Below are 56,205 nucleotides of genomic sequence, written 5' to 3' on the forward strand. Positions count from 1 at the left end.
CTGGATTATCTGGGATATGAAAATAAAATCGCGGACACTGCGGCGGATCTCGAAAACGCCGCCGCCCTCATCCTGCCCGGCGTGGGCGCGTTTCCGGACGCCATGGCGGCGCTTACCGCATCGGGGCTGACGGACGCGGTGAAAAAGGCGGCGGGGGAAAAACCGTTTCTCGGCATTTGCCTTGGCATGCAAATGCTGTTTGAAGAGTCCGACGAGGTGCGCCCGTGCACGGGGCTGGGCCTGCTGCCCGGCCGTATTGAGCGCATCGAGACTGCGTATAAGCTGCCGCAGATCGGCTGGAACACGCTGCGTGTTTTGCGGCCCAACGCGATGACCGCGGGCATACAGGACGGCGACTGCGTGTACTTCGTGCACAGTTTTATGGCAAAACCCGCCGATGCGGCGGATCTTGCCTGTGTGACCGATTACGGCGCCGAGGTACCCGCCATGGTGGCGCGCGGCAATGTGTTCGGCTGCCAGTTTCACCCGGAAAAAAGCGGGGAAGTCGGTTTGCGGATGCTTCAAAACTTTGCGAAACTCACGGAGGTGGGGAAATGAGAATTTTACCGGCGATCGATTTAAAAAACGGTCAATGCGTGCGCCTGCAAAAGGGCGATTATGACACGGCCCACAAGGTGGCGGAGGACGCGGTGGAGACCGCGCGCAGCTTTTTGGCGGCGGGCGCATCGCTCATCCATATGGTTGATCTGGACGGAGCCAAGGACGGCTCCCAGCGCAATTACGACGTGGTGCGCCGCGTGCTGCGCGACGCGGGCGCGGCGGTAGAGCTGGGCGGCGGCATCCGCACGATGGAGGATGTCGATGTTGTGCTGGCGCTCGGCGTGTCCCGCGTGGTGATCGGTTCGGCGGCAATCAAAAACCCGCCGTTCGTCCGCGAAGCGGTGCGCAAATATGGGGATAAGATCGCCGTTGGCATCGACGCGCGGGGCGGCACGGTCCGCACCGAGGGCTGGGTGCGCGATTCCGGCGTGGATTATATCTCCTTTGCCAAACGCATGGAGCAGTACGGCGTTCAGACCATTATTTTTACCGATATTGAAAAAGACGGCATGCTGGAAGGCCCTAGCTTTGACCAGCTTGCCGCGCTGCGGCAAGCTGTTTCGTGCGGGATCGTCGCGTCCGGCGGCGTATCTACGATCGAGGATATCAAGAAACTCAAGGCCCTCGGCATCGATGAAGCGATCGCGGGCAAAGCGGTCTACGCGGGCACGCTTGATCTTGCGGCGGCCATCGCCGCCGCAAAATAGAATTAGGAGTGAGGAGTGAGGCGTTGGCGGTATCGCGCTTTGCGCGATTATTCAATAAGCCGCCTGCGGCGGCCACTATTATTCCTAACTACTAATTCCTAATTCCTAATTACTAATTAATAGAAAGGGGTTTTTGTATGCTTGCCAAACGCATCATCCCTTGTTTGGATGTAAAGGATGGGCGGGTCGTTAAGGGCGTAAACTTCGTGGGCTTGCGCGACGCGGGCGACCCGGTCGAACTGGCGAAGTTTTATTCGCGCGAGGGCGCGGACGAGATCGTGTTTCTCGATATCACGGCCACCTCGGATGGACGCGATACGATCGCGGACGTGGTGCGCCGCACCTGCCGCGAGGTGTTCGTGCCCGTTACCGTGGGCGGCGGCATCCGCACGGTGGACGATTTTAAAGAAATCCTGCGCGCGGGCGCGGATAAAATATCGGTCAATTCGGCGGCGGTCAAAAACCCCGCGCTGGTGGGCGAAGCTGCTGAAAAGTACGGCAGCCAGTGCGTCGTTGTAGCGATCGACGGCCGTCGAACGGGCAAAACGCCCTCCGGGTTTGAAGTATATGTCGCGGGCGGGCGTACGTCCACCGGCGTGGACGCGGTCGCGTGGGCCAAAGAGGTGTACGAGCGCGGCGCGGGCGAGATACTGCTCACTTCCATGGATAAGGATGGTACCAAATCCGGCTTTGATCTGGAACTGACCCGCGCGGTTGTGGATGTGGTCGGTATCCCGGTGATCGCTTCGGGCGGCTGCGGCAGTCTCGATCATTTTTCCGAGGTGTTTGAAGAGACCGCGTGCGACGCGGCGCTTGCCGCCAGCCTATTTCACTATGGCGAGCTGACGGTCGGGCAGGTCAAGCGGCATTTAAACGAAAAGAATATCCCGGTGAGGTTGTAAAATGGAACTATCGAAATTTTTTATCAAGGCCGAGCTCATTCCGGTCATTTGTCAGGATGAACGGAACGGCGAGGTGCTCATGCTGGGCTACGCCAACGAGGAAGCGCTGCGCCGGACAATGGAGAGCGGCACCGCCTGGTTCTTTTCGCGTTCGCGCCAAAAGCTTTGGAACAAGGGTGAGACGTCGGGCAATTTTATTTATGTAACAAAAATCCTGTCCGACTGCGACGACGATACCCTGATCTACATAGGTACGCCCAAGGGGCCGGTCTGCCACACGGGAAACCGCACCTGCTTTTATACCACGCTGTGGGAGAAAAATAATTAGGCGGTAGGCGGTAGGATTGGCGGAATCCGGCCATGCCGGATATTAAAATGATCGCGCGACGCGCGATTCCATAACTTCTAATTCCTACCGCCTACTTCCTAACTAGAAAAGAGGTTTTTATATTGAATTCATTTGAACAAATGGAGGCCGTGATCGGGCAGCGCAGGGCCGAACCGCAGGAAGGTTCGTATACCTGTTACCTGTTCGAGAAGGGCCTAGATAAAATGCTGAAAAAGGTCGGCGAGGAATGCGCCGAAACCATCATCGCCGCAAAAAACGGCGATAAAGAGGAGCTGGTAGGCGAAATTAACGACGTGTTCTATCACATGATGGTGATGATGAACGAGTGCGGCGTTTCACTTGCCGAGGTCTGCGCGGAGATGGATAAGCGCGCGGAAAAAATCGGCAACCTAAAGCAGTTCCACGTGTCCGACCATAATTCTTGAGGTACTACGATGCGAAGAAAAGATAGAGAAGTCACAGGCCGTGAAAATATCGAGGCGATCTTAAAAGCCTGCAAGGTGTGCCGCATTGCCATGATCGCGGAGGGCAAGCCTTACGTGATTCCCATGAACTTTGGCTATGAGTGGGATAATAATGGGCTGACCCTGTATTTCCACAGCGGTTTAAAGGGCAAAAAGATCGACGCGATGCGCGCCGACCCGCACGTTTGCTTTGAGATGGATATCGAGGACGGTGTGATAGAAGGCGGCGACGTGGCCTGCCAGTATAGCTATGCGTTTTCGTCCATCATTGGCGAGGGATGCGTACAGTTTGCGGAAAATAACGAACAGAAACGCCACGGGTTCGATATCATCATGCAGCAGCTGACCGGCCGCGAGGGCTGGACCTATTCGGACGCCCACCTTTCGGTAGCCGAGGTGTTCATGGTCCGCGCGGATTCCTTGGAAGCTTCGCGCAAAACGCCGCGTAATTGACAGCGCAAACGCCGCTCCCGCTGCGGGGGACGGCGTTTTTCCATTTACATAGAGAGAGGATGAAACGATGCAGAACCAAACCATGTTACAGGGCTTTGAATGGTACTTGCCCGAAAACGGATGCCTTTGGAGCCGCTGGGAGAAGCAGGCCCCAAATATCGCCGCGCTCGGTATCACCGATATTTGGCTGCCGCCCGCCTATAAGGGTGCGAACGGCGCGGCCGACGTGGGCTACGGCGTTTACGATCTGTTCGATCTGGGTGAATTTGATCAAAAGGGCACCGTGCGGACGAAATACGGCACGCGGGAAAGATACCTTGCCGCTGTGCGTACCTTGCAGCAGGCTGGCGTGCGCGTATGGGCGGATATCGTGATGAACCATAAAATGGGCGCGGATGAGTTGGAGCACGTGCGCGCCACGCCGGATGCTTCCGATAACCGGGAAAAGGCCGTGGGAGATGAGCGCGAGATCGCCGCGTGGACGAAATTCACCTTTCCGGGGCGCGCGGGCAAATATTCGGGCTTTCAGTGGAACTGGACGCATTTCAACGGCACCGATTGGGACGATGGCGCGAAAACGGGCGGCATTTATCTGTTTGAAGGCAAGCGGTGGGATGAACAGGTCGACCCCGAGCACGGCAATTTCGATTATCTTATGGGAGCCGATCTGGCGCTGACCAACCACGATGTGGTGGAAGAACTGAAGCGCTGGGGCTGCTGGTATCTGGATACGGTTCATCCGGATGGTTTGCGGCTGGACGCGGTAAAGCATATGCAGCGCGATTTTTACACGGATTGGCTGGGCGAGATGCGGCGGCATGCCGGGCGCGAGCTGCCCGCCGTCGGCGAGTATTGGAGCCCGGAGGTTGAGCGGCTCTTAGGCTATCTGGAGGGCGGCGCGGGCATGCGTCTGTTCGACGTACCGCTGCACTTCCATCTGTTCGACATATCCGGGGCAAACGGTAACTACGATTTATCGAAGCTGTTGGATGGCACGCTTGTGCAGGCCGCGCCCGATCAGGCGGTCACCTTTGTCGACAACCACGATACCCAACCCGGGCAGGCGCTGCAAACCTTTATTCAGCCATGGTTCAAAGCGCCCGCTTATGCGCTGATTTTACTGCGCGGGCAGGGGTTGCCATGCGTGTTCTATGGCGACCTGTACGGCGTGCCGCATGACGGGATCGCGCCCGTGGCCGGGTTGAAACGTCTATTATGGGTACGCGCCAATTTGGCCTATGGTGAATTGCACGATTATTTTGACGATGCAAACGTCGTCGGTTTCACACGCGAGGGGGATGCGGAGCACCCGGATTCCGGCCTTGCCATGCTGCTTTCGGATTCGACCGGCGGCGAAAAACGGATGTATGTCGGCAGCCGCCTTGTCGGTAAAACGCTGGTAGACGCGCTGGGTAAATGCACCACGCCCGTTACCGTTGATGGGGAGGGGAACGTGACCGCCTCCGCTCCCGCCGGCGGCGCCGCCGTCTGGGTCACGCGCGAAGCGTTTGACCGGATGTTTATGGAGGAAAGCTGAAATATTTTGTAACGCGATAGGAAATTAAAAAGGGGGATGCGACGAAACGCAAATCGTCGCACCCCCCCTATGTCTTATTCGGCATTCCAATTAGCGACTATAACTACCGCGAATAGCCCAATCACCAAAAACGTAAAAATACCGGCCAACGTGGTAAGAACTCCGTCTAATTTCTTCTTGTTTTTAAAGATTTTAAGCAAGATTGCATACAGTAAAATGCCTAACATGCCGCCTAGGGTATTGGATATAACATCTGTAATATCTGCTCTGCCGATTGCAAAAGCAAACTGCGCGGTTTCAAGCGCAAGGCTGAAAATTGCAATACCTATTATCTTATGAAGAAACCGCGTATCGTTTTTCAGTATACCTAGAAAAATGCCAAATGGAGCGAAAACCAATAAATTATTCATAACTTCGCTGATGTGAAAGCTGCTACCGGCTTGCTCCGTATAATAAAAGGGAATAAAGTTAACGTGACGTGCACCTAGTAAGGCTGTAAATGAAAATTGCAGCTTCAATAAGATCAGCCAGACCAGCAGGACCAAATAAACAATAAATAACCCTTGCGCAATTTTATATCGCTTCTCCATAATTTTTAAATTTCCTTGTGATTACATTGTTTCTTGAGAAACCATCCAAGAAATGCAATGAAAAGACATAGGAATAACCCTATCCCAGTTTCAATGAGAAGAACCATGTGCAACGGCACAGCGGTCAAAACGCGGTTTTCCAAATAAACCGATTGAGCCATGCTGCCAACGGTGCAAACAGCGACAAAAAGTATTAGGACGATCGTAATTCGTGTCAGAGCTTTTACTTTCATGACATCCCTCGAATTTCTTGTTGCGATAAAATACGGTACTGTAGCATTTTTCTTTCTTACTATCAATATACCTTTAAAATATTATGGTAGCAAGCAACAAAGCGGTGAAAATATAATATAAAATACGAGAAGGCTTGCCAGCGCAAAAGGAAAGCAAAAATAAACTGATCACGAATTACGGCTGAGCGGCGATAAAACGTTTTGATCTGGACTGCGGGGATGCTGGTTCTAGCGATAAAATAAATGATGAAAAGCGCGCGTTGCAAAATAAAAGAAATTCCTCCTAGCCACAAGGCGATCGGTATCCTATGTCGTTTTGCTCACTTCTTGGAAGTCACCCAATGTTTGATTGCTAGTACTGCATAGGTTAACGCGATATACATGTTCGGGAACATTTGAAGATAAGCTTTGCCGTTTATGCTGACCATTATGAGAATAACAAACATGGTCAGATCGACCAACCATAGTTTAGATTCGCTAATATTCTTCTCACAGATATATAACAAGAAAACGAGCAAAACTATGATCAACGTGTAAATTATTTGGAAAGAATGCAATAATACATACTGGAATTCTCTTTTCATTCCGACTGTCAGGATATCAATATTGAAAACCAAGCATAAGATTAGAAAGGCAAGGGCAGTAAGAAGATATCCTTTCATAGCATGCTTTTTCATCAAGTCACTCCCGTATTCTAAACACGAAAAGGCTTCACTTCCATGTCCTGATTTTTACTTGTTTAAACTGAAAACGTTGGATAAAACGCACACCTGCTCTTAACGCTATTGTAGCGCCGGAGGGGGAGGGGCAAGAGTCCCCGTGGCTTATCCTCTTCTTCATTTTTTCAGTAAATCATACGCTGCCATACTGAATAAGTAAACCCAAATATGTATGATAGTAAATACTAGGATCAAAAGGACAATGATAAGCTTTGATAGAGTGATTTTTGGGAAAAAATGAACGATCAAAAAATCGATCAATATTATAAATACAATGGTACGGCTATAAGCGAATAATCGATCGTGCGAAAAATTCATAACACGCAATTTTTCTGATAGTTCTAGTTTGGACTCTTCAAAAAAATGAGTGCATGCGTAGATTTGACTTAAGAGGCCGACTATTATAAGAAAAAATAGAGTATCCATAATTAATTTAACCCTCTAAGTTGGTGAATAATACTAAAATAGAAATAGCGAAAATAAATCTGATGTTATCTAACTTGGCTAACACATAAGTTTTCCTTCATACTTCTATAGAATTTAAAAGATAGTTCATAGATTAATTCCTCTAAGTATGTTATGGCTTTGTGATTCAAATATTATAACAATTTTATTTTGCATAAGAATTGACCTTTATTTCAGCATATCTGTCATGTAACACAGAAAATGAGTTGTCCAAAGCACTCCTCTGAAAAGAGGAGTGCCTTGGACAGATATGAATGTTCCGCAATAATAGCGCATACAAAACACTATTTTAAGTTTGTATGATGGTGATTAAGCCCAAGATTGATAATACGTACCGCTCGTTGCGTATTGAGTGTGAGCTTGATCAAAATAATACGTACAATTTACCTGCTGCCATAGATTTGGAAAATCTTTATATCCTTTAACTATTTCGTGGAAATAAACTGTTTTTGCATAAGCATATTTGGAATCTACAGCTGCATTAATTATTGCAGCAGCTACGGCTGTGGCAACTCCAAACTCAGGAATAAGCTCACTAATTAAAATCGCAAAACCAGCAGTCTCATTAGCTACAATTCCTTTTTCAAAGTTAACATCTATATCTCTTGAAGAAATAAGCTTGGTGTAATCGCTAGGGGTAGTACCGTACAGACAATTTTCCTGTGTGATCCAACCGCTTCGCGGCTCAACTCCTGTGTTATTAGTGACATGAATAGTTGCAAATTTCTCGCCATTAATATAAATGACATTGCCTATTCTTTCAGCAACATCAGTACCATTTGTTGCTTTAGCATAAAAGTTCTCGCCATACGATTCATACGGTTTTAGATTAGGTTCTTGAGGCGCAAAACCGGTTACAGCCTCTACGGCTTTATCTTGCGAAGAAATATCAACAGCATAAGCTGTGAAAGAAAAAGAACAAGCAAGAATCGAAAAAACGCATGCTAAAGATATAAATTTCTTCATGATTATGTTCCTTTCTAAATCAAATGTGTATACTATCGTCACAATAAAGTGAGTTATCGTTTTATCCTCAACTTATTTATTGAAAAAATAGTAGCGTAAGCATTAAGCTAAGTGAAGGTCTAATCTACATATGAGCTAATAAAACCACATAATGAACGAAATAGACAACAGAAGGCTTCACTGCGCAACTTCTCAGTTAAGCTTTCTGGCCGATTGAAGCATTAAAGTTCTTGTGTTGCATAGCTTAGCACATCGGACTCACCCTTTTCTTCTCCGTTACTTCCTGAGCTTCTCCGGCACCTCCGGCTGATAGTACTGACCTAAGCAGGGCGTTTGGCTAGTCAGTACCGCTACTGCGCTGACAATGCAGGCGGCAGAAGCCATTAACCCTTTCAACCATGAAAACTTTGTTTTCATTTTTCCACCAGCTTTCCTTGATATTGTTATCTATCTAATGATATAATCATATTAGCAGATTAAAGGAAAAAGAAAATAGATTTGTCGTGAAAACCCATTTTTTTGACGTGAAATTTGGGGGCGGGTGCATATATGAAGCTGAATATTACGATTTTGGAAGACAATGAAGCCCAAAAGCAGCATTTGCAGTGGGTGATAGAGAATGCGGCGAAAAAGATAAAAATCGCGGTTCGTTTGTTTGCGGTTTCCTCAGGGCTTGATATTAGCGGAGAAAGTGTCGTGCAAACTGATTTGTTTTTTCTGGACGTGGAAACGCCACATCGATCGGGCATTGAAACGGCACAGTTTATACGAACCGTTTCCAAGGATGTGCCAATCGTCTTTACTACTAACTTTAAGGACTATGCGGTAAATGGATACGAAGTACATGCCTTTCAGTTTTTGTTAAAGCCGGTGACGGAAGCGGATTGTATCCCATGTTTGGAAAATGCGATAGCGTATGTGAAACTGCGTGAGCAGGGAAGTCTAAAAATCAAACAGTCGAAAGAGTGGCACATTGTGTCGTATGGAGAAATTTTATATGCAGAAGCCGGGAACCATTCCTGCAAGATTGTTTATGATGGCGGCGACTTATCTTTTCGCAAAAACATATCGGACCTAGCAAAAGAATTGCCGCAGCGAATATTTATACAATGCCATCGTTCCTATCTTGTCAATATCGATCGAATAAGGGTACTTAATGCGAAAGAGTTAATTTTAGATAATCAAGCAAAGATTCCCGTGAGTGAATCCTATTTTGCCGCAATTGAGAAGGCGTTTGCGGACAAGCTGATCGCGGAAGGGGGGCTCTGGTCTTGATACAGAATGTGTTGATGATTTCATCCTCATTGCTCGATGCAATTTTATCGATGCTGCTTTATTGCGTTGCGCTTCATCCAGCTAAACGTCCGAACCTTGTGCGTAATGTGATCATATGTGTATCGGTTAATTTCTTGATAACAATTTCTCTCAGCTTTTCAGGGTTACCCTTTTTATTTAAATCATTTATCATTTTCTTATATGACGTGGCCGTTTGTTTGTATCTTTCTAATCACAGATTAGGCATTTCCATTGTGCTACCATCGGTTTTATTCATGTTGGTCTATCTCTGTGAAATGACAGTGCCAACGGCTTATTCGCTTTTTTTTCACAAACAGATCACGCCGAGCGATCCCTTTGTAATGATTTTTGGTATTGTGGAATCCCATGTACTGCTTTGTATTTTGCTCGTGCTTATCTGCGGTCTTGTGCGGTATCGGCTGAGAGATTTAAAGATTGATCACATTCGGTTGTTTCAATGGGTGTTTCTTTGCTTAGGCATTTTGTTGCTTGGCAGCTTTGTCGCAGTGTGTTCCTTTGTCGTAAACGGCGCAAAACATAATACACAAGAATTAATAATGGCGCTGCCGTTTTTCTTTTTGGTTCTGTTTGCTGTTTTTATTATTCTTTTTGTCTGCCTTGCCCGGGAAACCGCTCGCAGGAATCAGCTAGGCGCTAAGCTGGTAAAAGCGGAAATGCAGCTTGAACAGCAAAAAGCTATGGATGCTTTGTACCATGACATCCAAGGTCTGCGGCACGACCTGAACAACCATATGCAGGCGCTTTCCGGTCTGCTCGAACGAAACGAAACAGAAAAGGCGTTTCAATATGTGCAAGGCATTACAAGCACCACCGGCAAAACGGGTCAGTGGATCACCACGAAGGACGGCGCGGTAGACGCGCTGCTGAACGCCAAGCTGCACCGCGCGCGGGATGCCGGCATTAAGGTGTGGGCCAACATACAATATCCCGACCCGTGCGATACCCCGCGCAACGATGTTTGCACGATTCTATTCAATTTGCTGGATAACGCGATAGAGGCGTGTGAAAAAAATAAAGACGCAGCCAATCGCAGGCTGCGTCTTAGTACTAAGCTGATACAAAACTTTTTTGTCATTATGGTGGAAAATCCAAGCGAACAGGCGCCGGTAAAAACGAAAAAGGGATTCCAAAGCTCCAAAGCCGGTATCCTGCACGGCTTTGGCCTGCGGCAGGTGAAAGAAATCGCGCACAAATACGGCGGCATGTTCCGTGTGGAGTACGAGGAGACCGGCATGTTCCGCGCGGCCGCCATGCTTCCCCAAAACCAAAGCGAATGGGTGAATGTCAGCATCATGCGTCCGGAAGAGGAAGAAGAACAAGAGACAGTGGAGCAACCGGAGAAAATGCAGGCGGGAACCGTTTAGACTCATGAATGCTCTAATTGGTTTGTAATGCTCGTGGAATTGATCGCAAAGGTATTTCCAATCATATGCCCTTGTTCATCGGTATCAAAACCCCACATGATCAAGCGGCCAAATACGCGTACGGCGCCGTCAGTGTGCCGTGTTGAAGCAACCGTGTTAAAATCGAAATTGGGCGAGTGAAGCTCCCACGTCGTAACGGTATGCGGGATTCCATCAAGCGTGGCCTTCTCCACGTGTTTGGTGGCGGAGCCGATAAAAGTGATCAGCAGTATGCATACGGAAGCACAGACGGCAAACAGGCAACGGCGAACCAAATGCATCGTTTTCACTCCCCCTATTCATCCGTTTAAACCGGTATTACGCCCAAAACCGCGCCGCAACTTGGTCGGCTTCGGCCTCGCTCTGGGCGAGAATGGCGGCGACATCGTTGCCGACCACGTCTAGCCCCTCGGCGGCAAGGCAGTCAAACCGGTCGACGCCGAGCATGGCGCAGAGCGAGCGCAGGTAAGCGCTGGCATGGTCGGTCAGCGCTGGGTCGTTATCATCCACATAGCCGCCGCGCGTGGTGACATACAGCAGGCGCTGGGGGTTGCAATCGCCAACCGAACGGCCCTGTTCGTTATAATGGAAGGTTAGCCCAACGACGCAAAGCCGCTCTAAGTAAGCGCGCACCATGCTCGGTACGGTCAAATCCCAATAGGGGCAGGCAATCACGACGGCGTCTGCCTCCTTAAACTGATTGGCCAGCGCAAAAAAAGGCGCGTCGTACGCCTTGGAGGCGGAGAGCGCGTCACGCTGGGCAATCGCTTCGGCGTCATAGGGCGTCAGATGCAGGTCGGGCAGGGAAAGCACCTCGATCTCAGCGTCCGGAATACGGCTGACAACGCGGCGGGCCAGCCGCAGCGTGCGGGATTGCTCTCCACGGATACAGCCGTTTACAAAAAGCAGTTTTTTCATGTTGCGATACTCCTTTGATTGAATCGATTCTTTAAATTTGATACCTCGATGATACCACAATCCGGCAATATTGGCAAACGAAAAGCCTCCCTATATAGAGAGGCTCTTTTTCGTATGGAAAGCGCTTTAGCGCTTGACGAATTTGCTGCGCGGGGCGCGGCAGATGGGGCAGATGAAGTCGTCCGGAATATCCTCCGCCAGACGGACATAGCCGCAGACGGTGCATTTCCAGCCTGCGTCCGCATCCAGCTGGTGGAAAACCGGCGCGGTGGGCGGCACATCCTTGCCGCGGTTTTCAAAATCGCGCACGGTGAGCGCCTCGCCGTCCGCCAGAACCTCGGCGTCGGTCAGTTCGAGGATGAACAGCGTGTGCGAGCCGACGGCAACCGGCTCCAATACCTTGAACGACAGGCGCGCGATCATCCCTTCCTTGATATAGGGGCAGCCTACCGCGTCCGTTTCAAACGGGAAGGACGCAAATTTGTCAATCGCACGGCCGGATTTATAGCCAAATTCGTTTACAACCTTGTCCGCGCAGTCCTCGCGCAGCACGGTCGCGGAAAGCACGCCGCTTTTTTTCAGCGCCGCGCAGGTAGCGGAATCGTTATTCAGGGAAACGCTGAACTTTGCCGGCGTGGAAGAGGTGACCTGATGCAGCGAGTTGATGATACAGCCGAAGTTTTTGCCCTCCGCAGCGGTAGAGGCAAGGGCGAGCGTATAGTTGAGCTTTTTGTAAGCCTTTCGATCCATGTGATCAGCATCCTTTCAATTAATAAGAATAATTCCTATTTACAATTTAATTCTACCCGAAAGAATGGTAAAATGCTATGGCGAAATTGACCAAAAAAGAACGGATTATTTTGGAATAGTTAAAAAATATTTTTGATGCTGATGGAGTCAAGCTCGGGCAGGTGGGTGAGCTGGCCGATCAGCTCAGCCCGCTCTATGGCAAGCTCCTGCTCCGCGCCGGTGCTTTTGGCGCGCTGCACGCGGGAGAAAAGGCGATCGGTCTCGTCGATCTCTTCGTGCGGTAAAAGCGAACCGAGCAGGCTTTCCGCGTTCGTCCACAGCGCCATGGCCTCGTCAAGCCGGTCGGCTTTCACCTCGGTTTTGATCGCGTCGATTGTGTGTTCCAACGTGTGATCCGACCAAATGCAGCCGCCGATCAACACGGCCAGCAGGGCAAGGGATATAAAAAGCCTGCGCATTTATGCACCCTCCTTTGGCTGGATGAACACGTTGCCGCAATCGTCCAGCGTCATTAAAAAGACTTCGGGTACGGAAAGCCCTTTGTTTTTGAGCTGACGCTCTACCTCGCCCGCGTCCTTTTGCAGCAGCTGCAGCGAGCGCGGCACCAGCTTGCCGTCCGATACGACGACGACCGGCAGGCCCTGATCCTTTGGGTTCAGGTTCAGCATTTCGGCGGTCACCGGCATTTGCGGCTGCTTCAAAATGACGGTCAGCGTGCCGTCCGGCTCGATCACGCCGTACTTGACGTCGCTGATCGCGTGTACGTTCTGCTTGCGCAGCGTTTCAATGATCTCATCCGTTGTAAGGCGCATTTGCCGCAGCTTTTTAACATCCAATTCGCCCTTCCGTATGATAATAGCGGGCTGGCCGTTGAGCAAACGGCGGAAAACGCGGCTTTTGAGCGCGAAAAAGCTAACCAGTATCTCTATCGCGACCAGTGTCACGATGGGAATGATACCGGCGAATAGGGGAATGCCGACATCCTGCATCGGAATGGCGGCGAGTTCGGAGATCAAAATGGTCACGACCAGCTCGGACGGGTCAAGGTCGCCGATCTGCCGCTTGCCCATGATGCGCATGGCCGCCACCACGGCGCAGTATAGGATCAGCGTTCTTATCAGCGGTACGGACATGGTATAACCCCATTTCGGATAAATTCGCCTTTAGTATGGCGCAAAATGGTTGCCTTCATGCACCGGCCCGGTTTTCACCGCAAAAATTTAAAACAATAGTTGACAACCGGCGTTTGACGCTTTATAATGATAAAGTACATTTGAATAGCGAGCAAAGTGCGATGACCGGGAAAAGTAGCGTCTGGAATCCTATAGAGAGCCGTCGGTTGGTGTAAGACGGCGGAGGAAGGAAAGTGCGAAAGTCTCCCCGAGAGCAGTCGGATGAACAAAGGGCGCGCCCTTTCAGTAAGCCGTACCGCGTGACCGGCGTTATCGGGTCAGGTTAAGTGGTCGTGTGCATTTTGCACGCGGCAAAAAGAGTGGTACCGCAGAGTTTGTAAAGTCTTTGTCTCTTATATGTAGAGGCATGGGCTTTTTTTATTTCGTTTTCTGCAAAGAAAACGCCAGAGAAGAGGAGAAAGGAGGCGGTTTCGTATGAAGAAGAACGGTTCCGAAATTTTGGTGGAGGTGCTTGTAGAGCAGGGTATCGATACGGTATTCGGCTATCCCGGCGGCTCCGTCCTGAATATCTATGACGCGCTTTATTTAAACGCAGACCGGATTCGACATATTTTGACCGCACATGAACAGGGTGCGTCCCACGCGGCGGACGGCTACGCGCGCGCCACCGGCAAGACCGGCGTTTGCATCGCGACCTCCGGCCCGGGCGCTACCAACCTTGTTACCGGCATTGCCACGGCTTATATGGATTCCATCCCCATGGTCGCGATCACCGGCAACGTCGGCACCAGTCTGATCGGCAGGGACAGCTTTCAGGAAGTATACATAGCCGGCATCACGATGCCGATTACCAAGCACAACTTCGTCGTGCGCAATGTGGAAGAGTTGGCCGATACGCTGCGCGAAGCGTTCCGCATCGCCAATTCTGACCGGCCCGGCCCGGTCCTTGTCGATATACCGAAGGATGTAACGGCCGCCGTATGCGAATATGTGCCCGCCGCCCCCGCCGTAAAGGTGGAGGAGCCGGAAATCCCGGAAGCGAAGCTGCGGGAGATCGCCGAAATACTCGCCTCTGCCGAGCGTCCGGTCATTTACTACGGCGGCGGCGTCGCCACGGCGGACGCGGGCAAGGATTTGCTCGCGCTGGTGCAAAAGGCGGATATCCCGTGCACGCACACGATGATGGCGATTGGCTGCATCCCGGACGCGGAGCCGCTCAGCATGGGCCTGATCGGCATGCACGGCAAGGTTTCGGCCTCTTGGGCGATCGATAAGGCGGATGTGCTGCTTTCCATCGGCGCGCGTTTTTCCGATCGCGTTGCCACCAACACGAACCGTTTTGCGCCAAACGCCAAGATCATTCATATCGATATCGACGCGGCGGAAATCAACAAGAACATCGGGGTCTATTGCGCGGTCGTCAGCGACGCGGGGCATTTCCTCCGCTCGCTGCTGCCCTACGTGCAGCCCGCGAAGCACGATGCTTGGCGCGCGCAGATCGAAGAGTGGCGGAAAAAACTCGACTATATCCCGAAGGACGGCGTGGATCGCATTTGTCCGCATCAGGTTATCGGCCTTGCGGCTGAAATGGCCGGGCCGGACGCGATCTTTGCCACCGACGTGGGCCAGCATCAGCTTTGGGCCGCGCAGTATTGCGGCCGCAACGAGATTCATCAGTTCATCACCTCGGGCGGTCTCGGCACGATGGGCTTTGGCTACGGCGCTTCCATGGGCGCGCAGATCGCGTGCCCGGATAAGACCGTGCTGCATATCACGAGCGACGGCTCGTTCCATATGAATCTGAACGAGCTTTGCACCTCGGTTTCGTATAACCTGCCCATCATCACGCTGCTGCTCAATAACGAGGTGCTCGGCATGGTGCGTCAGTGGCAGACCATGTTCTACGAAAAGCATTATGCGGCGACCGACCCGCACCGCAAGACCGATTACGTTAAGCTGGCCGAAGCGTTCGGCGCGCGCGGCTTCCACGTGGAGACCATGGAGGAACTGCGCCACGCCATGACCGAAGCGCTCAAACGTACCGGCCCCGTCGTGATCGACGTTCGGATCGATCCGGATGAGCGCGTGCTGCCCATGATCCCGGCGGGCGGCACGGTCGACGATATCGTTTCGGGCTGAGGAAAGGAGAACCACATGCAAAAATACATCCTTTCCGTGACCGTTCGCAACAACTCAGGCGTGCTGGCGCGCGTGTCGAGCCTGTTCGGGCGGCGCGGTTATAACATCGATTCGCTGACCGTTTCGGCCACGACCGATCCGAAGATCTCGCGCATGTCGATCATCGTCACCGGCGATGAGCCAATCTTGGAGCAGATCATCAAGCAGGTATCCAAGCTGGAAGAGGTCATGCTGGTAGAGCATTTGCAGGAAGCGGATTCCTATTGCCGCGAGCTTGTCTTTGTCAAGTTCTTGACCGAGGACGGCGCCGCGAAGGATAACATCCGTCAGGTGGCCGAGGTGTACGGCGCGCGTATCATTGAATCCGCGGGGCAGTACATGGTCGTCGTCCTGTCGGAATCGCCCAGCCGCATCGATGCGTTCCTCACGGTCGTCGCCAATTTCGAGGTCATGGAAATGTGCCGCTCCGGCGTCACCGCAATACGGAAATAATTAGTAATGAGGAATTAGTAATTAGTAATTGAAACGTAGCTGTCAGGTGTGAGCCGAGATAGCTGACGTAGGCTCCATAATTCCTAATTACTACCTACTAATTACTAATTCAGTAAACCTTGTTTGCCAATAAACTTCATATATAAACCTTAGGAGGAAACAAAAATGGTAAAGATGTACTATGATTCGGACTGCAACCTGTCTCTGCTGGATGGCAAGACCGTTGCCATCATCGGCTTCGGCTCTCAGGGCCACGCGCACGCGATGAACCTGAAGGATTCGGGCGTTAACGTTGTCGTTGGTCTGCGCGCGGGCTCGAAGCACGAGGAAAAGGCCAAGTCCTACGGCCTGACCGTCATGTCCCCGGCTGAGGCCGCCGCCGCCGGCGACATCATCATGATGCTCGTTCCGGACGAGAAGCAGGCTGATATCTATACGGATGTGATCGCTCCCAACCTCAAGCCCGGCAACGTGCTGGCGTTTGCGCACGGCTTCAACATCCATTTCAAGCAGATCGTTCCGCCGGCCGACGTGGACGTTATCATGATCGCGCCGAAGGGCCCCGGCCACACCGTCCGTTCGCAGTATGTCGAAGGCCACGGCGTGCCCGATCTGGTTTGCGTGCATCAGAACGCTTCCGGCAAGGCGATGGATATCGCGCTGGCTTATGCCTGCGGTATCGGCGGCGGCCGCGCGGGCATTCTGGAGTCCACCTTCCGCGCTGAGACCGAGACCGATCTGTTCGGCGAGCAGGCCGTTCTGTGCGGCGGCGTTTGCGAGCTGATGAAGGCCGGCTTTGAAACGCTCGTTGAGGCTGGCTACGCGCCGGAGAACGCTTACTTCGAGTGCGTGCACGAGATGAAGCTGATCATCGATCTGGTCAACGAGGGCGGCTTTGCCAAGATGCGTTACTCGATCTCCGATACCGCTGAGTACGGCGATTACCGCACCGGCAAGCGCATCATCACCGAGGAGACCCGCAAGGAAATGAAGAAGATCCTGCGCGAGATTCAGGACGGTACCTTTGCTTCCGAGTGGATTCAGGAGAACCGCGCTGGCGGCCGCGCCAAGTTCCTCGCGACCCGTCAGGTAGAGTCCGAGTCCGAGCTGGAAGAGACCGGCAAGAAGCTGCGCGGACTGATGAGCTGGCTCAAGAAGTAATTCTGCGCATCGTTTGGATGTACTTAATAAAAGCTGCATTGTTTAAGAAGGAGGATTTACTATGCCCGGCTGTTCCAATACCCGTCCGTGTCCCTGCACGGCAGATTGCCCGCGCCATGGTAAGTGCTGCGATTGCGTCGCGCACCATCGCGACAACGAGGGCGGCATCCCCGGCTGCTTTTTCTCGACAGAGGGCGAGGCGCTGCTTGACCGCAGCCTTGAGACCCTGTGCAAGGACCGCGGCCTGAAAATTTAAGTAAACCCGAACGAAGGGCGGACGGTTTGACGCCGTCCGCCCTTTGTTTTCCATTCGTAGGGCGGGGTGACCCACCCCGCCGCGGAAAGACGGGCAACCCGAAAAGGAGGAAATATTATGCCTAAAAGAAGCGATAATATCACCGCCGGAGCCGAGCGCATGCCAAACCGCTCGCTGCTGCGCGCTTGCGGCCTGACCGAGGAGGAAATGGGCCGCCCGATCATCGGCGTGGTCTCCGCTTATTCCGAGATTATCCCCGGCCATATCAACCTCGACAAGATTGCCGCCGCCGCTAAGACCGGCGTTTCGATGGCGGGCGGTACGCCGATCCTTGTTCCGGCCATCGGCGTATGCGACGGCATTGCCATGGGCCACATCGGCATGAAGTATTCGCTGCCAAGCCGCGAGCTGATCGCGGACAGTGTGGAAACGCTTGCGAACGCCCACCAGTTCGACGCGCTCGTTTTGATCCCGAACTGCGACAAGATCGTGCCCGGCATGCTGATGGCCGCGGCGCGGCTCAACATCCCGTCCATCATCATTTCGGGCGGGCCGATGCTGGCGGGCCATTATGACGGCGAGGAAATCTCGCTTTCCAAGACCTTTGAAACGGTCGGCGCGTACAAGGCCGGTCTGATTGACGATGCGAAGCTGATGGAGTGCGAGTGCGGCTCTTGCCCCGGCTGCGGTTCGTGCTCGGGTATGTACACCGCGAATTCGATGAACTGCCTGTCCGAGGCGATCGGCATGGCGCTGCCCGGCAACGGCACGACCCCGGCCGTGCACGCGGCGCGTATCCAGCTCGCCAAGCATGCGGGTATGAAGATCATGGAGCTGCTCGAAAAGGACATCAAGCCCCGCGATATCCTGACGCCCGCCGCCTTCCGCAACGCGCTTACCTGCGAAATGGCGATCGGCTGCTCGACCAACTCCGTGCTGCACCTGCTCGCTCTCGCGCATGAGGCGGGCGTAGAACTGAACCTGCAAATGCTAAACGAGCTTTCCGCAAAGGTGCCGAACATCTGCCACCTTGCGCCCGCGGGCCCGCACCATATCGAGGAGCTGTACATGGCGGGCGGCGTGCCGGCTATCATGAAGGAGCTCACCAAGAGAGACCTGCTCGACCTGTCTCTGATCACCGCGACCGGCAAAACGGTAGGGGAGAACCTTGCGGGCGTTACCAATAAGAACCCCGAGGTCGTTCGTCCTCTTGAAACCCCGTATTCAGAAACCGGCGGCATCGCCGTTTTGTGGGGCAATATCGCAAAGAACGGCTGCGTGGTCAAGCGCTCCGCCGTCGCACCGGAAATGATGGTGCACGAGGGTCCTGCTCGCGTGTTCGACTGCGAGGAAGACGCGATCGAGGCGATCTACAATGGCAAGATCGTCAAGGGCGATGTCGTCATCATCCGCTATGAAGGCCCCAAGGGCGGTCCCGGCATGCGGGAAATGCTCAACCCCACCTCGGCCCTCGCGGGCATGCAGCTCGATAAGGACTGCGCGCTCATTACGGATGGCCGATTCTCCGGCGCTTCCCGCGGCGCGTCGATCGGGCATGTATCGCCCGAAGCCGCTGCCGGCGGCGAGATCGCGCTGATCCGCGAAGGGGATATCGTTTCCATCGACATCCCGAACAGCAAGGTTAATATTAAGGTATCGGACGAAGAGCTGGAAGCCCGCCGCGCGAAATTTACGCCGCGCGAGCCCAACGTCAAGTCGGGCTGGCTGTACCGTTACTCTCGGCTCGTCACCTCCGCCGATAAGGGCGCGGTGCTGGAATAAACAACAAAACCCGGCGAAAGGCTTGTCCTTTCGCCGGGTTTTTGCGTTGCTCACGATTTGCTGCGCAGAGAGATTAATAATACTCATCATCCGCATTGGAAAACTTTTTGAGTGTGGTAATAACGCGTGGTATGACCGTGGTGGAACGCGGAACGCAACATGGTTTTTCAAACATCGTTTGAGTAGGGCGCGACGCCCCCTGTATACCATGTGGGCTATACAGGGGGCGTCGCGCCCTACAATTTTGCCCAGCAAATGGACTTTATAAAAAATATTAACGAGTTTCTTGTTAGAAATCGATACTGAACTCGATTTTATTGTAGAATGATATCGAGATAATAACAATGGATGAAATATTAAAGCAGCTATGCTACTACCTGCAAGATCATGACACGATGAGCCATGAGGGAGAAAGCGGGGAAATGGAGAAACTGGAAAGCTGGCTGGAGGATCATTTACACGGTAAACAGGCACAGCGGTTTGCGCAATACGTGAATGAAAGCTTTTACTATTATGACAGTATCGTGCGCGACGCTTTTGAAACCGGTATGCGTTTCAGCATGAAGCTGCTTCAGCGCATGTTTTCCGATTGAACGCTTGTTACCGGCCGGGCAATCTGGTATAATAAACCCAAAACAAAATAAAGGACGGTAAAGTTATGCTGACTGCGGCGAAAAAGGAATTTATTGAATTTATGATGGGCGCGGATGTGCTGCGCTTTGGCGATTTTACGACCAAGTCGGGGCGGAAAACCCCGTATTTTGTCAATACCGGCAACTATAAGACCGGTATGCAGAGTGCGAAGCTCGGCGAGTTTTACGCGGCGCTGATCCGCGAGACCGTGGGCGCGGATTTTGACGCGATGTTCGGCCCGGCGTACAAGGGCATTCCGCTTGCCACCTCGGCGGCGGGCGCGCTCGCGCGGCTGTACGGCATCGATAAGCCGTTTTTCTTCAACCGCAAAGAAGTGAAGGATCACGGCGAGGGCGGCTCCATCGTCGGCTATAAGCCGGTGGACGGCGACCGCGTCATCATTATCGAGGACGTGATCACAGCCGGTACCGCCATTCGCGAGACCATGCCCGTGCTGACCGGCTGCGCGAACGTGAAGGTAAACGATATGTTCATCTCGGTCAACCGCTGCGAAGTCGGCACGACGCCGGGCAAGACCGCCGTAATGGAGGTGGGCGAGGAGTTCGGCATCCGCGTGCACGCGCTCATCACCGTGCAGGATATCCGCGAATACCTGCTGGCGAGCGGCGGCTATGAGGAGATCGTACCGCTGATGGACGCTTATATGGCGCAGTACTGCGTATTTTGAGTATGCGCGAGAAGCTTAAGCGGCGGGGCGGTATGCTTTGCCGCATCGGCACGTTTTTGACCGTGTTTCTCGGCTGCTTCGCGGTTTTGCATTTCGTCACTCCTTCCGGGGATGATTTCTTCTATGGCCGCTGGGGCAATCTTGGTCCGGTCGAGTTTCTGGGGCAGATCGCCCAGCATTATATGCGCGCCAACGGCCGCAATCTGGTGCACATGATCGACGGCGTCCTGCTTGGAAGCGATTTGCGGATCGGTCTGGCGCGCGTATTCATCGCGCTGCTGCTCGGCACGATCGCGCTGAACGGCCTGCGCCTTTCCGACACGAAGGATCACCGCACGCCCGCGCTTGCTGCGTTTTGGATTTGCGGGTTGTTCCTGCTGCCGATCTATCTGACCCGGCAGGGCGTTTACTGGATCACCGGCGCGATGAATTATGTGCTGCCGCTTGCCCTGTTTATGGAATACTGGGTGCTGCTGCGGGACAGCATGGCGGAAAAACGAGGGTGGAGAGCCACCGTGGTTTTCGCCGTTTTGACCGGACTGACGACCGAGCAGATCAGCGTGATGGCGGTCGGGCTGACTGTTTTGATGCTGCTTCGGCGGCTCATGATTGAAAAGAAAAAGCTGCCGCGGGCGGTTTGGTGGGCGCTTGGCCTTGCTTTCGCCGGTATGGTATCCGTTGTCGCCGCGCCGGGCAACTTCTTTCGGGCCAGCATCACCGCGCCGCCGGTAGAGGGCGGCGCCTTGGCCATGGTGCGGTTCAATGTCATGAATCTGCGGCGCAGCTTTTTGTTTGGGGACACGCTTTATCCCATTCATTTTATTGTGATGCTGGCTGTGCCCACATACCTGTTTGCGCGTGCGCTGCGGGAGAAGAAATGGACGCACGGCGTTGCCGCTTTGGCCGGTACGGCGGTCTTTGCCGTTTGGCTCAAGCTGCCCCAGTGGGATAAAAGCGTCCTTTCCTACGGCGAGGTCGCGCCCCAAGTGGCGCGCGCGTTTCTCGCGGTGCTTATGGGCTATCTGCTGGTAACGCTGTACGCTTCGATCGCGGCGGCGCGCCAAAAGGATTGGACGCCGCTGTTCGCTTGGATCCTTGGCGTTGGTTCACAGGTGATGATGCTGGTCTCGCCGACGGTCGGCTCGCGCACCATGCTATGCTTTGTGGGCGCGTTTTTGCTGATGGCGGCCTGTCTGATTCGTGAAGCGCCTTACCCTTATCTGCTTGTCGCGGGCTGCATGCTCGGCTGGCATTGGGGGTATGCGCTGATGGCGGCGGTGTTCGCCGTTGCGGCCGCGCTATGGCTTTTTCGGAAATATTGTCCGGCGCGGTGCCTTGCCGCCGTGCTGTGCTGCGTGCCACTGTTATTCTGCGGCTGGCTGATGCTGAAGGACACGTTCGACGGCTTTCGCCTAAACGCTTCGTATGACGCGCAAAACCGCGTGCGGATCGCGGCTTACGACGGGGGCGAGACCCTTACCCTGCGCAAGCTGCCCAAGGAGCTTTACGGATGGGTCATGCCGTATCACAACGACTATTACGATGTGTATTTCAAGGAATACTACGGCCTGCCGCGCAAGACAGAGCTGATTTGGGAATAAGCGTACAAAACAGGCGTGCTGCAAGTTCGAGCAGCACGCCTGTTTTTTTTGTTTTTCTTATAATGTGTTGAGGAAGGTGCGGATGCGGGAGCAGGCTTCGCGCAGATGGTTCATGGAATAGGAGTAAGAGATGCGCACATGCCCTTCGCCGCTGTCGCCAAAGGCGTTGCCGGGGACGACGGCGACCTCCTGCTCGTGCAGCAGGCGCTCGCAGAACTCCTCGGAGCTGAGACCGGTCGATTCGATGGAAGGGAACATATAAAACGCGCCCTGCGGCTCGAAACAGGAAAGACCCATGTCGCGCAATTCGCCCAGCAGGAAGCGGCGGCGGATGTCGTATTGCTCGCGCATGTGCTGCACATCGTCCTCGCCGGTGCGAATGGCTTCGATACCGGCGAACTGCGCCGTCGTCGGCGCGGACATGATGCCGAATTGGTGGATTTTGCAAATGGGCTGCATCAGCTCCTTAGGGCCCATGGCCCAGCCAAGGCGCCAGCCGGTCATCGCGTAGGATTTAGAGAATCCGTCCACCACGATGGTGCGCTCTTTCATGCCCGGCAGCTCGGCAAAGCAGACGTGCGGCTCCGCCCCATAGGTTAGGCTGCAATAGATCTCGTCCGAAATGACGAGGATGTTGGTATCCTCCAGCACCTTGGCGATGGCGGCGAGCTCGTCGCGCGTCATGATCGCGCCGGTCGGGTTGTTGGGATAGGGCAGGATGAGTACCTTGGTCTTTGGGGTAATGGCGGCTTTCAGGCGCTCGGGCGTCAGCTTGAATTGATCCTCCTTCACCGTCGGCAGGGGAACGGGCACGCCGCCCGCCATAATGGTAAGCGGGGTTGATAGCAGACAAAGGAGGGCTCGGGAATGAGCACTTCGTCGCCGAGCGAAATGAAAGCGCGCAGCGCGTTATCGATCGCTTCCGAACCGCCCACGGTAATCAGAATTTCTTTTGCAGAATCATAGCAGAGCTGGTACTTGCGGCGGGCAAGGGCGGCGATTTGATCGCGCAGCTCGGCAAGGCCCCAGTTAGAGGTGTAGAAGGTGCGCCCCTTTTCAAGGGACTGTATGCCCGCGCGGCGGATCTGCCACGGGGTCTCAAAGTCCGGCTCTCCGACGCCGAGGGAGATCGCGTGCGGCATGGCGGCGGCCACATCGAAGAACTTGCGGATGCCGGAAGGCTTTACGATCTTGACCCGGTCGGAGAGCAGCTGCTGATAGTCTACCATGACATCATGACCTCTCTCTTGTCTTTGTCGGAGGGATCAAACTCCACACCATGGTCCTTATACCGCTTTAAAATAAAGTGCGTGCCGGTGGAGAGCACGTTTTCCATCGGCGCGAGCTGCTCGGATACAAAGCGCGCCACCTCGCGCATCGAGCGGCCGTTGATGATGACGGTCAGGTCGAAGCCGCCGCTCATCAGATACACGCTTTCCACCTGATGGTGCGAGTAAATCTGGCGGGCGATCTCGTCAAAGCCCATGCCCTTTTGCGGGGTGATCTTTACCTCGATCAGCGCGGTGACGAATTCGCGGGCGGTCTTGTCCCAGTCGACGATGGTTTTATAGCCCAAAATGGTATTGTTCTTTTCAAAAGCGCGCACTGCGGATACGACTTCGTCCTCTGTCGCGCCGGTCATGGCGGCCAGCTGAGCGGTCGTCAGCCGCGCGTCCTCGGAGAGTAAATTAAGCAGCTTTTCAGGATTGTCCATCATGATAGCCTCCTTCATCAAAAAAGAAATAATTAAAGCTATTATACACCGTTTTCCTGCGCCTGTCCATATTCTTGCAAAGCGGCGTGCGGCATGGTATGATGGTTCTAGAAATGAGGGGAGCGAAACGAATGCAACGAAACGATATCGACGCGGGCCGGGCCTTTGATTGGGGACGGGCCTCGGCCGACTATGCCAAGTACCGGGATATTTATCCCGCCGCGTTCTATCAAAAGATACGCGATCTGGGTCTTTGCGGGCCGGGGCAGCGCGTGCTTGATCTTGGCACGGGCACCGGCGTGCTGCCGCGCCACCTGTATCCGTACGGCGCGGTATTCACGGGCACCGACATTTCGGAAAGACAGATCAGCATGGCGAAGGCGCTCGCGAGAGACGCCGGCATGGAGATCGATTTTCGCTGTATGCCGGCCGAACAGCTTAGCTTTCCGGAGGGCACCTTTGATGTCGTGACCGCCTGCCAGTGCTTTGTCTACTTTGATCACGACCTGCTCGCGCCCAGACTCAGCCGCCTGCTGGCGCGGCCCGGCCGATTCGCCGTTCTGTATATGGCTTGGCTGCCGGAGGAGGACGACGTTGCCGCGGCGAGCGAAAAGCTAATCTTGCAGTACAACCCGGTGTGGACGGGCTGCGGAGAGACGCGGCGGCCGATCGAGGTGCCCGCCGTTTACCGGCAGTATTTCGAGGTTGAGCGGGAGGAACTGTTCGATCTGTCCGTTCCTTTCACGCGGGAAAGCTGGAACGGCCGCATCAAGGCCTGCCGGGGGATCGAGGCCTCGCTAAGCGAGGACGAGGTGCGGCGCTTTGACGGGGAGCACCGCGCGCTGCTGGCGCGCATCGCGCCGCCGCGTTTCGACATTCGGCATTACGCGGCGATCACGGTGCTTCGCGCAAAACCGGCTTGACATTGCCGCGCGGCAACGGTACAATAAATGAAAGTAAGCGCTTGCATAATGGGGTGAAGCAAATGGGAGCGGAGGAGACCGGCCAGCGGATCATTGACGCGGCCATGGCGCTGGTGCGCGATCAGGGCTACACCGCCACCACAACCAAGGATATCGCGCGTGTGGCAGGGGTCAACGAATGCACGCTGTTCCGCAAATTTCAAAGCAAAAAGGATATCGTGCTGCACGGCATGGAGCAGGAAAAATGGCGCGCGGGCATCACGCCCGAGGTGTTTCAGCATGTGCGGTGGGATCTGCGGGCGGACCTTGCGATGTTCATGTCGTCCTATATGGAGCGCGTGACCCCGGATTTTGTCAACCTGTCAATCGGCCTGCGCGCGCCGCAGATTTATGAAGATACCGCGCCGCTGATCATGAAGATACCGGAAACCTTCCTATCCGCGCTGACCGATTACTTTGAGCAAATGGCGCGGAAGGGCAAGATCGCCCAAACGGATTTTGAAAGTCTGGCCATGACGTTTTTTTCCGCCACCTTCGGCTATACCTTTCTCAGCGCTTCCTTTGGCGCCAAGCTGACCGGCGTGCAGCAGCGGAAATACATCGAGAATAGCGTAAAAGTATTTGTCGAGGGTATTCCCACGCCATAAAAATGTTTCTTACGGCATCGCCATTTGGCGGCGCCGTAAAAAAATAGATAGTATGCAAGCAAGCACACGCATTCATAAGGAGGAATATCCATGGAGATCACAGGGGCCGCGCTGTTTGTCAAAGCGCTGCGGGCGGAAGGGGTGGAAACGCTGTTCGCCTATCCCGGCGGGCAGGCGATCGATTTATTTGACGCGCTGTATGGGGCGCGCGATATCGATTTGATTCTGCCGCGGCACGAACAAGGGGCTGATCCACGCGGCGGACGGCTACGCCCGCGCGACGGGCAGGGCGGGCGTTTGTCTGGTCACGAGCGGGCCGGGGGCGACCAATCTGGTCACCGGCATTGCAACGGCCAATTACGACAGCGTGCCGCTGGTTTGCTTCACCGGTCAGGTACCGACAGGCCTGATCGGAAACGACGCCTTTCAGGAGGTCGATATGGTCGGTATCGCAAGAAGCATCTGCAAGTACGCGGTCACGGTCAGGCGGCGCGAGGATCTGGGCGCGATCATCAAGAAGGCGTTCTATATTGCCCGTACCGGCAAGCCCGGCGTGGTGGTGGTCGATCTGCCCAAGGATATCCAACAGGCGATGGGGGATGATGAATACCCGGCGCGCATCGCGCTGCGCGGGTACCGGGCCGAGCCGCCGGTACATATGGGGCAGGTCAAAAAGGCGCTGAGCAGTCTTGCACAGGCGAAACGGCCGGTTTTTCTCATTGGCGGCGGCGTGCGTATCGCCCGGGCCGAGGGGGAACTGACCGCGCTCGCGGAAAAAACCGGTGTGCCGGTCGTCACCACCATTATGGGACGGGGCGCGATACCGACCGGCCACCCGCTTTACGCGGGCAACCTTGGCATTCACGGCAGCCATGCGGCCAACCGCGCGGTCACCGGGTGCGATTTGCTATTTTCCATCGGGGTGCGGTTCAACGATCGCATTACCGGCAAGATCGGCTCGTTTGCAAAGGACGCGGTCATTGTCCATGTCGATATCGATCCCGCGTCGATCTCCCGCAATGTCGCGGTTGACATCCCGATCGTGGGGGACGCGAAAAAGACCCTGTGCCTGCTGCTTGAAAAGGCCGGGCCGCTCCCCGTGGGGGATTGGGCGGCGCAGGTGGCCGAGTGGAAGGCGCGGCGGCCCATTGCGCCCGCTAACAGCGCGTTTGGCCCGCAGCGCATCATGGAGGGTATCAACGAAGTCTTTCCAGACGCGGTCATCGCCGCCGATGTGGGACAAAATCAGCTGTGGGCCACGCAGTATCTGGAACTGAATGAAAACCGGCGGCTGCTCCTGTCCGGCGGCTTGGGCACGATGGGGTACGGTCTGCCGGCGGCGATCGGCGCGAAGCTGGGAGAGCCCGAACGGGAATCCGTCGCCATCGTGGGGGACGGCGGCTTTCAGATGAACATGCAGGAGCTTGTCACCGCGGTCGTTTATGAACTGCCGGTCGTGATCTGTATTTTAAACAACGGCTTTCTCGGCAACGTGCGCCAGTGGCAGCAAATGTTTTACGGCCGCCGGTATTCCGGCACCTGCATGCGGCGGCGCAAAAGCTGTCCGCCGGAATGCGACGCGCCCGGCACAAACTGTCCGCCCTATGTGCCGGATTTTGTGCGCCTTGCGGAAAGCTGCGGCGCAAAAGCGTGCCGCGTCGCCCGTGCGGAAGAGGTCCTGCCCGCGCTGCGCGCGGCAAAGGAGGAGCGCCGCGTGCCCACCGTGATCGAATTTCTGATCGGGCCGGAGGAAAACGTGCTGCCCATCGTGCCGCCCGGTCTGCCGCTGGACCAAATGATCGACGGGGAAGAAGGGGAGAACGTATGATAAAGAAACGGTGGCTTTCCGTATTCGCGGAAAATGAAATCGGCGTGCTGGCCCGTGTGGCGGGCCTGTTCGCGGGGAAAAGCTATAACCTGAACAGCCTGACCGTCGGCCCGACCGAGGATCCGACGGTCTCCCGCATGACCATTGGCCTGACGAGCGACGACCGCACCTTTGAGCAGGTCGTTAAGCAGCTCGACCGCTGCGTCGAAGTGATCAAGGTAATCGATCTGACCGAAACGGCAAGCCACCAGAAGGAATTGCTGTTTGTCAAGGTCCGCGCCTGTACCCGGCAAGAGATCGACGACCTGTTCCGCTTTGCCGGGGTGTTCTCAGTAAACATAACGGATTATTGCCGCGACGCGGTGCTGCTGGAAAGCACCGCGCCGGAAACCAGAAACGACGAATTGATCCGCCTGCTGCGCGAGCAGTTTCCGGGGCGCATCGAGATCGTGCGCGGCGGCGGTGTGGCGATCGAGGCAATAGGGCTCGCGGAGCGGTAACGCCGCTCCGCGCCCTTGACAGGCAGGGGGGAAAGGCGTACAATCATATTGTTCTAAATAGAACAATATGGCGAAGGAGGCTTTCCCACGATGGTCGAACTGATTTCCAATCCCATGCTGGTCAAGCGCCTTTACGGCGAAGCGCTGCGCCCGGTGACGCAGCAATATTCCCTCACGCGGATGGAGCTGGACATCCTGCTGTTTCTGGCAAACAACCCCGCGTATGACACGGCGCGGGATATTGTGCGCGTGCGGCTGCTCAGTAAATCACAGGTCTCTGTTTCGCTAGAGGCGCTGACAAAACGCGGCTGGCTCGCGGCGCATTTGGAGCAGGATAACCGCAAGGTGATGCACCTGTCGCTTTTGCCCGACGCGTATCCGGCGGTAGAGGCGGGGCGGCGCGCGCAGGATTCATTTTTTGCCGTGCTGTTGCGGGACATTCCCGCGGATGATCTCCGCGTGTTCGAGCGCACGACCCGGCGCATTGCCGCCAATATTCGGGAGCATTTCGCGGAGGAGGAAGCAACATGCTGATCAAATTTATCGTCTGTTTTGCGGCGGGTATCGGCGCGGGGCTTGGCACCGGCTTTGCGGGCATGAGCGCCGCCGCCGTCATCAGCCCCATGCTGATTACGTTTTTAGGGATGGAGCCGTACACGGCGGTCGGCATCGCGCTGGCGAGCGACGTGCTGGCAAGCGCCGTGAGCGCATACACCTATTACAGACACAAAAATATTGATGTGAAAAACGGCCTTGTGATGATGGCGTCCGTTCTGGTGTTCACGCTGGCGGGCAGTTATCTGTCCAGTTTAGTGCCCAGCCATGCGATGGGCAGCTTTTCAGTCGTGATGACGTTCTTCCTCGGCATCAAATTCATCGTTCGGCCCGTGATGACCACCAAGGAGAGCATGGGCGCGGTCAGCCCGAAAAAGCGCTTGACGCAGTCGATCGTCTGCGGCGTTGTGATCGGCTTGATCTGCGGCTTTGTCGGCGCTGGCGGCGGCATGATGATGCTGCTTATCCTGACGAGCGTTTTAGGCTACGAGCTGAAAACCGCGGTGGGCACCAGCGTATTTATCATGACCTTCACCGCGCTGACCGGCGCGGCGAGCCATTTTGCGATCGGCGGCGCGCCCGACCTTTGGAGTCTGGTGTTCTGCGTGCTCTCCACGCTGCTGTGGGCGCGGCTGGCCGCGCGTTTCGCCAATAAAGCGCCGGCAATCGTTTTGAACCGCGCGACCGGCGTTGTCCTCACCGTGCTGGGCGCGGCCATTCTTCTGGTAAGATACTTTGGGTAGGTAGGAGTTAGGAGATAGGAAGTAGGAGTTAGGAGTTAGGAGTTAGGAGTTAGGAGTTAGGAAGTAGGAGTTAGTAATGAGAATCGCGCGGAGCGCGATACCTTTAACTCCTAACTCCTACTTCCTAACTCCTAACTAATCTATATTTTGCGTATTATGGCGGGCGAAAATGCAAAATGCTGTTGCATGCGCGGGCGAAAAGCGGTACAATGGTATTCAGAAAGGTGGTGCCCTTTTTCATGGCATTCACAGGTTTTTCAGCAGAGGGCATCGACCTGCTGCAACTAAACCGCCTGCATAACAGCAAGGAATTTTATGAAGCGCATAAGATGGAGATTCGACGCCTCGCAATCGAGCCGTTCCACCGCTTGATCGAAGAGATGGCGCCGACCATGCTCGAAATCGATCCAAGCTTCGTCACGGTACCCTCCCGCATGGTTTCCCGCGTCCGGCGGGATACCCGCTATACGCACGATAAATCGCTCTACCGCGCCAATCTATGGCTCTTTTTCCGCCGCCCCCGCCGCCAGTTCGAGGATGTCCCCTCGTTCTATGTCGAGGTGCACCCGGAATTTTGGGCATATGGCTGCTGGGGCGCGTTCGGCCGCGGGGAAATGGCCGAAATACGCGACATGATACGCAGGGAAGATAAACTGTTTTTGGACGCGTATAAGGCGGTGCGCGCCTGCCCCGGGGTGGTTCTCGGCGGCGAGACGTACAAGCGCCCCAAATTCCCGGACGCAAAGCCCGCCTATCAAACTTGGCTGAACCGCAAGCACCTCGGCGTCGACTTCCGCGAGACCGAGGATTTCGCCCCCATTTTAGACGGCTCGTTCGTGCAGCCGATGCTGCGCACCATGCAAAAGCTCGCCCCGTTTTACCGCCTGCTTTTGGCGGCCAAGGAGCGCGCCGCGGTCATACCGCGGGAGGCGGCGCGATGAGATACGTCGCAATGGATTTTGAAACCGGCAACGCTTCGCCGCTGTCGGCTTGTTCGGTGGGCATTTCGGTGTTCGAGGATCGCGCGCTCGTCCGCAACGAGGTGCAGCTGATCCGGCCCCCGGCCGAGGTGGGCAAGTTCCACTGGGGCAATATCCGCATCCACGGCATCCGCGAACGCATGGTCGCCAATTCGCCCGCGTTTGACGAGGTATGGCGCGCCCTGCGGGACGACGTATGCGGCGGCGTGCTTGTTTGCCACAACGCCATGTTTGACACCGCTGTTTTGTGCGCGTGCCTGAACTACTATCATTTGCCCTTGCCGGACTGCGCGTACGTCTGCACCGTCAAGGTATCGCAGCGCGTATGGCCCGAACTGATCAACCACAAGCTCAACACGGTGAGCGAGGCGCTGGGCATTCCGCTCAACCACCACGAAGCCGGGTCGGACGCGCAGGCCGCGGGCTTTATTCTGCAGGCGGCCCTGCAAAAGACCGGCTCCGGCGATGTGTGCGAACTCGCGGAGCGGATCGGTATGCGGCTGGGCCGCATTTCTCCCGCCGGCAAATCGCCGTGCAGCATCGCAAAGGAAGCGTGCGGCAAAACAGCGCGCGCAAACCGCAACTGACCTATCTGAAAAAGGAGAGGACGAACATGAAAAACTACTTTGAAGACATCGATCGCGACGCCATCCGCGCACGTGCCGAGCAAATGCTCGATTACGCGAACGGCGCGAAAAGCTGCGCCTGCCGCTGGACCAATTTTGCAATGGATAAGGCGCACGATTTTTCTATTTTTGATTTTGCCGTTCTGAAGGTTTGCCTGCTCTCTCTGGGCCTTTGGCTGGGCTCCTGCTTTGCCAAGCTTTTTAAGAAATGCCGCAGCGTGCTGTTCGTCGTCTTTGTGGCGAGCTGGCTGTACCTGTTCTGGCGCATCTTTTTCGATGGCGAAGAATAATTAAAAGCGATCGAAATTTGAAAGGAGTGCACCCGTGAGCGACCCATCCCACTCTTCTGACAAAATCGATAACAGTACCGAGCCCCACTATTTTCAGTGGGGCTTAACGGCATTTTGTGTTATCGTAGCGAGCGTGCTGGTTTTTTACTTGCTCGGCTGGCTTCCGTTTATCTGGACATTGTTCAAAAAGCTGGTCGGCATATTGGGGCCGTTTATTTTCGGCTTCGTCATGGCCTACCTGCTGCTGCCGATTTTTAACGGCATGTATCGTAGAATACAGCCCCGGCTTTCCGTTAAAATGAAAAACGGCACGCGCTTTGCCAAGGGCCTTTGCAGCATTTTAACGCTGCTGATCGGCCTTGCCATCATCGGCGTGCTGCTTTGGATGGTGCTGCCGCAGCTCGTGGCGAGCATCATCACGCTGCTCGGCTCTATGGATATTTATTTAACCGAGATATCCAACTGGGTTGCGGGCTTCTTTAAGGATAATCCGGCGCTGGAACGCAACTTTTTGCAGCTCTACGAGGAATTTTCCGATCAGATGATCGGTTGGATCCAAGGCATTACCCCTCGGCTGGTCGAACTGATGAGCGGTGTAAAAAACACCGTGTCGCTGCTGTTCGATTTCCTGATCGGCATTATTATTTCGCTGTATATCCTCAATAGCAAGGATACCTTCTGCGCGCAGGCCAAAAAGGTGATCTACGGCGTGATGCGCGTGGATCACGCCAACCGCGTGATGTCGCGCGTCAGCCATGTCCACCGTGTGTTCGGCGGCTTTATCACCGGCAAACTGATCGATTCGTTCATCATCGGCGTGCTGTGCTTTATCGGCGTGGCGCTCATGAAGATCCCATACGCGGTGCTGATCTCGGTCATCATCGGCGTGACCAATATCATACCGTTCTTTGGGCCGTTTATCGGCGCGATCCCGAGCATCATCCTCATCGCGGTTATCAGCCCGATCAAGGCGGTTTACTTTGGCATTTTCATCATCGTCTTGCAGCAGTTTGACGGCAACATCCTCGGCCCCAAGATTTTGGGCGATTCCACCGGTCTGTCCAGCTTCTGGGTCATGTTCGCCATTTTGGTGTTCGGCGGCGTGTTTGGCTTTGTCGGCATGGCGGTCGGCGTACCGATTTTCGCTGTTTTGTATAGTGTGGCGACCGAGTTTTTCAACAATCTGCTCAAAAAACGCGGTCTTTCCACGGATACGAACGCTTACCGGGGACCCAAACGCATCGATCCCGATACGTTCGAGTTTGTCGAGACCAAGGACAATATTCCGCCCGTGAGCAAAAAGGAACGCCGCCGCGCCGATCAGGCGCAGGAAAACAAAAAGAAATAAGAAAACGGAGCGCGCTGTCGTAAAAAAACAGTGCGCTCCATTTTTTTGTAAGAACAGTTATTGAAGCAATGCGGCCAACTGAGGAAACACGGAAAGGCTGCGCTGCAAAACGCCGTGCAGGTGTGCGATGGCGGTGCCGTAATTGGTGAAAGGGATACCCGCGTCCGCCGCGCACTTCTGCCGGTAGCGCATTTCGCGTTCATTCAGCATGCAGCCGCCGCAGTGGATAATCAGCCGGTAGGGGGAAAGGTCGTCCGGAAAGTCGCGCCCGGCGCTGGTTTCGATCATAAGCTCTTTGCCGGTATGCTGCCGCAGCCAGCCCGGCAGCTTGACCGTGCCGATGTCGCCGCATTGACGGTGGTGGGTGCAGCCCTCGGAAATCAGGATGCGGTCGCCGTCCGCAAGGCGGCCGATCGCGGCCACGCCGCGCACCGCTGTTTCCAGAAAACCCTTGTAACGGGCCATCAGGATGGAAAAGGAGGTGAGCGGTATCTCGGGCGGCGTTTCCTTGCTGACACGGCCGAAAGCCTGACTGTCGGTCACGACAAGGGCGGGAGCCTGACGAAGCGCGCAGAGCGCGCCCGACAGCTCGGTATCCCGTGTGACGAACGCGTGCGCGCCCGCTTCCAAAATATCGCGTATGGCCTGCTGCTGTGGCAGGATCAACCGTCCCTTGGGCGCGGCGGAATCGATGGGCACGACGAGGACCACCGTATCGCCCGGCGCGATCAAATCGCCGATCAGCCGCCGTTCGGGGCCTTCCGTATGCGTAAGGCGGGCAATGCGTTCCTTCAGCTCGTGGATTTGCAGGCCGCTCGCGGCGCTCACGGCGATCGCGTTTTCTTCCTGCGGCGCATAACCGCTAAGGTCGCACTTATTGTACACGGTCAGGTAGGGGAGCTGCTTTTGCCGGAACAGGGCGATCAGCGCCTCGTCCGCGGCCGTTTTGCCGACAACGCTGTCAATGACCAGCACCGCGCAGTCCGCTTTGTTTAGAATTTGCTTGGTGCGCTTAACGCGCTTTTCGCCAAGCGCGCCCTCGTCGTCAAAGCCCGGCGTGTCGATGATGACCACGGGGCCAAGCGGCAGCAGCTCCATGGATTTGTAGACAGGATCGGTTGTCGTGCCCTTGACCGCGGAGACCACGCTCATTTCCTGCCCGGTCACAGCGTTGACCACGCTGGATTTACCGGCGTTGCGCCGCCCGAAAAAACCGATGTGCACGCGCTCGGCCAGCGGCGTTTCATTCAGTCCCATGTTGCGGGCCCTCCCTTAAAACCGGAAATCACGGATGCCATGTGCGATCTTTTCCAGATGATCCGCGCAGATCTCGCGCACGTTGTCACGGGGGATATTTTGCAGCTCGGCCTGAATAAGCGCTTCGCCGATCGCCCGCGTCGGTTCGGAAGCGTAATCCATCAAATATTCCTTTAGCGTCATCAAGGCGTTGGGGTGGCAGCAGTTTTGAATCTGCCCGCTCTTGCACAGACTCATAAAGCGGTCGCCGGTGCGGCCCTCGCGGTAGCAGGCCGTACAGAAGGAGGGGATGTAGCCCATCTCCATCAGCCAGCGCACAACCTCGTCCAGCGTGCGCTGGTCGGAAACGTCGAACTGTTCGGTGTCCGTCGGCCGTTCCTCCTGCTGATAGCCGCCCACCGAGGTGCGGGACGCGCCGCTCACCTGACTCACGCCAAGCCGTATGACTTTTTCGCGCACCTGCTGGCTCTCTCTGGTGGAAATGATCATACCGGTATAGGGCACGGCCAGACGGATGAGGGCGCATAGCTTGGCGAACGTTTCATCGCTGATGCTGTTGTCGAACGCGCCGGGGTCGATATCGTCCGCGTGCTTGATGCGCGGCACGCTGATGGTGTGCGGGCCAACGCCGTGCACGGCTTCCAAATGCTCCGCATGCATCAATAGGCCCGCGAACTCGTACTTATAAAGCTCCAGCCCAAACAGCACGCCCAGCCCCACGTCGTCGATGCCGCCCTGCATGGCGCGGTCCATCGCTTCGGTGTGGTAGCGGTAATCATGCTTGGGGCCGGTGGGGTGCAGGCTTTCGTAGCTGGCCTTGTGATAGGTCTCTTGGAACAGGATGTACGTGCCGATGCCCGCTTCCTTCAGCCTGCGGTAGTTCTCCACCGTGGTAGCCGCGATGTTGACGTTGACGCGGCGGATCGCGCCGTTTTTATGCTTGATGGAATAGATGGTGTCGATGCATTCCAATATGTAGTCCAGCGGATTGTTGACCGGGTCTTCACCCGCCTCGATCGCAAGGCGCTTGTGGCCCATGTCTTGCAGGGCGATCACTTCGCGGGCGACTTCCTCCTGCGTCAGCTTTTTGCGGGCGATATGCTTATTCTTTTGGTGATACGGGCAGTAGGTGCAGCCGTTGACGCAGTAATTGGATAAATACAGCGGCGCGAAAATAACGATGCGGTTGCCGTAAAATTTCTTTTTGAGCGCTTCGGCGAGCGCATAGATCCGCTGGATCCTTTCCCCGTCCTCGCAGGCCAGCAGCACGGAGGCTTCGCGGTGGGTCAGCCCCTTGCACTGTCCGGCTTTTTCAATAATGCTGTCCACAAGGGGAAGATCGGTCTTGTGCGCTTCGGCGTAGTCGAGCGTTGCGAGGATCTCGTCGTGGCTGATAAATTCCTCTGCTTGCAGAGATTTGGGATCGTACATCATTCGTTTCCTTTCTTGCGGGTCAGATCGGCTTCCCCGTCAGTAAAAATCGTTATGCTGGGTCCGGATGAGGCTGTCGCCCCGCGACACAGCGATCTCGCAGCCTACCGAAGCCATCCGTTTCGCAAGGCAGGCGACGCACTGCGCGGATTCCTCGCCCGTGAAGATCTTTTTGTCATAGAGCATGTATTTTTGCCGCACCGATAGGGGAGAGAGGTTGGGCATCACCACATTCGCTCCGGCGCGGATGCCGCGCTCCCGGCCGTCTCCGGCGGCGGTGCCAAGCGCGGTCGTGGCGGGCAGCAGCACCTCGGGCAGCAGCAATCGGATAAGGGAGAGCAGATACAACGTCAGCTCCGCCGTGCCGCCCGGCTGATCTCGAAAAGGCGTATCCGCGTGAGGCAGAAAAGGCCCAATGCCCACCATATGCGGCTGAAAGTCCTTTAAGAAGCGAAGCTCGCGGACAAGGTGCTCGTCCGTCTGACCGGGCGAGCCGACCATGAAGCCGCAGCCGGTCTGGTAGCCGATTCGCCGCAGCTGCCGCAGACAGTCCATCCGGCGCTCAAAATCCATTGCGGGCGGGTGCAGCCGGTCATAATGCGCTTTGGTCGCGGTCTCGTGGCGCAGCAAATAGCGGTCGGCCCCGGCCTGAAAAAGAGCGCGATAGCTTTGGACGCTGCGTTCGCCCACGGAAAGGGTGATGGCGCAATCCGGAAAACCCGCGCGTATGGCGCGCACGATATCGGTCAGGCGCTCATCCGTAAAATAGGGGTCTTCGCCGCCCTGCAGCACAAAGGTGCGAAAGCCGAGACGGTATCCCTCTTCACAGCAGGCGAGAATATCCGCGCGAGTCAGGCGGTAACGTTGCGCCTTGCCGTTGCTCCGACGGATGCCGCAGTAGTAGCAATCGTTTTTGCAGTGATTCGTAAATTCGATCAGGCCGCGGATATAAATACGGTTTCCGTATATTTTTTGCCGCAGCGCCTCCGCCCGCTGCGCAAGATAGCGCTGGATCTCCGCGTTTCGTCCGGCGATCAGCGCGTGAAGCGCTTTATCCGGCAGGTCATGTTCGGCGGCAAGCTGTTCGGCGAGCGTGTGCAGTTCGGTCATAGACATACCTCGCGGCGCCAATATATTCGGTTCATGCGCATTCCTCCCATGCTTCATAAAAGAAAAACAGCCGTACAAGCGAAAGGCCCGGTACGGCTGGGTATAGAAACGCCCAAACAATATGCCGTACCTTTTACCTCAAAGCGTGTTTTCAGTATCAGGAACTATTATCACTATATCACAGACCACGCCATAGCGCAAGACACATCACGCAGAAATCCGAAACTGGCATCAGAGCCGTTGCCTTACGCAACGGCTCTGATGCTCGTTTTACTTTTGCCGTACGGGGATCCAGATTTCGCTGTAATAGCTGTCGTCCTGTACCCCATTGGCATAGGCGGCGGGATCGCCGTACATTTCGATATGGTAGCCCGCCGCGATTTCGTAGTCACTACAGCCCGGCAACCATTCTGCAAAGATCTGCCGGTGCACCTCCGGCATGACATGGGTAGCCGCGCCTTTGCAAGCAAAGACAGCCCACGTGTGCGCGGGGATCGTCCGGGTTGAAAAGCCCTGCGCGATGTCGTGGGCCGGGTCGTAGTTGTCCGCGACCCAATATTCAAACCGATCGCCATCCATCTGTTCGTCAATGGACACGCCGTACACGCTGCGTACATGAATGTCTTTTCCGGACTCGTAAAACGCCGCCCACAGCTTCGGCGACTCCGCCGCCGCTTCCTCATACCGCAATACCTTGGATATGCCGATGATGGTGAACGCGGCCTTTGACACGATTTTATAATCCATCGTATCGCCTCCTTCCAGTGTAAGGTTGATTTTGAGCGGAGCAAAGGCTTTGATCATTGCTTCGCCCTTCCGCACGGAAGAAGGCGTGGCGCCGTGGAATCGGGTAAACGCTTTGGTAAAGCTATCCGGCGAATCGTAGCCGCATTGGAGCGCGATGTCGATGATTTTCTGGTCCGTGGAAACGAGCTTGCTGCCGGCAAGCGTGAGCCTTCGTTTTTTGATATACTCGCCTACCGTAAAACCGCAAAGCATGGCAAAGCCCTTTTGAAAATAGTAGGGGGAAACCAGCGCCTGCCGCGCGATGTCTTCCGTGGTGAGTTCCTCGGTGAGATGCTCTTCGATATAGCGGATTGCGTTGCTGATACATACGGTCCACTCCATGGATGCCGCCTCCTTTCCATATCTCTATCTTACGACCGGAAACGGAGCCGTTCCCGCTTTCTTATGCTTTATTCTGTCCGCAGCGACAAATGACGATCCAATACAAAAGGTGCGCTGCAAAACACTTTGCAGCGCACCCTTTGATGGTTTCGTAAAATACTTACTTCAGGCCGGCGGTGATGATGGCCATCTGGTAGACCTCGTTCGCGTCGCAGCCGCGGGAAAGGTCGTTGATAGGGGCGTTCAGGCCCTGCAGGATCGGGCCGTAGGCCTCGAAACCGCCCAGACGCTGCGCGATCTTGTAGCCGATGTTGCCCGCGTTGATATCGGGGAAGATAAAGGTGTTGGCCTGACCGGCAACGGGAGAACCCTTGCACTTAGTCTGCGCGACAACAGGGGAGAACGCTGCGTCGAACTGCAATTCGCCGTCAACGGCGAGTTCGGGAGCGGCGGCCTTGGTCTTTTCGGTGGCGCCCCGCATCATATCGACGGTCTCGCCCTTGCCGGAGCCCATGGTCGAGTAGGACAGCATCGCAACCTTGGGATCGATGCCGAAGGCAGCGGCGGTCTTCGCGGTCTCGATCGCGATCTCAACCAGATCATCCTCGCCGGGATTGATGTTGATCGCGCAGTCGCCCATTGCGTACTTCTCGTCGCCGCCGTCCTTCGCGTCGCGGCGCAGGATAAAGCAGGAGGATACGATCTTGTTGCCCGGCTTGGTCTTGATGATCTGCAGGGCGGGACGGACCGTGTCGGCCGTCGAATAGGTAGCGCCGCCGAGCAGCGCGTCGGCTTTACCCAGCTTTACCAGCATGGTGCCGAAGTAGTTGCCCTTAGAGAGCGCCTTGCGGCAGTCCTCTTCGCTCATTTTGCCCTTGCGAAGCTCCACCATCTTGGCGACCATGGCGTCCATCTCGGGGTAAGTAGCGGGATCGAGGATCTCGAGGCCGTCGATATCGAAGCCGCCGGCCTTGGCAGCGGCGTTCACTTCATCCACATTGCCGACGAGGATCGAAGTGAGCAGACCGTCCTTCTTCAGACGGGCGGCAGCTTCGAGGATACGGGGATCCGAACCCTCGGTAAAAACGACCTTGCGGGGATCGGCTTTCAGCGTGGCGATCAGGTTGTCGAACATAGACATAGTTTTCTCTCCTCCGTTTTTTCAGAAACCGCTGCGCAAAGCGGGCTTGGCAAAACGGCGTTAATGATCCGACGCTTTGCCGCATACCCTGTATGCAGTGGTTCCATAAGTGATCTGCCAACATTATACACCCTATCATGGGCAGTTCTCAATACGTAAAACAATGAAAAACCGAAATTCTTTTATAAAGGCTAAAATGCGCGTCCCCGGGCGATACTGGAAGTGGAAGGGAAGTGGTATTTGCATGAAAATTGTTCGCTATTTAAACGGTAAGCGCCTGCATGGCGTGATGCCGCCGCTTCTGCTGGACGCGGAAGGCGTCGGCGCGCTGCTTTCGGATACGCGCGCGCGGCAGGATTTGCCTTTGCCCGCCGCGGGCGCCTCTGCTATACTGAATGCGGAGGACGGCGGCTTTGGAAAGGAAGAAGCATGGACAAACTGACCGCGCTGTATCTGCGCGTTTCCACGGAAGCGCAGGCGGATGAGGGCTACTCGCTCTCGGCACAGGCGGAAAAGCTGGAAGCCTACTGCAAAATGAAGGGCCTTTTACGGTTTGAGCGCTTTGTGGACGGCGGTTTTTCGGGTTCCAACCTATCGCGTCCGGCAATGGAGGAGCTGACCCGGCGCATCCGCGCGGGCGAGATCGAGCGGGTCGTCGTATACAAGCTCGACCGGCTCAGCCGAAGCCAGAAGGACACGCTCTTTTTGATCGAGGATGTGTTTCTGCCGCATGGGGTGGATTTTGTATCCATCAATGAAAATATCGATACCGGCAGCCCGTACGGGCGGGCCATGATCGGTATTTTGTCCGCCTTTGCGCAGCTGGAACGTGAAAACATTTTCCTTCGCACGCGCATGGGCATGGTTGAACGCGTCAAGCAGGGCTATTGGCCGGGGGGCGGTAAAATTCCCTTTGGCTATGATTACGATCCCGCACGGGGTATTCTGGTACCGAATGCGGACGCGGACACTGTGCGCGAGATCTATGCACGCTATCTCGCGGGCCACTCGCAAAACCGGATCGCCAGAGATCTCGGGCTCAAGTACGAGCATCTGGTCACGCAGATCTTAAAGCGCGAGAGCAACACCGGTGTGATCTGCTACAAGGGCGAGACCTATCAGGGCAGGCACGAGCCGCTCATTGACCGCGAGACCTTTGCGCGCGCGCAGAGGCGGCTACGCAGAACCGATCGGCCGCGCGCGGCGGCGGGCAACAAGCTGCTGACCGGTCTGCTTGTCTGCGGCCACTGCGGAGCCAAAATGCGTTACCAGAAATGGGGAAACGCGGGGGACAAGCTGGTGTGCTATTCGCGCGATCGATCCAAGCCCCATTTGGTGCATGATGCGGACTGCCCGAACCGCGGCGTCATGGCTCGGGAGGTCGAGGCGGTCGTCGTGCGTGACCTGTGCCGGCTGGCCGCAAAGCCGAGACATAAAAGCGGCCGCCAAACCGATGGACCCGCGTGCCGCCGTGCGCTTGATCGGGCCAAGCATAAGCTGCGTCGCCTGTACGAATTGTATGCCGAGGGCGAGGACGAGGCGCTGCGCGAAGCGATCAACCGCGCCAAAACCGAACAGCAGCGCGCGGAAAGAATGCTCGCCGAAGCGGAAGCGCAAAAGGCGCAGCGGCAGGAAGTTAGTGACGCGCGGGACGCGCTGACGACCATTGGCGCTTGCTGGGACACGCTGCCCGATGAACGGCGGCAAACGCTGGTGCGCGCGCTGGTCGAAAAAATCGTCTTGCAAAATGACAAAATAGAGGTTTATTACGCCTTTGACGCCGCTGAACAGACCGGCGCGACAAGGGCGGGCTGAATCTGTTTCACCTGCGCACATTCATGCCGATGATCATTGGTGAAATACGCCGGTATTTACGCGACAACAGCGCGCTGCGCGTATCCCGCTCGCTGCGCGACACGGCATACAAGGCGCTGCAAGCGAAGGAAGCGTTTATTCGCGCAAATCAGCGCGAGCCGGATATCATGGAGCTGGCCAAGGCCATGGGGGTAAAGAAAGAAGAAGTCGTCTTTGCACTGGACGCTATCCTCGATCCGGTCTCGCTTTTCGAGCCGGTCTTTCACGACGGCACAGACACGGTATGCGTGATGGATCAGGTGGGTGATAATAAGAATACGGACGAGCAGTGGCTGGCCCGTATCGCGCTCAAGGAAGCGATCGACAGCTTGACGGAGCGCGAAAAGCGCATCATTCAGCTTCGCTTTTTCGAGGGCCGCACGCAGATGGAGGTCGCCGATGAGATACACATCTCGCAGGCGCAGGTAAGCCGTCTGGAAAAGGGTGCGATCGATCGCATCCGCAAGCAGATATAAAAGTAGTGCCTTGCAAACCGGCTGGTTTGCAAGGCACTTGTTGTCAGCGGATATCCGAGATCAAATTAATTGGCGAGGTGTTCAGCGTCACACGCGAGGAGGGGATGCCCTGCCGCAGCATGTAAGCGGAAAGGGACTGCACCGCACTGGCTGTGGAAGCGCTGTGACGAAGGCGCAGCACAACGGTCGCGTTTGTCGCGGCGAAGCGCTGGGCCGTTACGGCGTAGGTCATCGGTGCGGACTGGGTGGAATCGCCGGAGTCCATCGTCGAATCCCACAGGCGGTATCCGGCGGCGATGATCGCGTCGCGCTGGGCCGCGGTCAGTTTGTTGCAGCCGTCCGCGTTGGAAACGATGCGGGTGTTGACGCCGGTCAGAAAGGCCAGCTGTTTGTTGGCCGCCGTTAGGCGTTCCACCAGCTCGTCGGGCGCTACGGAAGGCTCGGCGTACAGCAGCAGCGCGGCGGTGTGTCCCTCGCCTACGATGCGGCGCACCGTGTCGCTCGACCAAGCGGCCGTGTCGGTGGAGAGGAAGAAGGTCGCAAGCCGGCCCGCGCCGTGCAGCGCATCCAATGTTTGCGGGGTGTACTGTGTCGTCGGCCCGAAAAAGGTGAGATAAACGCGGCCGGGCTTTTGCGTGGGCTTTTCCTCCACCGGGGGAATGGGCGGTTCGACCGGTTTGTCGGGCGGCTTTTGGGAATTGCCGCCGTTATTCGGCGTGTCGGGCGAGGTGGGCACGCCCTTGTAGGCGTTGATCGCGCGTTCGATATCGCCCGAGGCCGAGCTTGCAAATTCACTGTCGCTCTGCGAAGCGCCGTCCGTCACGCGCAGCACCGTTTCGCCATAGGCGGAAAAGGTGGAGTAGGTCAGTCCGAACTTGCCGCAGCAAAGTTTGACGGGCACGTAAACCGTACCGTTCATCGAATAGGCGGGGGAATCGTAGCTGTTCATATATTGATCGTATACATAGCCCTCATCCGGCGAAAAGGAGAGGGTCTCGCCACCGGAGGAGAGATTCAGCACCCCTTCTTCCGAGGAACTGGAAACGCCCAGCTGCGTGAATACGTCGTATGGCACGTACAGTTCGCCACCAAGGCGGGCGGGCATGGTGCCCTCGCTGACGGGAAGCAGGGTGTCGTTCACGGCGGTCAGCGTCAGCGCGCCGGCGGAGGGAGGCAATAAAGGAAGAACCAGCGCCGCGCAGAGGAGGACGCCAAGTATCCGGGTCAGCAACCGTTTCATAGCGGCGCTCCTTTCCAAAGAAAATAACCGATAACAGTATACCAAAAAATTCGCTCTTTGTCACGCGCCGTATGAAAAACGCCTTGCTTTATCCTGCAAAAGTGGTATAATAGCCGCAAGCGACTATTATACAGGCATTCAAATAATTATACCACCAGCGGCACCTACGGAGCAATAAACCCTTGCGTATATCAACCGCTGTGGTATAATAAAAACGAACAAAATAAAACGGAAAGAGTGAACCGCTATGCTGTCCATCAAGACCCAGCTGACCACCAGCAAGAAACAAAAGCCGGATGAATCGAACCTTGGATTCGGTATTTACTATACCGATCATATGCTCATCGTCGATCACGATGAGGACAAGGGCTGGCACGATGCACGCATCGTCCCCTATGCGCCGCTGCAGCTCGACCCCGCCGCCATGACGCTGCACTACGCCATGGAATCGTTTGAGGGTATGAAGGCCTACCGCACGCCGTCGGGCGAGATTCAGCTTTTCCGTCCCGATAAAAACGCGGAACGCATGATGAATACGAACCACCGTATGTGCCTGCCCAGCCTGCCGGTCGATGATTTCGTTCAGGCCGTCAAGGCGATTGTTGAAACAGAAAAGGATTGGGTGCCGCACGCGGAAGGCACCAGCCTGTACATCCGCCCCTTTGTCATTGCGACCGAGCCGCATCTGGGCGTGCGTCCGTCCAAAACGCACCAGTTTATTATCATCTGCTCGCCCGTCGGCGCTTATTACTCCACCGGCATCAACCCGGTCAAGATCTTTGTGGAGGACGAATACACCCGCGCCTGCCCCGGCGGCACCGGCTTTACCAAGTGCGGCGGCAACTATGCGGCCAGCTTGATCTCGCAGGTCAAGGCGCACGACCTTGGCTATGAGCAGACCCTGTGGCTCGACGGTGTGGAGCATAAGTATGTGGAGGAAGTCGGTTCGATGAACTGCTTCTTCAAAATCGACGGCACGGTCTACACCGCGCCCTGTGTCGGCACCGTGCTGCCCGGCGTTACCCGCATGAGTTGTATCGAGCTACTGAAGCACTGGGGCATCCCGGTCTCCGAGGAGCGCCTGCCCATCGCCATGGTGATGGAGGCTTCGCAAAACGGCAAGCTGGAAGAGGTGTTCGGCACCGGCACGGCGGCGGTTATCTCGCCGGTCGGCGAACTGCGCTACGAAGATCAGGTCGCCTACATCAACGGCGGCAAGATCGGCCCTGTCACCCAGAAGCTGTACGATACCCTGACCGGCGTGCAATGGGGCAACCTCCCCGACGAGCTTGGCTGGACGGTCAAGGTGGACTGAATATAATATCCAAACGAAAAACATCCCGCTCTGATGGAGCGGGATGTTTTTCGTTTGGGTCATGCCTCCGCAGGAGGATATTTAAACGAATGGGGGGAAACACGGTACAATACCGCGACAAGAGCGGCGGTGGCAAGCGTATCGTAGAACTTGATCACGAACACGCCGAATAGGCAGGAGAGCGCCTGCGGCAAGCCCCACGCGGCGGCGATGTCCATATAGTGGACCTCCCACGTGCTGGTGGAAACACCGCCGCTGAGCAGCAGCGTCAACACCGTCGACAGCAGGGTGGATACAATCAGCACGAGCGCGATCGCGGGCAAAACCCTGTTCCGTCGGATTTTGCCGCCGCTCGGCTCGCGGATCATCAGGCCAACAATCAGCGCGACCGCCGCCGAGATGCAGTAGTAAAACAGCGAAGAGGTGCCGGTAAGAAAAATGGCGAGGAAAAAGTTGTTCGCCAGACCGACGATCAGCCCGGCAGTCGGCTCCAACAGCAAGGCGGCGAGCGCGGTGCCGGTCACATCCAGCCACACCGGCAGGTGCAGGTTGCCCGAAACCTCGCTGAGCACCATGTTCAGCACGACGCACAGCACCATGACGACCGCATAGCGCGTTTTATTATTCCACTTCGTCATCCTGTTTTGCCTCCCTCTGCTTGTTTTCGCTTTCCAGCTGCGACATAAAGCCGGCCGTTACAACGCCGGCGGGCAGCGCGATGATCGCCACGCCGAACAGGGAGGAGATCATGCTGATGAGCTGGCCGACATGCGTAACCGGATAAATATCGCCATAGCCCACCGTGGTGAGCGCGGTGGTAGCCCAGTAAAGCGCGTGAAAGAAGTTTTCAAACGTATCCGGCTCGTAGCAGAACATGGCGAGCGCGGAAATAAAGATATACGCCAGCGCAATGACGAGCACGCTGCCGAGCGTCTTTTTTTCGCGCTTAAAAACGTTGGCGATATAGATAAAGTTTTTAGAGTATTGCAGCGCACGGTAAAGGCGCAGCATGCGCAGGATGCGGAACTGCGGCCCGAGCACCGCGAGCGAGGGAAGAATGGCGGCCAGCTCGATGATGGCAAGGGGCGTGACCGGATAAAGGACGAACGACCACGGCGAAGCCTTGCCGCGCCGAAAATCGTGCGTTACCCAGCGGAAGATGTAATCCGCGAACAGGATATAAACGGTAACCAGATCGATCCGGTCGAGGAACGGATTCGTGCCCTTGAATAAAAGCGGAATAATACTGATAAGCGCAACGACCGTGATGAAGATATCGTATGCGTGACTGAGCCGGTCGCCCTGATCCGCGTGCTCGACGATTTCATAAATGCGTTTACGCATGATGGCGTTGGCGCCTCCCTTAAATCATATAGGCGCAAATCGGCAGCAGCAGATGGCCGACCAGCGTGAAGAACAGGATCGTCGTAAAGATGATGCGGCCGAAGTACTGGGCAAATTCCCGATCCTCGAATTTATTGCGGATGCGGTTGATGTTGATGACCGCAAGCGCGACAATGATGATGGTATACACGCCCCACATGTTGATGAATTCCAACAAGCCCATTTCAAGCGCGTCCGGCAGCAGGTTGGCGCCGACCATGATATTGGATACCGTGCCGAACAGAGCGGCCGGGATCATACCCAGCGGATCGACATAGTGGAAGGTGCAGATGAACAGCGTGATGAGCACCCAAAGCGTTGTGCCGAACAGCGCGATGATGCACTTGATATACAGGCCGATGCTGGAACGGTTCAGTTCCAACGCGGTGACATGCTCGGCTGTGATGATCGGATCGGCCAGCTCGGGATCGCCGTGGGTCGAATCGTACTCGTTATAGAAAACGCCCGTGTCGTACCGGCGGATATCGAAGCCCGCGATAGACATATTGCCGTTCAGGCCGCTGTTTTCTTTATCCGCGACAAAAATCACATCCTGCGCGGGATAGTTGCTTTCCAAATAGCAGCGTAGCTGGTGGGATTCCAATGGGAAACGGCAGGTCCAGTAGTTTTTTGTGAGCGTTACATCCATGCGGACAAGCTGGTAATGCTCGTTTCCCTCGTGGTATTCTTTAAGCATTTCGGTCTTGTTGATCGTGCCCTTATACACATGGAAATTGCTTGCCATGTCGAGCGCCTGATCGCCCTGCCACTTAAACCATACCTGCATGACGAGCCGGTAGGAGGAGTTTTTGATCGATACCTCTTTCAGGTTTTCGATATAGGTGCCGACGGATACCTGCACCGCGTCCGCGCCGCGTGATTCCACCTTGTCCAGCACGGCTTCGTTCGTGGTTAGCGCGTCTGTCCAATACTTGTCCTCGCCCGCGCGGTCGCGGTACAGCCGAACCGAGCAAATAGATAGGTAAACCACCGAAACGACAACAACGAAAATAAAGCAGAACAACAGACGGCTTTTCTGCCATTTTTTCATGTCCTTAAAACGATAGCCCATGTTTAGATTTCCCCTTTTTTCTCTTTCGTAATATCTTCTATTTTACTAAATTGTGAACACAATGTAAATAACACCTACGTGATGCAAATAGCCAGTTGTGTGAAAAAAGGAGAAAATAGGAACTTTTTGCGAAAAATTAATGAGAAATCAGCGAAAGCTGCTCCTCCGCCAAATTGTCGATCAGCAGCCCTGCTTTTTGCGCCATACGGACGGTTTGGGCCGTGCCGCCGGGCAGACCGTCATAGTAGCAGATCAGCCGGGCGGAGGCTTCCACCATGAAGCGGTTGCGCGCGGCGTAGCAGCCCGCATGGTACGCGCGGGAAAGCGTGTACACTTCATCGGCGTAGACGAGCGCTTGGTTATAGGCTTTTTTCCAAAAGGGCGCAAAAGCGCGGGCCTGATCGTCGAACGGGATAGCGCAGCAAAGGCGAAGCGGCAAGGCTTTTTTCGCTTCCAAAACGGCCATTGCCGCCCATAGGTCAAATCCAGTGCTCATGCCGGTAAAAAAGCGCGTGCATCCGCGCTGGTGCGCCCGCGCGACCGCGTCCGCCAGCTTTTTTTTCAGCGCCTCCGCTTCGGGGGCATCCGCGCCGAAAGGCATTTTTTCGATTCGATAGCCGGAAAAGCAACAGGTGATCGGCCGAAGGTCTTGCATAGCGCACCTCACGAAAACGAACATTCGTTCTATTTTGTTTTAGTATACGCCAAATGGTGGGAAAACGCAAGTTGTAAATCGCGCGAAAAACTGGTACAATAACGGTAACACACGCAGGGGGAAAGGAGGCGCGGCTGGTTGAACGGACAAAATCGTTTGGTATATCTGATCAAGCGCATGGTTTACCGCTATTTTGGGGACGGCATTCCGCAGGCTGCGGCTGAGCTTTCTTATTTTTTGCTCTTTTCACTGGCCCCGCTCCTCATGTTCATCAACTCGCTGCTCGCCCAGCTCCACCTGTCGATGGACGGCATTCAGCCGATCTTGCAGATGCTGCCGCAAAGCCTGAACAGCCTAATCGAATCCTATTTGGAACAGCTCCGGCAGCAGCCCGCGGTCAGCCCGATGATCATCGGTATCGTGCTCACGCTGTATTTTCTCTCGCGCGCCGTGCGTTCGATGATGCGCACGGTGAACGATATTTACCACATCGAAGTCAAGCGCGGCATGGTCATGGATGTTCTTATTTCCTTTGGGATCACGGCGGGCTTTTTGATTTCGGTGGTCGTCAGCTTTGTTTTGGTCGTTGCGGGGCGCACGCTGCTGCGTCTGCTGCCTGTTTACCTGCCCATTCCCGAAGCCGTGCTCGGCCTGACGCATGACGCGAGCTTCTGGGTGATGATCGCTTTCATTTTCGGCTTTTTACTGCTGTTTAACCGCGTGGTGCCAAACCTGTATTTAAAATTCCGCGAGGTCTGGCCCGGCGCGCTGTTCTCGTTGCTGGCTTGGCTGTTGGTTTCCTGGGCGTTTTCATTCTACGTGGATAATATGGCGCGCTACTCGGTGCTGTACGGCTCGCTTGGCGCGATTATCGTGCTGATGCTTTGGCTCTATCTGGTCAGCATGATCCTGCTGATGGGCCCGCAGCTCAACCACACGCTGGTCGTCATGCGGCTATATCGCATTGAAACCGGAAGACAGAAGCAATAAATTTGAATACTTTTCCACGGGCAGCACTGTGGCGGCATGGGTCTGCGCATCAGCGCGCCGGGAAAATAAAATAGAGGAGGAAAAAGATATGAAGGTAGTAGCAATCAATGGGTCCCCGCGAAAGGGCGGCAACTGCGCGCAGTGTTTGGAGGTCATGGCTCAGGTTTTCGAGCGCGAGGGGATCGAGTTCGAGGTCGTGCAGCCCGGCGCAAAAGTACATCCCTGTCTCGCGTGCTATCACTGTCTGGATAACGGAACGCTGCGCTGTATCCAGAACGACGACGGTGTGAACGAAGTGATCGAAAAGTGCATCGCGGCGGACGGCATCGTGCTCGCGTCGCCCGTGTATCACGGCGGCATCGCGGGCAATATGAAGTGCATCCTCGACCGGCTGATGCTGGCCGCGGGCTGCGGCGAAAACCAACTGCATCATAAGGTGGGCGCGGCGCTTGTCACGCTGCGGCGCTCGGGCGGTATGGAGACCTACCAGCAGCTGCTCGGCACGATGGACGCGATGGAAATGGTGCTGGTCACCTCCGATTACTGGAACGCCGTGCATGGCGCTGATCCCGGCGAGGTACTGAAAGATACCGAGGGCATGGACGTGGTCGAACATCTGGCGGAAAACATCGCGTGGCTTTTAAAGGTCATGGATAAGGCGGGCATCGCGCCGCCGGCGGCGCATCACCGCACGATGACCAACTTCATCCGGTAAGCATGCAAAAAGAGGCGCATATGCGCCTCTTTTTTTGTGGAAAACGCGCGCTTCGCAGAAGGGCCGGCACGTGCTATAATGATGCTTGCAACGTTTTTGAAAAGAGGATGAGACCCCGCTTATGACCAAGTCGATGACACAGGGCAGCCCCGCCAAGCTGGTGCTGCTCTTTACTTTGCCCCTGCTTGCGGGCAACCTGTTCCAGCAGTTCTATAATATGATGGACACGCTGATCGTGGGCCGCGCGATTGATGTGAGCGCGCTGGCCGCGGTCGGCTGCACGGGCAGCATCATGTTCCTGATCATTGGCTTTGTGCAGGGCCTTACGACCGGGCTTTCCATCGTCACGGCCCAGCGCTTCGGCGCGGGCGACGCGGACGGCGTGCGGCGCAGCTTTGCGGCGTGCATCGTGATCTGTGTGCTGGTCACCGCCGTGCTGACCGGGATCAGCGTGCCCTTTGCGCGTCCCATTCTGGAATTCATGCGCACACCGGCGGATATCATCGATCAGGCCTATGCCTATATCGTCGTTATTTACATCGGCACGGGCGCGGCCATGCTCTTTAACCTGTTGTCCAATATCATCCGCGCGCTGGGGGATAGCCGTACGCCGCTTTACTTCCTGATCATCGCGAGCATTTTGAATGTTGCGCTCGATCTGGCGTTTATCCTATGGCTGCATATGGGCGTTGCGGGCGCGGCTTGGGCAACCGTGATCGCGCAGCTTGTCTCCGGCCTTTTGTGTGTAATCTATATCGTGAAAAAGTTCCCTGCGCTGCATCTGCGGCGCGAGGACTTCCGTTTAACGGGCGAGGAGCTGGCGCGGCACGCGGGCATTGGCCTGCCGATGGGCTTTCAGGCTTCGATCATCGGCATAGGCGTTATCATTTTACAGTTTGTGCTCAACGGCTTCGGCTCTGTTTCGGTCGCGGCGTTTACCGCCGCGCAAAAGATCGAGCAAATCTTTGGCGCGCCGCTATCGTCCTTCGGCATGACCATGGCGACCTATGCCGCGCAAAACTACGGCGCAGGCCGCGTAGACCGTATCAAGCGGGGCGTGCGGTCGTGCGCTTACATGTCGGTGGGGTATTCGCTTGCTGTGCTTGCGGTCAATCTGTTGTTTGGCGGGCCGCTCGCGGGCGTATTCGTCGGTAAGGAGGCGACCGAGGTCATCTCCATGGCCGCGCTCTACCTGCGCATAACGGGGCTGTTCTACCCGACGCTTTCGCTGCTGTATATCTATCGGTACACGCTGCAAGGGCTGGGGCAGGGCGTGGTGCCAACCATCGCCGGCATCATGGAGCTGGTGATGCGCGCGCTCGGCGTGATGCTGCTTGCCGGGCCGTTCGGCTTCGGCGGCATCTGCGTGGCCTATGCGCTGGCGTGGCCGGGCTCCATGACTCCTTTGCTCATCGCGTATCTGATCACCATGCACCGGCTCGGCTTCGCCGGGCCGCGCGGCGGAACCCCGCACGAATAAGGACCAAAGGCTCTCACTTTCTGAGAGCCTTTTTTATCAAACAAAATGCAATATATACTTGACATAATGAAAGATAAAGATTATACTGTAATCAACAAAGAGGTGATGGCATGAAAAATAAAAAGCTGAAGCTGGCGCGGGTGGAAAAGGATATGTCGCAGGCGGATCTGGCGGAAGCGGTCGGCGTCACGCGGCAAACCATCGGCTTGATCGAAGCGGGCGGCTATAATCCGACGCTTCACCTTTGCATTGCGATCTGTAAAGTACTCGATCGAACACTGGATGAATTATTTTGGGAGGAAGCTTAAAATGAAAAAGTTACACGCATTGATGAAGGACGAACAACTGGCGGATTTCATGGCGATCGTAGCATTGGTCGTCGCGCTGCTGAATGTTTTGTAAGGGGGAGAAACACAATGAAGCTGATCCATAAACCGACCGATGAGCGCGTCGCGCAAGAGGTCAACCGAATTTACAAAATCGGGTACTATGTATTTACCTTTGGCATTCTGCTCGATATGCTATTGCAGGCGATCAAATATACAGAGGGCTCCGGACAGTTCAGCTGGGTGGAGTTTGGCGTATTCATGCTGGCGCAGATCGTTTGCGTCGTAATGCAGTGGCGGAATGGCCTGATGGATGATAACGCCTTTGCCGAATCGGACCGTTTTCCACTGCGCCATTACCTGTTCACAGCGCTGGGCGCGGGGGCGATAGCCGCCATCTTGCTCACTGTGCTGCGCGTGCGGCAATTCGTACCCGTGGAGGGCGGTTCAAGCGTTATGTTTGGCCTATCCGTCGCATTTTTCATCTCAATTTGCATACCGACAGCCCTTGCCACTCTGGTGATCTACTATATTTCCTTCCGCATGGCCCGTCGCCGCCGCGAACAAAAGGTGCAGGAGCTTGAGGAGGACGAAGAATAATTATACACCAATATGGTAAAGTGGTGATATGTTGAAAAAGTTTACAGTTTATTCACGGTTTGTTACCGAAATAAAGTTGAAGCGGACCGCCCTTTTCCGGTAAAATAATACTATCGAGTAATTCACGAACCGGGAAAGGGAGGAAGTTATGACAGCAGGACACGATGTTTTGGAAGTGACCCCGCGCGTGGAAGCTTTGGCTGCGCTCTGCAAGAGCAACAGCACCATTGCCCCCGCGCTATATAAGGAATTCGACGTCAAACGCGGGCTGCGCGACCTAAACGGCGAGGGGGTGCTCGCCGGACTGACCAATATATCCGATATTATTTCCAAGAAAATGGTGGATGGAAAGCTGGTCCCCTGCGATGGCGAGCTGTACTATCGCGGCATCAATATCAACGATCTGGTACAGGGCTTTATGAAGGACGGCCGCAAGGGCTACGAGGAGACCGCCTACCTGCTCCTGTTTGGCGAGCTGCCCGATGTGCGCCGCTTATCGGATTTTAAAAGCCTGCTGGCGCAGGGGCGCACGCTGCCTACCAACTTTACGCGCGATGTGGTGATGAAAGCGCCCACGCACGATATGATGAACAGTCTGTCCCGCAGCGTTTTAACGCTCGCCTCGTATGATTCGACGGCGGACGATATCAGCCTGCCCAACGTGCTGCGCCAGTGCCTGATGCTGATCTCGGTGTTTCCGATGCTGGCGGTCTATTCCTATCATGCCTATAACCATTATGAATGCGGCGGCAGCATGTACATTCATTATCCGTCGGACAGCCTTTCCACGGCGAGCAATTTCCTGCGCATGCTGCGGCCGGATATGAGCTATTCGCCGCTGGAATCCAAGGTTTTGGACCTGGCGCTTGTGCTGCATATGGAGCACGGCGGCGGTAATAATTCGTCCTTTACCACGCACGTGGTGTCTTCGTCCGGCACGGACACATATTCCGCGATCTCGGCGGCGCTCGGCTCGCTCAAGGGACCCAAGCACGGCGGCGCGAATTTCAAGGTCGTGCAAATGTTTGAGGACCTCAAGCGCAATGTGACCGATACGACGGATGAAGAAGCCGTGGCGGGCTACCTGCGCGCGCTGCTGCGCCGCGAAGCGTTTGATAAGAAGGGCTTGATCTACGGCATGGGCCACGCGGTCTATTCCATTTCCGACCCACGCGCGCGCGTGTTCAAATCCTTTGTCGGCCAGCTCGCGAAGGAGAAGGGAAGGGATCAGGATTTCGCCCTTTATTCGCTGGTTGAGCGGCTCGCGCCCGAAGTCATCGCGCAGGAGCGCCATATCTACAAGGGCGTTTCCGCGAACGTGGATTTTTATTCGGGCTTTGTTTATTCGATGCTCGCGCTGCCGCCCGAGCTGTACACGCCGGTGTTCGCGATCGCGCGCATCGTCGGCTGGAGCGCGCACCGGCTGGAAGAGCTGATCAACGCGGACAAGATCATTCGCCCGGCATACCGCTGCGTCCAGCAGCCCGCGCATTATATGGATCTCAGCACACGCTGAAAGAAGGCCTTTTCTCATGCAATATTCGATCGTTTTCAGCAGCCGTACCGGCAATACCGCCGTACTGGCTGGAAGCGTTAAAAGACTGCCTGCCGGAAGCGGGCCGCGTTTTCTTTGGCCCGCCGGGGGAGGAAGCGTTATCCGCTTCCCTCCTTTGCGTTGGTTTCTGGACGGATAAGGGCCTGTGCGACGAGCAGACCGCGTTTTTTCTCGGCAAGCTGCATGGCAAGCAGGTCGCGCTGTTCGGTACCGCCGGCTTTGGCGGGGATCAGGGCTACTTTGATTCTATCCTCGCACGGACAAAAACGCAGCTTCCGGCGGATAACATTCTTCTGCCCGGCTTTATGTGTCAGGGAAAAATGCAGCCCGCCGTGCGGGAGCGGTATGAAGCCATGCTGCGGCAAAGCCCCGGCGATAAACGCATGACCGACATGATCGAAAATTTTGACCGCGCGCTGACCCATCCGAATCAGGCGGATATTGCCCGTCTTCGGGAATGGGCCGCCGCCTTACCCCTATAAAAAGGGGCTGTAAAATAAGTTCTCACAAATGAATAGAAAACTGTTGCAAAGCGAAGAATGCTACTAGCTTTGTCATTCTGAGGAGCAAAGCGACGAAGAATCTCGCGCGAACGCGCGAAATTTACGTTGGGAACGCGCGTTCGCGCGAGATTCTTCACTTCGTTCAGAATGACATTTGGGTACTCTTCTATTTTGCAACAGTTTTTTTACAGCCCCTTGCTATTCAAGCTTCACGTATATAAAAAGCGGATATAGAAAAGAAAAAGACGCCTTACCGCGGCAATCATGCGGTAAAGCGCCTTTTGTGTTTTACATTTCCTTGAAAGCGTCCTTGACTTTATCCCAAAAACCCTTGCGCTGAGCCTGATTTTCATCCGTTGTGTTTTCCTCGAACTCGCGCAGCAGTTTTTTCTGCTTTTCAGATAGGTTTTTCGGCACTTCAATATTGACGCGAACGTATTGATCGCCGCGCCCGCGTCCGTTCAGGTTTTGAATGCCCTTGCCCTTCATGCGGAACACGGTGGCGGTCTGCGTGCCTTCGGGGATCTTGTATTCGATGCGTCCGTCGATCGTCGGCACTTGCAGCGTATCGCCCAGCGCCGCCTGTGTAAAGGAGATCGGGATCTCGCAGATGACGTTGGAGCCGTCGCGCGAGAAGACCGGATGCGGGCGGATGCCTACTGTGACGAGCAAATCGCCCGCCGGGCCGCCGTTAACGCCCGCGTTGCCCTGACCGCGCAGCTGGATGGACTGACCGTCGTCGATACCGGCGGGTATGGTAACGTTCAGCTTGCGGTTTTTACGCAGCCGTCCCGCGCCGCTGCACTTGGTGCAGGGGGTGCGGATGATTTTGCCCGTGCCGCGGCAGTTGGGGCAAGCCGCCTGTGTTTGAAACATGCCGAGCGGCGTGCGCTGGGTCTGCGTGACCGAGCCGGTGCCGTGACAGTTCGGGCAGGACTCCGCGCTGGTGCCCTTCTTCGCGCCCGAGCCGCCGCATTCATCACAGGTCTCGATCCGGTCTATGGAAATTTCTTTTTCACAGCCAAAGGCGGCTTCCTCAAAGGAAAGCATCACACTCTGGCGGATGGATTCGCCGCGCTGCGGCGCGTTGCGGCGCTGGGAAGAGCGCCCGCCGAAGCCGCCGCCGAAGAACGAGCCGAACAGATCGCCGAGGTCGCCCATATCGAAGCCGCCAAAGCCCGCGCCCGCGCCGCCGCCATAACTGGGATCGACGCCCGCGAAGCCGAATTGGTCGTATTTCGAGCGCTTGTCCTTGTCGGAGAGCACCTCGTAAGCCTCATTCAGTTCCTTAAATTTTTCGTCGGCCTCCGGGTTGTCTTGGTTCAGATCCGGGTGGTATTTCTTGGCGAGGCGGCGGTGCGCTTTCTTGATTTCTTCATCGCTCGCGCCTTTTTGGACACCGAGCACCTCATAGTAATCTCTTTTGTCAGCCATATCATCATTCCTCTATACAAGGGGATAGGCGCGCCGGAGCGCGCCCTCGAAAGTTAGAAGTGAGGAATTAGGAGTGAGGAGTTGCGGAATCCGGCACAGCCGGATGATATATAAGCGCGCAAAGCGCGAAACCGAAACTCCTACTTCCTAACTCCTACTTCCTAGTTATTTCTTGTCTTCGTCGTCCTTCACTTCGGTGAAATCAGCGTCCACAAAATCGCCCTGCGGGCCCGCGCCCGGCTGGCCGCCCATGTTCGGATTACCGCCCATGTTGGGGTCGCCCTGCGGCGCCTGCTGCTGATAGATCTTGCTGGCCAGTTCGCCGAACTTCTGGGAAAGGGAATCGGACGCCATCTTGATCATCTCGTTATCAGTGCCCTTAAGCGCTTCCTTGACCTTGTCGATCTCGGCCTGCACGGTGGTCTTTTCCTCGGCGGAGAGCTTATCGCCCAGATCGGTCAGCGCCTTTTCGGACTGGAACACCAGCTGTTCGGCGCTGTTGCGGGTCTCCACCGCTTCCTTGTTCTTCTTATCCTGCTCGGCGAACTGCTCGGCCTCGTGCATGGCTTTGTCGATCTCGTCCTGCGAAAGGTTGGAGGAAGCCGTGATTGTGATCTTCTGCTCCTTGCCGGTGCCAAGGTCCTTGGCGGATACGTTGACGATGCCGTTCGCGTCGATATCAAAGGTTACTTCGATCTGCGGCACGCCGCGCGGCGCGGGGGCGATACCGTCCAGACTGAACTTGCCCAGCGTCTTGTTGCCGGCGGCCATTTCGCGCTCGCCCTGCAGCACGTGGATTTCAACGGAGGGCTGGTTATCGGCCGCGGTGGAGAAGGTCTGGCTCTTCTTGGTCGGGATGGTGGTGTTGCGTTCGATCAGCTTGGTGCACACGCCGCCCAGCGTTTCAATGCCGAGGGACAGCGGGCAAACGTCAAGCAGCAGCACGTCCTTGACTTCGCCGCCCAGCACGCCCGCCTGAATGGCGGCGCCGATGGCAACGCATTCGTCCGGGTTGATGCCCTTAAAGCCGTCCTTGCCGGTGATGCCCTTTACGGCGTCCTGCACGGCGGGGATGCGGCTGGAGCCGCCCACGAGCAGCACCTTCGCCAGATCGCCGGAGGACAGGCCGGCGTCCGACATGGCCTGACGCACCGGGCCCATGGTCGCTTCGACCAGATCGGCGGTCAGCTCGTTGAACTTGGCGCGGGTCAGCGTTAATTCGAGGTGCTTGGGGCCGGTCGCGTCGGCCGTGATATACGGCTGGTTGATCGAGGTCTGCGCCATGCCGGAAAGCTCGATCTTGGCCTTTTCCGCGGCTTCCTTCAGGCGCTGCATGGCCATCTTGTCGCCGGAAAGGTCGATGCCGTTGGATTTCTTAAATTCCGCGACGATCCAGTCCATAATACGCTTGTCAAAGTCGTCGCCGCCCAGACGGTTGTTGCCCGCGGTGGCCAGCACTTCGAGCACGCCGTCGCCGATGTCGAGGATGGAAACGTCGAACGTACCGCCGCCAAGGTCGTATACCATGACCTTCTGCTCGGTCTCCTTATCCACGCCGTAAGCCAGCGCGGCAGCGGTCGGCTCGTTGATGATGCGCAGCACGTCAAGGCCCGCGATCTTGCCCGCGTCCTTGGTAGCCTGACGCTGGGAGTCGGTAAAGTAAGCGGGAACGGTGATGACCGCCTGCGAAACCGTGGCGCCCAAATAAGCTTCCGCATCCGCCTTCAGCTTTTGCAGGATCATCGCGGAAACTTCCTGCGGGGAATACTGCTTATCATCGATGCTCACGCGGTAGTTCGTGCCCATTTCGCGCTTGATGGAGCTGATGGTGCGGTCCGCGTTGGTCACGGCCTGACGCTTTGCGACCTGACCGGCCATGCGCTCGCCGTCCTTAGAAAAAGCGACGACCGAAGGGGTCGTGCGCGCGCCTTCCGCGTTAGGGATAACGACGGCTTCGCCGCCCTCCATGACCGCCACGCAAGAGTTTGTGGTGCCAAGGTCGATACCAATGATTTTGCCCATGATTATTGCACTCCTTATAGTTAAGATTCTTGATTGATAAAGTGAATTTGTAATTAGTAGTTAGTAATTAGTAATCATGGTGCGGCTGTAAGCCGCTTATCAAATATCCGCGCTCCGCGCGGAACCGCAATTCCTAATTCCTAAT

General features: G+C 55.8%; 57 protein-coding genes, 3 pseudogenes and 1 other annotated feature (1 of these 61 only partly in view). Of the genes and pseudogenes, 38 read left to right on the forward strand and 22 right to left on the reverse strand.

Annotated features, from left to right (window positions below):
- The 7 genes from hisH to RWV98_RS08670 form a co-directional block, all read left to right on the forward strand.
- Positions 1–558 carry the 3' portion of an imidazole glycerol phosphate synthase subunit HisH gene (gene hisH / locus RWV98_RS08640; RefSeq protein ID WP_317865269.1) on the forward strand. It extends 60 nt beyond the left edge of the window, so the window shows 558 of its 618 coding nt (coding positions 61–618); its start codon lies off the left edge, out of view; it ends in the stop codon at positions 556–558.
- On the forward strand, positions 555–1,268 hold the full coding sequence (gene hisA / locus RWV98_RS08645) for a 1-(5-phosphoribosyl)-5-[(5-phosphoribosylamino)methylideneamino]imidazole-4-carboxamide isomerase (protein WP_317865271.1): 714 nt from the start codon (positions 555–557) through the stop codon (positions 1,266–1,268). The genes hisH and hisA overlap by 4 nt, the downstream gene beginning before the upstream one ends.
- A 137-nt stretch (positions 1,269–1,405) precedes the next feature.
- Complete coding sequence (gene hisF / locus RWV98_RS08650; RefSeq protein ID WP_317865273.1) at positions 1,406–2,170, forward strand: imidazole glycerol phosphate synthase subunit HisF; 765 nt, start codon at positions 1,406–1,408, stop codon at positions 2,168–2,170.
- A gap of 1 nt (position 2,171) precedes the next feature.
- A complete protein-coding gene (hisI, locus tag RWV98_RS08655) occupies positions 2,172–2,498 on the forward strand; it encodes a phosphoribosyl-AMP cyclohydrolase (protein WP_317865274.1) in 327 nt (108 codons plus the stop codon).
- A gap of 122 nt (positions 2,499–2,620) precedes the next feature.
- A complete protein-coding gene (gene hisE / locus RWV98_RS08660; protein ID WP_280961464.1) occupies positions 2,621–2,944 on the forward strand; it encodes a phosphoribosyl-ATP diphosphatase in 324 nt (107 codons plus the stop codon).
- A gap of 9 nt (positions 2,945–2,953) precedes the next feature.
- Positions 2,954–3,436 (forward strand): pyridoxamine 5'-phosphate oxidase family protein, encoded by a 483-nt coding sequence (locus tag RWV98_RS08665; protein WP_317865276.1) that lies wholly within the window; start codon positions 2,954–2,956, stop codon positions 3,434–3,436.
- 67 nt (positions 3,437–3,503) lie between these two features.
- Positions 3,504–4,973, forward strand: coding sequence for an alpha-amylase (locus RWV98_RS08670; RefSeq protein WP_317865278.1), 1,470 nt, complete (start codon positions 3,504–3,506; stop codon positions 4,971–4,973).
- 74 nt (positions 4,974–5,047) lie between these two features.
- On the opposite strand, the gene RWV98_RS08675 is transcribed toward RWV98_RS08670, so the two are convergent.
- From RWV98_RS08675 to RWV98_RS19435, 3 genes are all read right to left on the reverse strand, one after another.
- Positions 5,048–5,563 (reverse strand): VanZ family protein, encoded by a 516-nt coding sequence (locus tag RWV98_RS08675; protein ID WP_317865279.1) that lies wholly within the window; start codon positions 5,561–5,563, stop codon positions 5,048–5,050.
- Positions 5,564–7,289: 1,726 nt separating this feature from the next.
- Complete coding sequence (locus RWV98_RS08680) at positions 7,290–7,946, reverse strand: hypothetical protein (protein WP_317865281.1); 657 nt, start codon at positions 7,944–7,946, stop codon at positions 7,290–7,292.
- A 276-nt stretch (positions 7,947–8,222) separates the two neighbouring features.
- Positions 8,223–8,363, reverse strand: coding sequence for a cyclic lactone autoinducer peptide (locus tag RWV98_RS19435; protein WP_442872111.1), 141 nt, complete (start codon positions 8,361–8,363; stop codon positions 8,223–8,225).
- A gap of 132 nt (positions 8,364–8,495) precedes the next feature.
- Here RWV98_RS19435 and RWV98_RS08685 point away from each other — a divergent pair, with 132 nt between their 5' ends.
- Together RWV98_RS08685 and RWV98_RS08690 are read left to right on the forward strand one after the other, a co-directional pair.
- The gene (locus RWV98_RS08685) at positions 8,496–9,221 is read left to right on the forward strand and encodes a LytR/AlgR family response regulator transcription factor (protein ID WP_317865283.1); all 726 of its coding nucleotides are present in this window, start codon (positions 8,496–8,498) and stop codon (positions 9,219–9,221) included.
- Positions 9,218–10,627, forward strand: a complete 1,410-nt coding sequence (locus RWV98_RS08690) for a sensor histidine kinase (protein WP_317865284.1) — start codon at positions 9,218–9,220, stop codon at positions 10,625–10,627. The genes RWV98_RS08685 and RWV98_RS08690 overlap by 4 nt, the downstream gene beginning before the upstream one ends.
- A 2-nt stretch (positions 10,628–10,629) precedes the next feature.
- Here the strand turns inward: RWV98_RS08690 and RWV98_RS08695 are convergent, their stop codons facing one another.
- The 5 genes from RWV98_RS08695 to RWV98_RS08715 form a co-directional block, all read right to left on the reverse strand.
- On the reverse strand, positions 10,630–10,956 hold the full coding sequence (locus tag RWV98_RS08695) for a hypothetical protein (protein ID WP_317865286.1): 327 nt from the start codon (positions 10,954–10,956) through the stop codon (positions 10,630–10,632).
- A gap of 28 nt (positions 10,957–10,984) precedes the next feature.
- On the reverse strand, positions 10,985–11,584 hold the full coding sequence (locus RWV98_RS08700) for an FMN-dependent NADH-azoreductase (protein WP_317865288.1): 600 nt from the start codon (positions 11,582–11,584) through the stop codon (positions 10,985–10,987).
- 126 nt (positions 11,585–11,710) lie between these two features.
- Positions 11,711–12,334 (reverse strand): flavin reductase, encoded by a 624-nt coding sequence (locus tag RWV98_RS08705; protein WP_317865290.1) that lies wholly within the window; start codon positions 12,332–12,334, stop codon positions 11,711–11,713.
- 119 nt (positions 12,335–12,453) lie between these two features.
- Positions 12,454–12,792, reverse strand: a complete 339-nt coding sequence (locus RWV98_RS08710; protein ID WP_317865292.1) for a DUF4363 family protein — start codon at positions 12,790–12,792, stop codon at positions 12,454–12,456.
- On the reverse strand, positions 12,793–13,467 hold the full coding sequence (locus RWV98_RS08715) for a DUF421 domain-containing protein (protein ID WP_280961446.1): 675 nt from the start codon (positions 13,465–13,467) through the stop codon (positions 12,793–12,795). It abuts the gene before it with no gap.
- Positions 13,468–13,619: 152 nt separating this feature from the next.
- Positions 13,620–13,863 (forward strand) — a binding site (T-box leader).
- Between the two features lie 78 nt (positions 13,864–13,941).
- Between RWV98_RS08715 and ilvB (RWV98_RS08720) the strand changes: the two genes are divergently transcribed.
- The 8 genes from ilvB (RWV98_RS08720) to RWV98_RS08755 all read left to right on the forward strand — a co-directional run bounded on the left by ilvB (RWV98_RS08720) (position 13,942) and on the right by RWV98_RS08755 (position 22,219).
- Positions 13,942–15,606, forward strand: coding sequence for a biosynthetic-type acetolactate synthase large subunit (gene ilvB, locus RWV98_RS08720; RefSeq protein WP_317865294.1), 1,665 nt, complete (start codon positions 13,942–13,944; stop codon positions 15,604–15,606).
- Positions 15,607–15,621: 15 nt separating this feature from the next.
- Complete coding sequence (ilvN, locus tag RWV98_RS08725) at positions 15,622–16,098, forward strand: acetolactate synthase small subunit (protein ID WP_280961444.1); 477 nt, start codon at positions 15,622–15,624, stop codon at positions 16,096–16,098.
- Between the two features lie 165 nt (positions 16,099–16,263).
- On the forward strand, positions 16,264–17,259 hold the full coding sequence (ilvC, locus tag RWV98_RS08730) for a ketol-acid reductoisomerase (RefSeq protein ID WP_317865297.1): 996 nt from the start codon (positions 16,264–16,266) through the stop codon (positions 17,257–17,259).
- A 61-nt stretch (positions 17,260–17,320) separates the two neighbouring features.
- The gene (locus RWV98_RS08735; protein ID WP_317865299.1) at positions 17,321–17,515 is read left to right on the forward strand and encodes a hypothetical protein; all 195 of its coding nucleotides are present in this window, start codon (positions 17,321–17,323) and stop codon (positions 17,513–17,515) included.
- 117 nt (positions 17,516–17,632) lie between these two features.
- A complete protein-coding gene (gene ilvD / locus RWV98_RS08740; RefSeq protein WP_317865301.1) occupies positions 17,633–19,297 on the forward strand; it encodes a dihydroxy-acid dehydratase in 1,665 nt (554 codons plus the stop codon).
- Between the two features lie 344 nt (positions 19,298–19,641).
- Positions 19,642–19,890: a hypothetical protein gene (locus RWV98_RS08745; RefSeq protein WP_317865303.1), complete on the forward strand. Its 249-nt coding sequence runs from the start codon at positions 19,642–19,644 to the stop codon at positions 19,888–19,890.
- Between the two features lie 65 nt (positions 19,891–19,955).
- Positions 19,956–20,618, forward strand: a complete 663-nt coding sequence (gene pyrE, locus RWV98_RS08750; protein ID WP_280961439.1) for an orotate phosphoribosyltransferase — start codon at positions 19,956–19,958, stop codon at positions 20,616–20,618.
- Between the two features lie 2 nt (positions 20,619–20,620).
- Positions 20,621–22,219, forward strand: a complete 1,599-nt coding sequence (locus RWV98_RS08755; RefSeq protein WP_317865306.1) for a DUF6056 family protein — start codon at positions 20,621–20,623, stop codon at positions 22,217–22,219.
- A 57-nt stretch (positions 22,220–22,276) separates the two neighbouring features.
- Here RWV98_RS08755 and RWV98_RS08760 read toward each other — a convergent pair.
- Positions 22,277–23,448 (reverse strand): annotated as a pseudogene (locus RWV98_RS08760) (pyridoxal phosphate-dependent aminotransferase).
- Positions 23,442–23,933, reverse strand: a complete 492-nt coding sequence (locus RWV98_RS08765; RefSeq protein ID WP_317865733.1) for an Lrp/AsnC family transcriptional regulator — start codon at positions 23,931–23,933, stop codon at positions 23,442–23,444. Before RWV98_RS08765 ends, RWV98_RS08760 begins: the two are co-directional and overlap by 7 nt.
- Positions 23,934–24,064: 131 nt before the next feature.
- On the opposite strand from RWV98_RS08765, the gene RWV98_RS08770 reads away from it, so the two are divergent.
- The 10 genes and pseudogenes from RWV98_RS08770 to RWV98_RS08815 all read left to right on the forward strand — a co-directional run bounded on the left by RWV98_RS08770 (position 24,065) and on the right by RWV98_RS08815 (position 32,373).
- Positions 24,065–24,856 (forward strand): class I SAM-dependent methyltransferase, encoded by a 792-nt coding sequence (locus tag RWV98_RS08770; protein ID WP_317865308.1) that lies wholly within the window; start codon positions 24,065–24,067, stop codon positions 24,854–24,856.
- Positions 24,857–24,918: 62 nt separating this feature from the next.
- On the forward strand, positions 24,919–25,503 hold the full coding sequence (locus tag RWV98_RS08775) for a TetR/AcrR family transcriptional regulator (RefSeq protein ID WP_317865310.1): 585 nt from the start codon (positions 24,919–24,921) through the stop codon (positions 25,501–25,503).
- Between the two features lie 90 nt (positions 25,504–25,593).
- Positions 25,594–27,331: pseudogene (gene ilvB / locus RWV98_RS08780) on the forward strand (biosynthetic-type acetolactate synthase large subunit).
- Positions 27,331–27,831 (forward strand): acetolactate synthase small subunit, encoded by a 501-nt coding sequence (gene ilvN / locus RWV98_RS08785; protein ID WP_442872122.1) that lies wholly within the window; start codon positions 27,331–27,333, stop codon positions 27,829–27,831. The pseudogene ilvB (RWV98_RS08780) and the gene ilvN (RWV98_RS08785) overlap by 1 nt, the downstream one beginning before the upstream one ends.
- Before the next feature lie 90 nt (positions 27,832–27,921).
- Positions 27,922–28,365, forward strand: a complete 444-nt coding sequence (locus RWV98_RS08790; protein WP_317865314.1) for a MarR family winged helix-turn-helix transcriptional regulator — start codon at positions 27,922–27,924, stop codon at positions 28,363–28,365.
- Complete coding sequence (locus tag RWV98_RS08795; RefSeq protein WP_280961430.1) at positions 28,359–29,129, forward strand: sulfite exporter TauE/SafE family protein; 771 nt, start codon at positions 28,359–28,361, stop codon at positions 29,127–29,129. Before RWV98_RS08790 ends, RWV98_RS08795 begins: the two co-directional genes overlap by 7 nt.
- A 239-nt stretch (positions 29,130–29,368) precedes the next feature.
- On the forward strand, positions 29,369–30,070 hold the full coding sequence (locus RWV98_RS08800) for a DUF2461 domain-containing protein (RefSeq protein ID WP_317865316.1): 702 nt from the start codon (positions 29,369–29,371) through the stop codon (positions 30,068–30,070).
- Positions 30,067–30,696, forward strand: a complete 630-nt coding sequence (locus RWV98_RS08805) for a 3'-5' exonuclease (RefSeq protein ID WP_317865318.1) — start codon at positions 30,067–30,069, stop codon at positions 30,694–30,696. Before RWV98_RS08800 ends, RWV98_RS08805 begins: the two co-directional genes overlap by 4 nt.
- 26 nt (positions 30,697–30,722) lie before the next feature.
- Complete coding sequence (locus RWV98_RS08810; protein ID WP_280961427.1) at positions 30,723–31,025, forward strand: hypothetical protein; 303 nt, start codon at positions 30,723–30,725, stop codon at positions 31,023–31,025.
- A 34-nt stretch (positions 31,026–31,059) separates the two neighbouring features.
- Entirely contained in the window at positions 31,060–32,373 is a 1,314-nt protein-coding gene (locus tag RWV98_RS08815) for an AI-2E family transporter (protein ID WP_317865320.1), read from the forward strand.
- A gap of 57 nt (positions 32,374–32,430) precedes the next feature.
- Here RWV98_RS08815 and hydF read toward each other — a convergent pair whose 3' ends face one another.
- The 5 genes from hydF to pta all read right to left on the reverse strand — a co-directional run bounded on the left by hydF (position 32,431) and on the right by pta (position 38,434).
- Positions 32,431–33,630: a [FeFe] hydrogenase H-cluster maturation GTPase HydF gene (gene hydF, locus RWV98_RS08820; protein WP_317865322.1), complete on the reverse strand. Its 1,200-nt coding sequence runs from the start codon at positions 33,628–33,630 to the stop codon at positions 32,431–32,433.
- 15 nt (positions 33,631–33,645) lie between these two features.
- Positions 33,646–35,061 carry a [FeFe] hydrogenase H-cluster radical SAM maturase HydG gene (gene hydG, locus RWV98_RS08825; protein WP_317865735.1) on the reverse strand — a complete coding sequence of 472 codons (1,416 nt, stop codon included), beginning with the start codon at positions 35,059–35,061 and terminating at the stop codon, positions 33,646–33,648.
- A 39-nt stretch (positions 35,062–35,100) separates the two neighbouring features.
- Positions 35,101–36,171 carry a [FeFe] hydrogenase H-cluster radical SAM maturase HydE gene (gene hydE / locus RWV98_RS08830; RefSeq protein WP_317865324.1) on the reverse strand — a complete coding sequence of 357 codons (1,071 nt, stop codon included), beginning with the start codon at positions 36,169–36,171 and terminating at the stop codon, positions 35,101–35,103.
- A gap of 270 nt (positions 36,172–36,441) precedes the next feature.
- Positions 36,442–37,299, reverse strand: a complete 858-nt coding sequence (locus RWV98_RS08835) for an AraC family transcriptional regulator (RefSeq protein ID WP_317865326.1) — start codon at positions 37,297–37,299, stop codon at positions 36,442–36,444.
- Positions 37,300–37,459: 160 nt separating this feature from the next.
- Complete coding sequence (gene pta / locus RWV98_RS08840) at positions 37,460–38,434, reverse strand: phosphate acetyltransferase (RefSeq protein ID WP_280963411.1); 975 nt, start codon at positions 38,432–38,434, stop codon at positions 37,460–37,462.
- A 250-nt stretch (positions 38,435–38,684) separates the two neighbouring features.
- Between pta and RWV98_RS08845 the strand changes: the two genes are divergently transcribed.
- From RWV98_RS08845 to RWV98_RS08855, 3 genes and pseudogenes are all read left to right on the forward strand, one after another.
- Positions 38,685–38,882, forward strand: a complete 198-nt coding sequence (locus tag RWV98_RS08845; RefSeq protein WP_280963409.1) for a hypothetical protein — start codon at positions 38,685–38,687, stop codon at positions 38,880–38,882.
- On the forward strand, positions 38,870–40,255 hold the full coding sequence (locus tag RWV98_RS08850) for a recombinase family protein (RefSeq protein ID WP_317865328.1): 1,386 nt from the start codon (positions 38,870–38,872) through the stop codon (positions 40,253–40,255). The genes RWV98_RS08845 and RWV98_RS08850 overlap by 13 nt, the downstream gene beginning before the upstream one ends.
- A gap of 23 nt (positions 40,256–40,278) precedes the next feature.
- Positions 40,279–40,770 (forward strand): annotated as a pseudogene (locus RWV98_RS08855) (sigma-70 family RNA polymerase sigma factor); the annotation flags it as partial.
- A 43-nt stretch (positions 40,771–40,813) separates the two neighbouring features.
- Here RWV98_RS08855 and RWV98_RS08860 read toward each other — a convergent pair.
- Positions 40,814–42,010, reverse strand: coding sequence for a polysaccharide deacetylase family protein (locus tag RWV98_RS08860; RefSeq protein ID WP_317865330.1), 1,197 nt, complete (start codon positions 42,008–42,010; stop codon positions 40,814–40,816).
- Positions 42,011–42,257: 247 nt separating this feature from the next.
- On the opposite strand from RWV98_RS08860, the gene RWV98_RS08865 reads away from it, so the two are divergent.
- Positions 42,258–43,325: a branched-chain amino acid aminotransferase gene (locus tag RWV98_RS08865; RefSeq protein WP_280960357.1), complete on the forward strand. Its 1,068-nt coding sequence runs from the start codon at positions 42,258–42,260 to the stop codon at positions 43,323–43,325.
- A gap of 59 nt (positions 43,326–43,384) precedes the next feature.
- On the opposite strand, the gene RWV98_RS08870 is transcribed toward RWV98_RS08865, so the two are convergent.
- The 4 genes from RWV98_RS08870 to RWV98_RS08885 all read right to left on the reverse strand — a co-directional run bounded on the left by RWV98_RS08870 (position 43,385) and on the right by RWV98_RS08885 (position 46,435).
- Positions 43,385–43,963, reverse strand: a complete 579-nt coding sequence (locus tag RWV98_RS08870) for a hypothetical protein (protein ID WP_317865332.1) — start codon at positions 43,961–43,963, stop codon at positions 43,385–43,387.
- Positions 43,947–44,669, reverse strand: coding sequence for an ion transporter (locus RWV98_RS08875; RefSeq protein WP_317865334.1), 723 nt, complete (start codon positions 44,667–44,669; stop codon positions 43,947–43,949). The genes RWV98_RS08870 and RWV98_RS08875 overlap by 17 nt, the downstream gene beginning before the upstream one ends.
- A gap of 19 nt (positions 44,670–44,688) precedes the next feature.
- The gene (locus tag RWV98_RS08880) at positions 44,689–45,780 is read right to left on the reverse strand and encodes a hypothetical protein (protein WP_317865336.1); all 1,092 of its coding nucleotides are present in this window, start codon (positions 45,778–45,780) and stop codon (positions 44,689–44,691) included.
- A 136-nt stretch (positions 45,781–45,916) separates the two neighbouring features.
- Positions 45,917–46,435 carry a DUF1273 domain-containing protein gene (locus RWV98_RS08885; protein ID WP_280960363.1) on the reverse strand — a complete coding sequence of 173 codons (519 nt, stop codon included), beginning with the start codon at positions 46,433–46,435 and terminating at the stop codon, positions 45,917–45,919.
- A gap of 138 nt (positions 46,436–46,573) precedes the next feature.
- Here RWV98_RS08885 and RWV98_RS08890 point away from each other — a divergent pair, with 138 nt between their 5' ends.
- The 7 genes from RWV98_RS08890 to bilS all read left to right on the forward strand — a co-directional run bounded on the left by RWV98_RS08890 (position 46,574) and on the right by bilS (position 52,583).
- Positions 46,574–47,425 carry a YihY/virulence factor BrkB family protein gene (locus RWV98_RS08890; protein ID WP_280960364.1) on the forward strand — a complete coding sequence of 284 codons (852 nt, stop codon included), beginning with the start codon at positions 46,574–46,576 and terminating at the stop codon, positions 47,423–47,425.
- 88 nt (positions 47,426–47,513) lie between these two features.
- The gene (locus tag RWV98_RS08895; protein ID WP_317865337.1) at positions 47,514–48,140 is read left to right on the forward strand and encodes a flavodoxin family protein; all 627 of its coding nucleotides are present in this window, start codon (positions 47,514–47,516) and stop codon (positions 48,138–48,140) included.
- A 121-nt stretch (positions 48,141–48,261) separates the two neighbouring features.
- Complete coding sequence (locus RWV98_RS08900; RefSeq protein WP_280960366.1) at positions 48,262–49,620, forward strand: MATE family efflux transporter; 1,359 nt, start codon at positions 48,262–48,264, stop codon at positions 49,618–49,620.
- A 110-nt stretch (positions 49,621–49,730) separates the two neighbouring features.
- A complete protein-coding gene (locus RWV98_RS08905) occupies positions 49,731–49,928 on the forward strand; it encodes a helix-turn-helix transcriptional regulator (protein ID WP_280960367.1) in 198 nt (65 codons plus the stop codon).
- Positions 49,929–50,036: 108 nt separating this feature from the next.
- The gene (locus RWV98_RS08910; protein ID WP_280960368.1) at positions 50,037–50,546 is read left to right on the forward strand and encodes a DUF6773 family protein; all 510 of its coding nucleotides are present in this window, start codon (positions 50,037–50,039) and stop codon (positions 50,544–50,546) included.
- Positions 50,547–50,694: 148 nt separating this feature from the next.
- A complete protein-coding gene (locus tag RWV98_RS08915) occupies positions 50,695–52,062 on the forward strand; it encodes a citrate/2-methylcitrate synthase (RefSeq protein WP_280960369.1) in 1,368 nt (455 codons plus the stop codon).
- An 89-nt stretch (positions 52,063–52,151) separates the two neighbouring features.
- Complete coding sequence (bilS, locus tag RWV98_RS08920) at positions 52,152–52,583, forward strand: flavodoxin family protein BilS (RefSeq protein ID WP_326938188.1); 432 nt, start codon at positions 52,152–52,154, stop codon at positions 52,581–52,583.
- Between the two features lie 309 nt (positions 52,584–52,892).
- Here bilS and dnaJ read toward each other — a convergent pair whose 3' ends face one another.
- Both dnaJ and dnaK read right to left on the reverse strand, forming a co-directional pair.
- Positions 52,893–54,038: a molecular chaperone DnaJ gene (gene dnaJ / locus RWV98_RS08925; RefSeq protein ID WP_280960371.1), complete on the reverse strand. Its 1,146-nt coding sequence runs from the start codon at positions 54,036–54,038 to the stop codon at positions 52,893–52,895.
- Positions 54,039–54,203: 165 nt separating this feature from the next.
- On the reverse strand, positions 54,204–56,060 hold the full coding sequence (gene dnaK, locus RWV98_RS08930) for a molecular chaperone DnaK (protein WP_317865339.1): 1,857 nt from the start codon (positions 56,058–56,060) through the stop codon (positions 54,204–54,206).
- Positions 56,061–56,205: the final 145 nt, after the last annotated feature.

The organism is Agathobaculum sp. NTUH-O15-33, from assembly GCF_033193315.1.
In the GTDB taxonomy this organism is placed as follows: domain Bacteria; phylum Bacillota; class Clostridia; order Oscillospirales; family Butyricicoccaceae; genus Agathobaculum; species Agathobaculum faecihominis_A.

Bases quoted from the DNA above. Each gene is read 5' to 3' on its own strand.
- hisA (WP_317865271.1), top strand. From the start codon at position 555: ATGAGAATTTTACCGGCGATCGATTTAAAAAACGGTCAATGCGTGCGC.
- hisF (WP_317865273.1), top strand. From the start codon at position 1,406: ATGCTTGCCAAACGCATCATCCCTTGTTTGGATGTAAAGGATGGGCGG.
- hisI (WP_317865274.1), top strand. From the start codon at position 2,172: ATGGAACTATCGAAATTTTTTATCAAGGCCGAGCTCATTCCGGTCATT.
- RWV98_RS08665 (WP_317865276.1), top strand. From the start codon at position 2,954: ATGCGAAGAAAAGATAGAGAAGTCACAGGCCGTGAAAATATCGAGGCG.
- RWV98_RS08670 (WP_317865278.1), top strand. From the start codon at position 3,504: ATGCAGAACCAAACCATGTTACAGGGCTTTGAATGGTACTTGCCCGAA.
- RWV98_RS08675 (WP_317865279.1), bottom strand. From the start codon at position 5,563: ATGGAGAAGCGATATAAAATTGCGCAAGGGTTATTTATTGTTTATTTG.
- RWV98_RS08680 (WP_317865281.1), bottom strand. From the start codon at position 7,946: ATGAAGAAATTTATATCTTTAGCATGCGTTTTTTCGATTCTTGCTTGT.
- RWV98_RS19435 (WP_442872111.1), bottom strand. From the start codon at position 8,363: ATGAAAACAAAGTTTTCATGGTTGAAAGGGTTAATGGCTTCTGCCGCC.
- RWV98_RS08685 (WP_317865283.1), top strand. From the start codon at position 8,496: ATGAAGCTGAATATTACGATTTTGGAAGACAATGAAGCCCAAAAGCAG.
- RWV98_RS08700 (WP_317865288.1), bottom strand. From the start codon at position 11,584: ATGAAAAAACTGCTTTTTGTAAACGGCTGTATCCGTGGAGAGCAATCC.
- RWV98_RS08705 (WP_317865290.1), bottom strand. From the start codon at position 12,334: ATGGATCGAAAGGCTTACAAAAAGCTCAACTATACGCTCGCCCTTGCC.
- RWV98_RS08710 (WP_317865292.1), bottom strand. From the start codon at position 12,792: ATGCGCAGGCTTTTTATATCCCTTGCCCTGCTGGCCGTGTTGATCGGC.
- RWV98_RS08715 (WP_280961446.1), bottom strand. From the start codon at position 13,467: ATGTCCGTACCGCTGATAAGAACGCTGATCCTATACTGCGCCGTGGTG.
- ilvB (WP_317865294.1), top strand. From the start codon at position 13,942: ATGAAGAAGAACGGTTCCGAAATTTTGGTGGAGGTGCTTGTAGAGCAG.
- ilvN (WP_280961444.1), top strand. From the start codon at position 15,622: ATGCAAAAATACATCCTTTCCGTGACCGTTCGCAACAACTCAGGCGTG.
- ilvC (WP_317865297.1), top strand. From the start codon at position 16,264: ATGGTAAAGATGTACTATGATTCGGACTGCAACCTGTCTCTGCTGGAT.
- RWV98_RS08735 (WP_317865299.1), top strand. From the start codon at position 17,321: ATGCCCGGCTGTTCCAATACCCGTCCGTGTCCCTGCACGGCAGATTGC.
- ilvD (WP_317865301.1), top strand. From the start codon at position 17,633: ATGCCTAAAAGAAGCGATAATATCACCGCCGGAGCCGAGCGCATGCCA.
- RWV98_RS08745 (WP_317865303.1), top strand. From the start codon at position 19,642: ATGGATGAAATATTAAAGCAGCTATGCTACTACCTGCAAGATCATGAC.
- pyrE (WP_280961439.1), top strand. From the start codon at position 19,956: ATGCTGACTGCGGCGAAAAAGGAATTTATTGAATTTATGATGGGCGCG.
- RWV98_RS08755 (WP_317865306.1), top strand. From the start codon at position 20,621: ATGCGCGAGAAGCTTAAGCGGCGGGGCGGTATGCTTTGCCGCATCGGC.
- RWV98_RS08765 (WP_317865733.1), bottom strand. From the start codon at position 23,933: ATGGACAATCCTGAAAAGCTGCTTAATTTACTCTCCGAGGACGCGCGG.
- RWV98_RS08770 (WP_317865308.1), top strand. From the start codon at position 24,065: ATGCAACGAAACGATATCGACGCGGGCCGGGCCTTTGATTGGGGACGG.
- RWV98_RS08775 (WP_317865310.1), top strand. From the start codon at position 24,919: ATGGGAGCGGAGGAGACCGGCCAGCGGATCATTGACGCGGCCATGGCG.
- RWV98_RS08790 (WP_317865314.1), top strand. From the start codon at position 27,922: ATGGTCGAACTGATTTCCAATCCCATGCTGGTCAAGCGCCTTTACGGC.
- RWV98_RS08795 (WP_280961430.1), top strand. From the start codon at position 28,359: ATGCTGATCAAATTTATCGTCTGTTTTGCGGCGGGTATCGGCGCGGGG.
- RWV98_RS08800 (WP_317865316.1), top strand. From the start codon at position 29,369: ATGGCATTCACAGGTTTTTCAGCAGAGGGCATCGACCTGCTGCAACTA.
- RWV98_RS08805 (WP_317865318.1), top strand. From the start codon at position 30,067: ATGAGATACGTCGCAATGGATTTTGAAACCGGCAACGCTTCGCCGCTG.
- RWV98_RS08810 (WP_280961427.1), top strand. From the start codon at position 30,723: ATGAAAAACTACTTTGAAGACATCGATCGCGACGCCATCCGCGCACGT.
- hydF (WP_317865322.1), bottom strand. From the start codon at position 33,630: ATGGGACTGAATGAAACGCCGCTGGCCGAGCGCGTGCACATCGGTTTT.
- hydG (WP_317865735.1), bottom strand. From the start codon at position 35,061: ATGTACGATCCCAAATCTCTGCAAGCAGAGGAATTTATCAGCCACGAC.
- hydE (WP_317865324.1), bottom strand. From the start codon at position 36,171: ATGACCGAACTGCACACGCTCGCCGAACAGCTTGCCGCCGAACATGAC.
- RWV98_RS08835 (WP_317865326.1), bottom strand. From the start codon at position 37,299: ATGGAGTGGACCGTATGTATCAGCAACGCAATCCGCTATATCGAAGAG.
- pta (WP_280963411.1), bottom strand. From the start codon at position 38,434: ATGTTCGACAACCTGATCGCCACGCTGAAAGCCGATCCCCGCAAGGTC.
- RWV98_RS08845 (WP_280963409.1), top strand. From the start codon at position 38,685: ATGAAAATTGTTCGCTATTTAAACGGTAAGCGCCTGCATGGCGTGATG.
- RWV98_RS08850 (WP_317865328.1), top strand. From the start codon at position 38,870: ATGGACAAACTGACCGCGCTGTATCTGCGCGTTTCCACGGAAGCGCAG.
- RWV98_RS08860 (WP_317865330.1), bottom strand. From the start codon at position 42,010: ATGAAACGGTTGCTGACCCGGATACTTGGCGTCCTCCTCTGCGCGGCG.
- RWV98_RS08865 (WP_280960357.1), top strand. From the start codon at position 42,258: ATGCTGTCCATCAAGACCCAGCTGACCACCAGCAAGAAACAAAAGCCG.
- RWV98_RS08870 (WP_317865332.1), bottom strand. From the start codon at position 43,963: ATGACGAAGTGGAATAATAAAACGCGCTATGCGGTCGTCATGGTGCTG.
- RWV98_RS08875 (WP_317865334.1), bottom strand. From the start codon at position 44,669: ATGCGTAAACGCATTTATGAAATCGTCGAGCACGCGGATCAGGGCGAC.
- RWV98_RS08880 (WP_317865336.1), bottom strand. From the start codon at position 45,780: ATGGGCTATCGTTTTAAGGACATGAAAAAATGGCAGAAAAGCCGTCTG.
- RWV98_RS08885 (WP_280960363.1), bottom strand. From the start codon at position 46,435: ATGCAAGACCTTCGGCCGATCACCTGTTGCTTTTCCGGCTATCGAATC.
- RWV98_RS08895 (WP_317865337.1), top strand. From the start codon at position 47,514: ATGAAGGTAGTAGCAATCAATGGGTCCCCGCGAAAGGGCGGCAACTGC.
- RWV98_RS08900 (WP_280960366.1), top strand. From the start codon at position 48,262: ATGACCAAGTCGATGACACAGGGCAGCCCCGCCAAGCTGGTGCTGCTC.
- RWV98_RS08905 (WP_280960367.1), top strand. From the start codon at position 49,731: ATGAAAAATAAAAAGCTGAAGCTGGCGCGGGTGGAAAAGGATATGTCG.
- RWV98_RS08910 (WP_280960368.1), top strand. From the start codon at position 50,037: ATGAAGCTGATCCATAAACCGACCGATGAGCGCGTCGCGCAAGAGGTC.
- RWV98_RS08915 (WP_280960369.1), top strand. From the start codon at position 50,695: ATGACAGCAGGACACGATGTTTTGGAAGTGACCCCGCGCGTGGAAGCT.
- dnaJ (WP_280960371.1), bottom strand. From the start codon at position 54,038: ATGGCTGACAAAAGAGATTACTATGAGGTGCTCGGTGTCCAAAAAGGC.
- dnaK (WP_317865339.1), bottom strand. From the start codon at position 56,060: ATGGGCAAAATCATTGGTATCGACCTTGGCACCACAAACTCTTGCGTG.